Here is a 55,095-nt window from a genome sequence, read left to right on the forward strand (position 1 = left end):
GGTGTGCCGGAAACGCTCGTCGTCGAAGTAGCTCGACGTCACGTACGGTCTGGCGGTCTGGGCGACGAGGCCGCCGAGGCCCTCGCCCATGCCGAGCCGCAGCTGCTGGAAGCGCGCGGCCACCGACCCTTCGGTGACGCGCATATAAGTGTCGCCCGCCACCGGGTCGTTGAGGCTGAGGTAGGCGACCTCGGTGCCGAGGAGGGAGCGCGCGCGCTGCACGATCGCCCGCAGCACCGCGTCCAGATCGCGCAGCCCCGCGAGGTCGTGGGCGGTCTCGAAGAGCGCGGACAGCTCAGCCTCCCTGCGCCGTCGGCCCTCCAGGTCGGCGCGGACCCGCAGGGCGAGCTGCCGGGCGGCCTCCAGGGCGGCCAGCGCCTCGGGCCCCGCGCCGTCGGCACGGGCGAGCAGCGCGGGCCGGTCGTACGCCTCGGCCGCCGCGCCGCGCGCCAGAAGCTCCAGGTAAGGAGCCTCCGCGTACTCGGTGGACTGCGGGTGATCGTGGGACATGTTCACAGGGATACCTGCCGTACGGGCGGCCGCGCCAGCCCTGTGGACAACTGTTGGCAGGCGCCGGTCAAGGGGCGGAGGTGCGGTGGTGGTGCGGCGGCGGGCACCGCCCGGGGTGCGTGGCCGGTGCGTCAGTGCGCGGTCCAGCCGCCGTCCAGGGCGAGCGAGATGCCGGTGACGAAGGAGGTCTGCGGGGCGCAGAGGTAGGCGACGGCCTCGGCGACCTCGTCCGGCTCGACCAGCCGTTTGAGGGCCGAGTCCTTGAGGAGCACCTCGGTCAGGACGCGCTCCTCGGGGATGCCGTGGGCGGCCGCCTGGTCGGCGATCTGCCGCTCGACGAGCGGGGTGCGGACATAGCCGGGGCTGACGCAGTTCGAGGTGACGCCGTGCGGGGCGCCTTCCAGGGCGGCGGTCTTCGAGAGCCCTTCGAGGCCGTGCTTGGCCGCGACATAGGCCGACTTGTACGCGGAGGCGCGCAGGCCGTGCACCGAGGAGATGTTGACGATGCGGCCCCAGCCCTGCCCGTACATGTGCGGCAGCGACCCTCTGATCAGCCGGAACGGCGCTTCCAACATCACCGTGAGGACGGTGTGGAACACCTCGGGCGGGAACTGCTCGATGGGGCGCACGAGTTGCAGCCCGGCGTTGTTCACCAGGACGTCGGTGCCGGTGGCGGCCTGCTCTGCGGCTTCGAGGTCGGTCAGGTCCAGGACCAGCGGCTCTACGGATCCGGCGAGGCCCGCGCCCTGTCCGGCCAGGGCGTCGAGGCCTTCGGCGTCCCGGTCGACGGCCCGCACCTTGGCGCCGGCGGCCGCCAGGCGCAGGGCACAGGCCCGGCCGATGCCGCCGGCGGCCCCGGTGACCAGGGCGGTGCGGCCGCCCAGGTCGAGTGCGATGGACGGGCGGACGGGACCAGGTGTGGTGGGCGTGGTCATGTTCTCGACCCTAGGCAGTGCGGTGGCCCACCACCCATGTGGTCCGGGCCCACACTTCAGTGCTCGGTCATAGGCGCGAACCATGTCGGTTCATCGGTCATCGCCTGTTTGATCCGGAAGAGCGAGAACTCGTCCAGGCCCGGCAGCGCGTCGACCGGGAACCAGCCGACCTCCAGGGACTCGTCGTCGTTGACGCGCGCCTCGCCGCCCACGGCCCGGCACTTGAGGCAGATGTCCATGAACTGGCAGCGGTCGCCGTTGGGGTAGGTGACCGGGTGCAGCGCGTCCACCAGGACGACCTTCTCCACGACGCACCGCACGGCGGCCTCCTCGTACACCTCGCGCACGGCGGTCTCGGCGGGCTGCTCGCCGGGTTCCGGTATCCCGCCGATGATCGACCACTCGCCGGAGTCCACGCGTCGGCCGAGCAGCACCCGGCCCTCGTCGTCGAAGACGACGACGCTCACTCCCGGCAGGAACAGCAGCTGGTGGCCGGCCGAGGCCCGGATCTCGCGGATGAAGTCAGGTGTCGCCATACCTTCGACCCTACGAGACCGCGGCCCCGGCAGGAGTCGCGGCGTCGGTCTGCGGGGCGCGACGCGCGCGTACGGTACGGCTCACCGCCCAGCCGAGGCCCGCCGCCGCGAGCGCCACCAGGGTCCACTCGGGCGCGGTGGCGAGCCGGGTCGCCGGGGTCTCGGAGGAGCGCAGCGGCACCTTGGCGACGAGCGAGTCGGGCGTGAACATCCTGGTCTTCTGGACGACTTCCCCGTCGGGCATGATCACCGCGCTGACCCCGCTGGTGACCGGGACGGTGACGGTCCGGCTGTGCTCGACCGCGCGCACGCGAGACATGGCGAGCTGCTGGTAGGTCATCTCGCTGCGGTCGAAGGTCGCGTTGTTGCTCGGTACGGAGAGGATCTGCGCGCCATGGGTGACGGTGTCGCGCACGGCCCAGTCGAACGCCGCCTCGTAGCAGGTGGCGATGCCGACCTTGGTGCCCGCCATGTCGAACACACCGGGCTCGGTGCCGCGGCTGAAGTCCTGGCGGACCATGGAGACATAGCCCGGGCCGAACTGCTTGATGAGGCCGCGCAGCGGGATGTACTCGCCGAAGGGCTGGATCTGCCGCTTGTCGTAGGTGGCTCCGGGGCCCGTCCTCGGGTCCCACAGGACCTGCTCGTTGAAGAGCCGTCCGTCGGGGCGCTCGACGACCGCGCCCACCGAGATGGGCGCGCCGATCGCCCTGGCGGCCCGGTCGATGTCGGTGTACGCCTGGGCGTCGGTGTACGGGTCGACGTCCGAGGAGTTCTCCGGCCAGAGCACGAAGTCGGGCTTGGCGGCCTTGCCCGCCTTGACCCGGTCGGCGAGCCGCAGGGTCTCCTTCACGTGGTAGTTGAGCACCGCGCGGCGCTGCTCGTTGAAGTCCAGGCCCAGGCGCGGCACATTGCCCTGGATCACGGCGACGGTGGCGGTGCCGTGCTCGGCCGCGTCGCTGACCAGCGGGGTCGCGGCGAAGGCGGCGACGAGCGGGGCGAGCAGGGTGGCCAGGGCGGCGGCCGCGGCCCCCTTGCGTACGACACCGGTGGCGCGCAGGCGCAGCGCCTGGCGCACGCACTCGTACAGCCCGAAGCCGCAGAGCACGACGGCGAAGCCGAGGACGGGCGTGCCGCCCAGGGCGGCGAGCGGCAGGAACACCCCGTCCGCCTGGCCGAAGGCGAGCTTGCCCCAGGGGAAGCCGCCGAACGGCACGCGCGCGCGTGCCGCCTCGGAGGCGATCCACAGGGCCGCGCCCCACACCGGCCAGCCGGGCAGCCGCGAGACCACCGCGATCCCGGCGCCGGCGGCGGCGACCCCGATCGCCTCGATGGCCGCCAGGGCCAGCCACGGGCCGGGGCCGACCTCCACGCCCGTCCAGACGAGCAGCGGCAGCAGGAAGCCGAGCCCGAAGAGGTAGCCGAGGCCGGCTCCGGCCTTCCAGGTCCGCCCGCGCAGACACCAGCCGAACAGCGCGAACGCGGGCACCGCCAGCCACCACAGGGGCCGGGGCGGGAAGCTCAGGTAGAGGAGCACACCGGACAGCGCGGCCGTCGCGGGCCGTACGAGCCGGTGCAGCAGCCGACGGCCGCGCGAGGCGGTGGCGGGCTGCGGTTCGAGCTGCTCTGGCTCGGCTGTGGGGGTGGTGGTCGTGCTCACCCGGCGGAGTCTACGGCCGCGGGCTGTGCCTGTGTCAGACCGGTTCGTACAGTAACCGTCCATATGCGCACGATCACCGTCGTTGTGCGGGCGATTGCTACGTCCGTACGCGTACGGGTGTCGGAGCGGACCGCAGCCGGAACGTTTCCGCACGATCTGTACCCAGATCGTGTCCGGTCCCACTACGGTGTGCGAAGTCCGTCAGACGGCCGGGGGGCGGGGATGAGCGCATCGACAGGCCGGTCCGCCGCACCCGAGCGCCGGGCCGGGCCCGATCTCGTCGGCGTCCTGGTGCTGGGCACCTGCGCCGGCTGGTCGCTGGTCGCGGCGGCGGGGCGGGAGGCCCGGCCGGAGGGCGTGCTCCTCGCGGTGCTCGCGGTGGCCGCCGGGTACGCGCTGGGCCGGATCAGCGGCAGTCTGGTGCCCGTGGCGGCCGCGACCTGCGCCGCGACCGCGGGCCTGCTCCTGGCGTACGCCTCCAGGGACGGCGTCCCCGGCGCCACCGTGGACCCGCTCCCGGGCCACATCGGGGTCTCGGCCGCACTTCCCGCACTCGCGGCGGGTGCGGCCTGCTGCGGCGCCTGGGCGGCCGGTACGGCGGTCGTCCGCCTCGCGCTGCGGCTGCTCGCCGTGGGGTGCGCGGGCACGGCCCTCGCGCTGGGCTCGGCGGCGGGCTGCGCGGCGGCGCTCGGCGTACTGCTGTGCTCCCTGGCGGCGGCCCGGATGCGGCACCGGACGGTGGGCCTCGCGGGGCTCGCCGCGGTCGCCGCGCTGGTCGCGGTCGGGTCGGTCGCCGTGGCCGAGGACGTGCTGCCCGACGGGCTCACCGTCTCCTTGGAGGGCCAGCTCACGCCGGAGCGCGTGCTGCTGTGGCGGGACGCGGTGGAGCTGGCCGAGGAGCATCCCGTACGGGGAACCGGGCCGGACCGGTTCGGCGGCCTGAGCCCCGTGGCGCGGCAGTCCCCGGTCGCCGCCGGCAAGCCGCACTCCGCCCTGCTCCAGCAGGCGGCCGAGCAGGGCGCGGTGGGAGCCACGCTGCTCGGGGCCACCTACGGCTGGATCCTGTACGCGCTGTGGCGCTCGCCCCGGCGCACGCCCGTCGTCCTCACGGCGGGGGCCGCGCTCACCGCGCTGGCCGCGTTCGCCTGCGTCGGCAACGCGCTGAGCTTCACCCCGGTGACGATGGGCGCGGGCCTGCTGGCGGGCCTGGCCACGGCACGGCCGCCGGGGGACGGGCAGCAGGAGGCGGAGCGGGGTGTGGAGGTCGTGCACGCGCGGGGGTGAGCGAGCCTACGCGCGCGTGGGTGGTGGTGAGGTCTACGCGCGCGTAGGTGAGGAGGAAGGCGTACGCGCGCGTGGGTGACGGCAGTGAGGTGATCAGGCCTCGACGTGCTTGGTGGCGCCCAGCAGGCGCAGACGGTCGCGGATGACGCGGACCGCCGCCTCGGCGTCGTCCACCGTCACGGTGAAGACACGGCCGTCGCCGAGCCGCAGCACCAGGCCCTCGCCTCGGCGTACGACGACCGCGGTGCCCTTCTCGGGGCGCCAGCGGTAGCCCCAGCCGCCCCACTGGCGCGGGGTGACGCGGGGCGCGAAGTCCGCGCCCACCACGTCGTCGAGCGGGATCCGGCGGCGCGGCAGACCGATGTGGCCGCAGCGCACTTCGAGGGAGTCGTCATCGACCTTCACGGCCACATGGACGAAGGCGAGCGTTCCGTAGATCACCAGGAGCCCGGCCGCGACGCAGCCGATCACCGACATCAGCAGCGGGGCGATGCCGGACGTCCAATTGGAGTCGACGGCGAGCTCGACGCCGAGCGCCACACAGGCCGCGCCACCGGCGGCGAGCAGCCATTGGACGCGGTTGGTCGCGCGACCGGTCCAGAGCGCCGGCTGCGGGGCGAGCGCCGGAGCGCCACTGTCGCGCGCCGGGGGCTCGGGGGGAATTTCCCTCATGCCTAGCAGACTACTCAGAATCCACAGAAGCGGCAGTGACCCCACTCTCAGTGAGCGGGGCCACGTTCAGTGAGCGGGCGTGACCGCCTGGAGGAGCAGGCCTTCCGGGTAGCCGAGCGCGGGGTCGGGAAGCGTGGCGGTCCTGCCGCTGAGCAGCACGGTCACGCTGCCGGTGGGCGCCGCGCCGGGGGCGGCTTCCGCGCCGACCCGGCGCAGCGCCTGGGCGGCGACGGCCGACGCGCTGCCGTACAGACCGGGCGCGGACAGACCCGGCCGGCGCACAGCGGCTCGTACCCGCTCGGCGACGAGTTCGTAATGGGTGCAGCCCAGGACGACGTCCCTTACATCCCGGGGGGTCCGCTCGGCCGCCGCGGCGATGGCCAGCTCGATGGCGGGCTCGTCGCCGTGCTCGATCGCGTCCGCGAGCCCCGGGCAGGGGACCTCGGTGACCTCGACGCCCTCGGCGAACTCACGGATCAGCCCGCGCTGGTAGGGGCTGCCGGTGGTGGCCGGAGTGGCCCAGATGGCGACGGGTCCGCCACCGGCGGCGGCCGGCTTGATCGCCGGTACGGTCCCGATCACGGGGATCCGCGGCTCCAGTTCGGCGCGCAGCGCCACAAGGGCGTGCACCGAGGCGGTGTTGCAGGCCACGATCAGGGCGTCCGGACCGAGCTCGGCGGCGGCGCGCGCCACGGCGAGCGCGCGCTCGGTGACCTCCTCTGGCGTGTGCGGACCCCACGGCATGGTGTCCGGGGCGGAGGAGAGGACGAGGTCGGCGTCCGGCCGCAGCCGGCGCACGGCGGCGGCGGCCGCCAGCAGGCCGATTCCGGAGTCCATGAGCGCGATCTTCACCCGGTCACCATAGTCGACCGCCCTTGCGCACCCGCCCAGGTGGTGCAGACTGCGGCGGATGAGCGCCCTCGCATGGATCGCCGTGGTGTCACTGGCCTGCTGGCTCTGGCTGCTGCTCGGACAGGGCTTCTTCTGGCGGACGGACCAGCGTCTGCCCGACCGTTCCGCCCCGGTGGACTGGCCGTATGTCGCCGTCGTCGTACCGGCCAGGGACGAGGCGCAGGTACTGCCGCGCAGCCTGCCCACGCTGCTCGCCCAGGACTATCCGGGCGAGGCGGAGATCTTCCTGGTCGACGACGGCAGTTCGGACGGCACGGGTGAGCTGGCGCGGGCGCTGGCCGCGCGGGAGGAGTGCGCGCTGCCGCTGACCGTGGTCGAGCCGGGCGAGCCGGAGCCCGGCTGGACCGGGAAGCTGTGGGCGCTGCGCCAGGGCATCGCGCTGGCCCGCGCGCGCGAGCCCGAATACCTGCTGCTCACCGACGCCGACATCGCCCATGAGCCGGACAGCCTGCGGGAGTTGGTGGCCGCCGCCCGCTCCAACGGGCTCGACCTGGTGTCGCAGATGGCGCGGCTGCGCGTGGCGAGCGGCTGGGAGCGGCTGGTGGTGCCGGCCTTCGTCTACTTCTTCGCGCAGCTGTACCCCTTCCGCTGGATCAACACCCCCAGGGCGCGCACGGCGGCCGCCGCGGGCGGCTGCGTCCTGCTGCGGACGGAGGCCGCCGAGCGGGCGCGGATTCCGGAGTCGGTGCGACAGGCGGTCATCGACGACGTGTCGGTGGCGCGCGCGGTGAGCCGCTCGGGCGGGCGGATCTGGCTCGGCCTCGCGGAGCGCGTCGACAGCGTGCGCCCCTATCCGCGCCTCGCCGACCTGTGGCGCATGGTCGCGCGCAGCGCCTACGCCCAGCTGCGGCACAGCCCGGCCCTGCTGCTCGGGACGGTGGCGGGGCTCGCGCTCATCTACCTCGCTCCCCCGGTCGCGCTCTTCGCCGGGATGGCGCGGGACGACTCCGTGGCGGGCTGGGCGGGCGGGCTGGCGTGGCTGGTGATGGCCGGGACGTACGTACCGATGCTGCGGTACTACCGGCAGCCGCTGCTGCTCGCGCCGCTGCTGCCGTTCACCGCGCTGCTGTACCTGCTGATGACGGTGGACTCCGCCGTCCAGCACTACCGGGGGCGCGGGGCCGCGTGGAAGGGGCGCACGTATGCGCGCCCGGAGGCGACACCGGACCGGTGAGCCGGTTCGGGCCGCCTCGCTCCAGCTCGCCGCGGCCGCCCGAACCGCGCCCACGCGCGCGTCATTTGCGGCCGGGTGTCCAGTTCATGCCCCACCCGTACTCCTTGTCGATGGTGCGCTGCGGGCTGACTCCGCGCGCGGGCACCAGGTAGCGGGCCTCGCGCTGGACGACGAGGTCGCCCCCGTTGTTGGTGAGCAGCGCGAGGGCGCAGACCGTGGAGGGCACGGTGCACTCGTCGAGCGAGAAGTCGATGGCCGCCCCGTGCTGGGGCTGGAGGGTGACCGTGGCGTGCAGGTCGGCGAAGCTGCGCGCGCCCTCGTAGATCGTCACGAAGATCAGCACGCGGCGGAGCTGGTCCTTGTGGTCGAGGTTGACCGTGAGGTTCTCGCCGGACGTGACGGCGCCGGTGCGGTCGTCGCCGTCGAGGTGGATGTACGGGGGGCGGCTGAGCGAGCCGAAGGCGTTGCCCAGCGCCTGCACGACACCCTTGCGGCCGTCCGCGAGCTCGTAGAGGGCGCACAGGTCGAGGTCGAGATCGGCGTGGTTGGCGACGGCACGCCCGAGCTTGGCGCCCCAGCCGCTGAACTGCTTGCGCACCTGCCAGTTGAGGTTGACCCGCAGCGCCCCCGAGCTGCCGCCCTGCTTGGCCAGCGAGACCGTGGGGGCCGCCTTGGTCAGGGTCACCTTGGACAGGCGTACCGGGGCGGGCGCGGGCGGCGCGGCGGGAGTCGGCGGAGCGGCCGCCGGGAAGGCGGGGGCGGTCGTCGCGGGTGCGGGGGCGGGCGGAGCCGGCGGGGCGGCCGCCGGGACCGGGGCCGGGACCCGGGCCGGGCGGTCGACCGTGATGCCGAAGTCCGTGGCCAGCCCTTCGAGTCCGGAGTCGTATCCCTGCCCCACCGCCCGGAACTTCCACGCGCCCTGGCGCCGGTAGAGCTCGCCCAGGATGAACGCCGTCTCCACCGTCGCGTCCGCGCTGTCGAAGCGGGCGAGCTCCGCGCCGCTCGCCGCGTCCAGGACCCGGATGCGCAGCCCCGGCACGCGGCCAAACGTTCCTCCGTCGGCGGAGGCGGCGAGCACCACGCGCTCCACGTCGGGCTCCACGCGCGCGAGGTCGACGGACAGCGTGTCCGTGACGCCCTCGGGCGAGCTCTGCTTGCCCTCGTGCCGCACCGCGCCGGAGGCGTGCGCGGGCTGGTTGTAGAAGACGAAGTCCGCGTCGGAGCGGACCTTCCCGGTGCCCGAGGCGATCAGCAGGGCCGAGGCGTCGGCATCCGGCACCCCGGGGCCGGAACGCCAGGCCAATTCGACGCGTACGGCCGGCGCCGGCACCGGAACATTGGACCCTTTAAGCATGGACATGCTCGCCCCCATCGCGAGTCGGGGTGCCGAAAGATTTTCCGCACCGTCAACCTAAACCCCGCCGGACGTTCCGGCACCCGCCGGTAACCCCTCCCGAGCTCGGCCTTTACAGGATCCGTACGCTCCCGGGCGACCGATTTTCCCATGTTCGCTCGCATTGGGGACGTGCGGTCACTCCGAACCCGTAAAACAACCCTCTTATCGGGCTCCACAACGACCACATCGTGGGCTTAACTTATGTGCCATGACCTCCCCCCGCTCCACCTATGGCGGCGGTTACTACTCCGCGCCGTCCTTCCCGGACACCCCCATCTACGACTCCCTCGTCGCAGAGCGGGGCACGCCTCAGATCGCCCCGATCCGAGTGCCTTCCCTGTACGACACCGGCAGCAGCTATCTGCCGGCCCTCCCGGCCGCGCTCCCCGCCCTGCCCGCCGGCCCCTCCCAGCAGCCCGCGTACGCCTCGTCGTACGGCTACCAGCAGGCGCCGCAGCCGATGCCGCTGCAACAGGCGCCCGCGCCCTACATCCCGCAGCAGACCGGGGCCCCGCGCGGCTACCCGGGCCCGCAGGCCCAGCAGCAGCGCCCGATGGGCCCGACCGGCTACGAGGCGATGCGCCCGGCGGCGGCCCCGCGCCCCGCGCCCGCCCCGGCGCCGTACGACGGCTACAACCAGCCGTACCAGAACACGGGGTACTGAGCGGGGCCGCCCGCGGCTCCGCCGCGTTCGACCTGATGTCCGAGGCGGCTGGCAGGATTGACTCATGGAGAGTCCGATTCAGCCCGTCGTGCGGCACATCAACGTCTACCCCGTCAAGTCGGTCGGGGGGTACCGACTCGACGAGGTGCCGGTCGAACCGTGGGGTCCGGCCGGCGACCGCCGCTGGATGGTCGTCGACGCCGCCGGGAAGGCCGTGACCCAACGCGAGCAGGCGCGGCTCGCGTTGGCCGCCGCCCGTGCGCTGCCGGACGGCTCCGTCCGGCTGTCCGCGCCCGGCCGGGAGGATCTGACCGTCGCCGTGCCCGAGCCGATCGGCGCGAGCGCGGTGACGCTCTTCGGCAAGAAGGTCGAGGCGATAGCCGCCGACGAGAGCGCACACCAGTGGTTCAGCGACCACCTCGGGGTGGAGGTCAGGCTGGTCCACCTCGACGATCCCGCGACCCGGCGGCCGATCGACCCGGACTTCGCGCTGCCGGGCGAGACGGTGAGCTTCGCCGACGGCTTCCCGCTCCTGGTCGCCACCACCGCCTCGCTGGACGCGCTGAACTCACTGATCGCGCGGGGCGGTCATCCGCACGAGGGCCCGCTCCCGATGAACCGGTTCCGCCCCAACGTGGTCGTCGACGGCACCGAGGCGTGGGCCGAGGACCACTGGTCGCGGATCGCGATAGGCGAGGTCGTCTTCCGGGTCGCCAAGCCCTGCGGGCGCTGTGTCATCACCACCACGGACCAGGCGAGCGCCGAGCGCGGCCGGGAGCCGCTGCGCACCCTGGGCCGCCACCGCCGCTTCGGCACGCAGCTGGTGTTCGGGCAGAACGTCGTCCCGGAGCGCACCGGCGTCATCCGCACCGGTGATCCCGTGCGCGTTCTCGCGTAAGCCGCCCGTCCGCGGGAACTCGTGGGGACAGCGGACGCGTTGTGCGGGAGGGGGCTCGGGTGACGTTGCTCTCTCTTGGGCCCGCTCGCGCGTAGGGCGCACCGCAGGGGGCCAGGACGCAAGCGGAAGGGGGTGCGATTCAGTGCGATCCGCAGTGGGGGTGTGGCGTTGGCGGAAGAACCCCTTACGCCGCCGTACGGATCTCGTGGAGGCATGGGTGGCGCTGGCCGCCCTGGTGCTGATGGTGCTGGTCTCGCCGGTGCTCGGCGGCCTGTGCGGGGCGCGCACCGACCGTGCGCTGCAGCGCACGGTGACCAGGGAGCAGCGCGAGCGCCACGCGACGACGGCGGTGGTGCTCCACCAGGCGCACGAGCGCAGCGCGCTCGCCGACGCCGAGGGAGTGGGCGGCCGCGAGGGCCGCGTCCGGGTGGTGGCCAACTGGACGGCGTACGACGGCACTCTCCACACCGGCACGGTCGCCGCCCCCAGGCGATCTGCCCCCGCGGGCTCCACCTTCCGCATATGGACGGACGACCGGGGCAGGCGCACCAGCCGCCCCCTGGACTCCACCACCGCGCACGCGCACGCGGTGTTCGCCGGGTTCGGCGCGGCCTTGGCGGCGACCGGCCTCGTCGAGGGCATACGACGGCTTGTCGTATGGCGTCTGATGCGACGGCGGTATGCCCGTCTCGACCGCGCCTGGGCCGGATACGGTCCGGACTGGGGCCGGGCGGGAGCAGGCAGCTGACCGGTCAACTCACGGGCCTCGCGCGCGCTACGGTGGACCATCAGTCGCACGTACAGCGTTCGCACGCACGAGGTGGGGGCACAGCAGCGCCATGGCTCAGGGCACGGTCCAGGTAACCCACACGGGCACTTCGAGGTGGCGGCGCCGCACCGGTGAATACGCCTCGCTCGCCGCTGCCCTGGAGGCCGCCGCGGACGGCGACGTCCTCACGGTCGCGCCCGGCACCTACCGCGAGAACCTGGTCATGCGCCGGGCCGTGACCCTGCGCGGCCCGGAGGGCTCGGCCGGATCGGTGCGGATCGCGCCGGTCGACGGCGTGCCGCTGACCGTGCGCGCCTCCGCCACCGTGCTCGATCTCCAGATCGAGGGGCAGGACGCGGCGGCGCCCGCCCTGCTGATCGAGGACGGCGCGCCCGAGCTGTGCGATCTGCGGGTGGTGACCCGTTCGGCGGTCGGCATCGAGGTGCGCGGCGCGGCCCGCCCCACGGTCCGGCGCTGCACGGTGGACAACCCCGGCGGGGTCGGCATCGGTGTACTGGACGGCGCGGGCGGTCTGTTCGAGGAGTGCGAGGTGGTGGCGGCCGGCCAGTCGGGCGTCTCGGTCCGCGCGGGCGCCCACCCCCGCCTGGAGCGCTGCCGGGTGCACCACGCCTCGGGCGCGGGCCTGTCGGTGACCGGCGAGGGCACCGGCCTCGAAGCGCTGGGCTGCGAGGTGTACGAGATCAAGGGCGCCGGGGTGCAGATCGCCGCGCGCGCCACCGCCCACCTCACCGACTGCACGGTGCACCGCACCTCGGCGGACGGGGTCACGCTCGACACGGACGCGGTGCTCACGCTCGCCGACTGCGACATCCACGACATCCCCGAGAACGCGGTGGACCTGCGCTCCCGCTCGGTGCTCACCCTCACCCGCTCGGCGGTGCGCAGCTTCGGCCGCAACGGCCTGTCGGTGTGGGACCCGGGCACCCGGGTGGACGCCAACCAGTGCGAGATCCACGACAGTACGGGCGACTATCCGGCGGTGTGGGTCAGCGACGGCGCCACCGCGGTCCTTGAGGCGTGCCGCGTCCACGACGTGCCGGACGCGCTGTTCGTCCTGGACCGGGGCTCGCGCGCCGACGTCGTCGACAGCGACATCTCGCAGGTGCGCAACACCGCGGTCTCGGTGAGCGACGGCGCCACCGCGCAGCTCGACGACTGCCGGATCAGAGAGGTTTCCACGGGCGCCTGGTTCCGCGACCACGGCAGCGGCGGCACACTCGCCAACTGCACCATCGACGCGGCGCAGACCGGCGTGATCGTCACCAAGGGCGCCGACCCGCGCATCGAGCGCTGCACGGTCACCGCGCCCGCCGAGGCCGGGTTCTATGTCTCGGCCGAGGGCCGGGGCACCTTCCACGGCTGCCGGGTGACCGGCAGCGGGGGCTACGGCTTCCATGTGGTGGACGGCTGCCGTACGACGCTGACCCGCTGCCGTACGGAACGCTGCGCGCGCGGTGGGTACGAGTTCGGCGAGGACGGGCCGGTCGCCGAGGAGTGCACCAGCGACGAGAGCGGGGTGCGGCCCGGGGCGCCGGAGCCGCCCGCCGTCCAGACCGCCACCCAGACGATGGGCCTGCTCTCCACGCTCCCGGGGCAGCGCCCGACCGAGGCCCCGGCCGTGTCCGCCGAGGAGCCCGCCCGCTCCTCGCAGGACGTCCTGGGCGAACTGGACGCGCTGGTGGGCCTGGAGAGCGTCAAGCGCGAGGTGCGGGCGCTCACCGACATGATCGAGGTGGGCCGCAAGCGGCAGCGGGCCGGGCTCAAGGCCGCCTCGGTCCGCCGCCATCTGGTCTTCACCGGCTCCCCCGGCACCGGCAAGACCACGGTCGCCCGGCTCTACGGGGAGATCCTGGCGTCGCTGGGCGTCCTGGAGCGCGGGCACCTGGTCGAGGTGTCCCGCGTCGACCTGGTCGGCGAGCACATCGGGTCGACCGCGATCCGCACCCAGGAGGCGTTCGACCGGGCGCGCGGCGGAGTGCTGTTCATCGACGAGGCGTACGCGCTCTCGCCCGAGGACTCCGGACGGGACTTCGGCCGGGAAGCGATCGACACCCTGGTGAAGCTGATGGAGGACCACCGCGAGGCGGTGGTGGTGATCGTCGCGGGGTACACGGCGGAGATGGAACGCTTCCTCAGGGTCAACCCCGGGGTGGCGTCCCGGTTCTCACGGACCATCACCTTCAGCGACTACGACCCGGACGAGCTGCTCAGGATCGTGGAGCAGCAGGCCGAGGAGCACGAGTACCGGCTGGGCAGCGGGACGGCCGAGGCGCTCCTGAAGTACTTCACGGCACTGCCCAAGGGTCCGGCGTTCGGCAACGGCCGCACCGCACGCCAGACGTTCGAGTCGATGGTGGAGCGGCACGCGGGCCGGGTCGCCCAGTTCGCCGACGCCAGCCCGGACGACCTGAGCCTGCTGTACGCGGACGACCTGCCCGAACTGCCCTGAGCGACAAGCATCCTTGACGGTACGTCAGCGCTGGTGCGGGAGCGCCGGTGCCAGTTCGCCGAGGAGTGCGGTGCGCTCCTCGGCGAAGACCGGGTCGGCCTGGTAGTCCGAGTGGGCCAGGATCGGCGCGGGCAGCGGCTGCCGCTTCGTACGGCCGAAGGCGAGCGGGTCGAGGAGCGGGCCCCGGTCCACGTTGGTGCCGGGCAGGACCGGACCGCCTATCGGGTCGGTGGCCCGCCACAGGTTGCGCCAGCAGTGCAGCTCCCGGTGGAGTGCGGTCAGCTCCGGGCGCCCGAAGTACGCGGGGAACCAGCGCCCGTACAGCCGCTCCAGGGGCGAGCCGTAGGTGAGCAGTGCGACGCTGCGGCGGGTGCGGGCGGGCAGCTGCCACACGGCGGCGGCCGCCAGGACGCTGCCCTGGGAGTGGCCGGAGATGACCAGTCGGCCGCCGGCGGTGCGTCCGATCCAGGTGTTCATCCGCCAGGCGAGGTCCGGCACGGCCCTCTCGGCGTAGCAGGGCGGGGCGAACGGATGGGCCGCGCGGGGCCAGAACGTGCCCACGTCCCACAGGATGCCGATGGTGCGCCGGGCCGAGGCGTCCTTGTAGGCGCGCCGGCCCCAGGTGACGAAGAGCAGGAAGCCGAGACCGGTGAACCAGGAGCCGAGCGCCTGCGCGGTGTCGGCGGCCGAGGCGACCGCGTCCGGCGCGTCGGCCGCCGCCCGGCCGGGCACCTGCCCGGTGGTCCAGGAGCCCGCGAGCGCGCCCGCGCCGAGCAGCAGCGTGGCCGCGCCGACGATGCCGAGGAAGGCGGGCGCGCGGTCGGTGAGCCCGGCCATCGCACGGGCGTGGGCGATCCGCCGGGAGCGGGCGGCGTCCGGGCGCTCGCCCGGGTAGTCCGCCAGCAGCCCCGGCTCCTGGGCGCGCGCGGTGCGCCAGGTGCACCACGCGAACCAGGCGACGGCCGGGACAAGGAGCGCGAGCAGGGCCGGGATCACCGAGGCCTGCCAGGTCAGCAGCGGCGGCGGCCCCTGGAAGACGTCGCGGGCCGCGCCGGGCGTGCCGGAGCCGTCCAGCCAGTCGGCCACGCGCTGGGCGATCCCGCCGGTCATCACTCCCCCGAGCGCGCACGCCAGCAGCGCGACGGCGGGGCCGCCGAGTCCGGACAGTGCGGTACGGGAGTCGTGCGCGCGGCGCCGCAGCACGAGCGCGACCCCGGCGAGCAGGACGACCAGGACGCCCTGGGCGAGGGCGATGACCCCGAAGGTGCGGTCGCCCGGGAGCGTGGAGTGCGAGGCCCAGCCGGGCCGCTCCCACGACGCGTACACCATCGACAGGACGAGCAGGCCGAGGGCGGCGGCGGGCAGGAACGCGATGACGGCCCGGTCCAGGTGCTCGTCGAGGAGCGACTCGCTGCGGCCCCGGCCGCACACCACGCCCACCACGAAGGCCGCGCCCACGAGGAGAGCCGCCGTCAGGAGCCAGCCGAGGGCGTCGAGCGCGGTGCCCTGGGCGGCCCGGTCGTGGCGGGCGGCGGCCCCGGTGACGGCCGCGGCGACGGTGAGGAACCCGGCGGCGGTGTGCGCGGCGCGCAGCCGGGCGACCAGGCGCCGCCCGTACCAGAAGCCGGGGCGGCTCAGGGCGGGTGCGTCCGGCTCGTCGTCGTCGCCCGCGGCGCCGAGCGGCTGCTGCGACTCGTACGCGCTCCAGGTGCGGTTGGACAGGTACCAGAGCAGCCCGGTCAGGGCGGCGGGGACCAGTGCGGCCAGCGCGAGGCGGCGGCCGGGCGGGCTCCACCAGCCGTGCCGCGCGGGCGACAGGAAGCCGAGCCAGGACTTCCCGTCGGCGCAGTCCGCCGAGCCCGCGCACTGCCAGGCGGCCAGATCGAGCGCGACCTCGCAGGCGGCGGCGGTGAGCAGCACGGTCAGGCTGAGCGCGACGAGCCGCACCAGCACCCCGTAGAGCCGCGCCGCCCGCGCGGCGTCCTCGGCCGGCGGGCGCATCCAGTGGGCGAGGTTGACCACCATGAACGGCAGGAGCAGCAGCCACAGGGCGCGGGCGCCGTTGCCGGAGGTGAGGTTGGCCCAGCAGTACGCCTCGGGGACGGGCCGGTCGCGGTAGCGCTCGGGGTGGTCCTCGGCGTCGGCGTCCTCGGTGCGGCGGAAGACGGCGGCGGTCTCGTCGCCGGTGACCCGGACCGTACGCGGGTCGTCGAGCATGGACTGCGGGGTGGCCCCACCGACGCCGTGGACGAGCAGTTCGAGCGCGGGCCCGCCGTCGTCGGCGGCCGGTGTGGCACGGGACACTTCTGTGACTCGCTCTCATGGTGGGAGGATCGGCGGCGGGACGCGGCGGGGGCGGTCGTGCGGAGCGCGGATCGTGCGGTCGGGCGTCGTGCGCGGGCCCCGGCGCGGGGGCCGCGGCGTGCGGGTTCTTCAGGATCTCGGATCGCGGGCCGGAGTGCGGTGTCCTCACGGAATCTCCCCGTGACAGGATTCGGATGTACGGCGACGACATGTACGGCGACGCGGAAGGACCGACCCGGCGGTGACCGACAACCAGAACCTGCTCGCGGAGCAGCGTCGCGCCCTGATCCTCGACGAGGTCAGACGGCGTGGCGGTGTCCGGGTCAATGAGCTCACCCGGAAGCTCAACGTCTCGGACATGACGGTGCGCCGGGACCTGGACGCGCTGGCCCGGCAGGGCGTGATCGAGAAGGTGCACGGCGGCGCGGTGCCGGTGGTCGAGGCCTCCACGCACGAGCCCGGCTTCGAGGCCAAGTCGGGCCTGGAGCTGAGCGCCAAGGAGGACATCGCGCGCGCGGCGGCCGCGATGGCCGTGCCGGGCAGCGCGATCGCGCTCTCCGGCGGTACGACGACGTACGCCCTGGCGCACCGCCTTCTGGACGTGCCGGATCTGACGGTGGTGACCAACTCGGTGCGGGTCGCGGACGTCTTCCACGCGGCGCAGCGGGCCGCGGGCAACGGCGGGAACCGGCCGGGCGCGGCGACCGTGGTGCTCACCGGCGGGGTGCGCACCCCGTCGGACTCGCTCGTGGGGCCGGTCGCGGACCAGGCGATCCGCTCGCTCCACTTCGACGTGCTCTTCCTCGGGGTGCACGGCATCTCGGTGGAGGCGGGTCTGTCCACGCCGAACCTGGCGGAGGCGGAGACCAACCGCCGGTTCGTGCAGTCCGCGCGGCGGGTCGTGGTGGTCGCGGACCACACCAAGTGGGGGACGGTGGGGCTGAGTTCGTTCGCCTCGCTGGAGGAGGTGCACACGCTGGTGACGGACTCGGGGCTGTCCGACGCCGCGCGCGAGGAGATGGCCGAGCACCTGCCGGGGCTGCTGGTGGCGGGCGAGGACGACGCCGAGGTGGACGTGGCCCCCGCCGAAGACATCTGACGGACCGCCAGTTAAGGTGTGCGGGCTCGCTGCTGACCGCCCGTTTCCCGTCCCCACCGATCGCTGGAGGTGCGGCCCGATGGCTCGCCGACTCCGTCCCGTGGAGCTCGACTTCGTCGAGACCGCGCCCCTGCGCCTCGTCTTCGCCGCCGAGGCGGCCGCGTCGGCGGACGCCCTCTACCGCGCGCTCGCCGTCGAGACCGAGGCCTGGCCCGAATGGTTCGCGGCCGTGACCCGCGCGCGGGCCACCGACGGCGGCCGGGAGGTGCGGCTGAAGGGCGGCACCCGGTTCGAGGAGACGGTGATGGCCGCCGAGCCCTCCGCGCGCTACGCCTACCGGGTCGACGTCACCAACGCCCCCGGCCCGCATGCCCTGTTGGAGGAGTGGCGGCTCACCCCGACGGATGGCGGCACCCAGGTGCAGTGGACCTTCGCGGCGGCGGGCGGCGCGCCCTTCCGGTTCGCGCTGCGGTTGGGGAAGCCGGGCCTGGGACGGGCGTTCCGCGACGCGGTGACGGCGCTGGACCGCCGGCTGGCCGCGCCGGGCGGCGGACCGGGGACAGCGGCCTCGTAGATCCGGGCCGCCCGACCGCCCCCACCGCCTTCCGGCCCGACTGGCCGCTTCCAGCCCCGCGCTCCCCGCCCGACCGTCCTACTCCGGCCACACCCCGGTGGCCAGGAACGCGTCGATCGCCTTCGTGTACGGCGCGATGTCCAGGCCCTGTTCGGCCAGCCAGGCGTCGGAGTAGTACTTGTCGAGGTAGCGGTCGCCCGGGTCGCAGAGCAGGGTGACGACGCTGCCGGTGCGCCCGGCCGCCACCATCTCCGAGACGATCTTCAGGGCGGACCACAGGCCGGTGCCGGTGGAGCCGCCCGCCTTGCGGCCGATCGCCGCTTCGAGGGCGCGCACGGCCGCGACGCTCGCCGCGTCCGGGACCTTCATCATCCGGTCGATGGCGCCCGGCAGGAAGCTCGGCTCCATCCGGGGCCGCCCGATGCCCTCGATGCGTGAGCCGCAGTCGGAGGTCGCCGACGCGTCGCCGCGCGTCCAGCCGTCGAAGAAACAGGAGTTCTCCGGGTCCGGGACGCAGATGCGCGTGTCGAACTGCATGTAGTGCACATAGCGGGCGATGGTCGCCGAGGTGCCGCCGGTGCCGGCGGTGGCCACGATCCAGGCGGGCTCCGGGTAGCGCTCCAGCTTCAGCTGCTGGTAGATCGATTCCGCGATGTTGTTGTTGCCGCGCCAGTCGGTGGCCCGCTCCGCGTACGTGAACTGGTCCATGTAGTGGCCGCCGGTCTCGGCGGCGAGGGCGGCCGACTCCTCGTACATCTTCATCGAGTCGTCCACGAAGTGGCACTGGCCGCCGTGGAATTCGATCAGGCGGCACTTCTCGGGGCTGGTGGTGCGGGGCATGACGGCGATGAACGGCACCCCGATGAGCTTGGCGAAGTACGCCTCGGAGACCGCGGTCGAGCCGCTGGACGCCTCGATGACCGGCTTGCCGGGGCGGATCCAGCCGTTGCACAGCCCGTACAGGAAGAGCGAGCGGGCGAGCCGGTGCTTGAGGCTGCCGGTGGGGTGGGTGGACTCGTCCTTGAGGTACAGGTCGATACCCCAGCGCTCGGGCAGCGGGAAGCGCAGCAGATGCGTGTCGGCGGAGCGGTTGGCGTCGGCCTGGACCTTGCGCACGGCGTCCTTGAGCCACGCCCGGTAGGCCGCGTCGCTGCGGTCCACGTCGATGGTCTCCATGCCACTCCTCCATGTCTCGGGCGCCCCGGGGACGGGGGCGCCCGGGCCGGAAATGTTGTGAGGCGTGTCGCCGAAGTCGGCCGGAAACACACGGCTCACTCACTTGACAATACCGCCCTCACCTGCACAAACATTCCCTTTGAGGATCCATAGGGGTGGCTTGTGGGACGCCGGTGGGGCGGCGTACGGCGGCGGGTGACGGCCGATCCTCCGCGCGCCCTGGTGCGTACGGCCATCGTTGTGCAGACTGCCCAGCAGGAACGGTACGAAGGGGGCACAGCGGCCATGACCGAGCCCGAGTTCAGCGCCAGGGGCGTACGGATCGAACGGTGGACGCGTTCGCTGACCAGGGCGGGACAAGTCCTGATCAAGGACGGCCGGCTCGCCCTGCTCACCAGCAATGGGCGGGAGATCGACAGCGCGCCGCTGCGCGCGGTGAGCGCGGGCAAGCCGCTGCTGCCGTGGGCCGCCAAGGCCGACCGGACCGTGGCCAGGCTCAACGGCCACCGCTACCGGCTGACCATGGGCCAGCAGGGCGGCAGGCAGCGCGGGGCGGAACTCGCCCACCGCTTCCTGAAGGCCGTGCGCCCGGCGGGTGAACCGCGCGGCTGAGGGGCCGGTGGGGCGCGAGTTGCGGAACGTCCACCCCTGCGCCACCCTGAACTCACATCACTGAGGGTTTACCGGCGGTCACGCTGTGATCCAGCCCGCCGGACCAGAAAGCTTCTTCCGGACCTCAATCGGGGAGTCGCAGCCGTGATCAGCCAGTCGAGCAGGCATTGCACGGTGGAGCTCCAAGCCCTGCCGTCGCGGATCGGGCAAGTCCGCAGAATCGTTTCAGCACAGTTGCGTTACTGGCATCTCGATCCTCTGATAGACGAGGCGGCGCTCGGCGTCACCGAGTTGCTGACCAACGTCCATCGGCACGCCCAGCCGGACAAGCTCTGCACCGTGGAGATCGAGCTGTTGCGCGACCGGCTCACGGTGTCCGTCCACGACCACGACCCGCGGATGCCCACGGTGCGCAGCGCGGACCCCTTCGCCACCCACGGCCGCGGACTCGCGATGATCGCGGCGGTCAGCGAGAGCTGGGGGGTGCGTCCACTGGGCGCCTCGGGCAAGACCGTGTGGTTCACGCTCCCCGCGCCGCCGTCGGCGGTCGCGCTGCCGACCCGCCCGGCGTACGGAACGAAACCGGCCGCCGCCCAGCCGATCGGCCCCTGCCTGCACAAACGGCCCGCCCTGGTGCGCGCCGAGGGCCGGGGAGGCCATCCGCGCACTCCCGCCCGGCTGCCCGCGGTGGGCTGACCGGGCGGGAAGCCACGGGCCGGGCGGGAGCCGGCCGCGCCTCACTGCGTTGCGATCGCCCGCAGCACGTCGAGCCGGGCCGCGCGGCGGGCCGGGCGCCAGCCGGCCAGGGCGCCCGCGAGGAGCCCCACCAGCGTGACGACCGCCAGTTGTACGGGCGGCAGGGCGAACGCGCCGGTCCCGTCCGCGTCGGAGGCCCGCACCAGGACCCAGCCGAGGAACGCGCCGAGCCCCAGGCCGCCCGCCGTGCCGAAGGCCGCGACCAGCACCGACTCCCAGCGGACCATGGCCCGCAGCTGCGCCCTGGTCTGGCCGACCGCCCGCAGCAGCCCGAGTTCCCGGGTGCGCTCGTGCACGGCCAGCGTCAGCGTGTTGGCGATGCCGAGGAGCGCGATGACGACGGCGAGCGCGAGGAGCGCGTAGACGAGGGTAAGCATCATGTCGATGCCGCTCGCCGACGACTTCGCGTACTCGTCGCGGGTCTGGACGCTCGGATTCCCGTACGCGGCGGCCGTCTTCTCGACCGCCTTCTTGCCGTCGGCGACGGACACGCCGTCCTTGAAGGCGACCGCGACCAGCGTGTCGGACTCCTGCGCCCGGTGCGGCGCCCAGGCCTCGCGGGTGAGCAGATAGTCGCCCGCCAGGTCCTTCTCGGCGTACACCGCCCGTACGGTGAAGGTCCGCTCGCTCCCGTCGGTGAAGGCGAGCCGGGCCGTCGAGCCGGGCCGCCAGTGGTGCTTGCCGGCCTCGTTCGCGGAGACCGCGAGGCCGTCGGAGCCCAGGCCCGCCAGCGAGCCTTCCACCTTGCCGAGGTCGAGCAGTCCGGAGAGGGCCGCGGGGTCGGTGACGGTGATCTTCCGGCCGCCGCCGTCGACGTCCGCGACGCCCTTGCCGAGCCCCACGGCGGCCTCGACCTGCGGCAACCGGGCCACGGCGGGAGCCAGCCGGGGGCTGATGCCGCTGCCGCCCGCGCCGAACTGCCGGGCGCCGACGGCGACATCGCCCGCGAACGAGCGGGAGACGGTCTGGTCCATCGTCGCCTTCAGGGAGGCGCCGAAGACGGTGAACAGCGACACCACGGCGACGCCGATCATCAGCGCGGTGGCGGTGGCCGCGGTGCGCCGGGGGCTGCGCAGCGCGTTGCGCCGGGCCAGCGCGCCGGTCACACCGCGCAGCCGGTCGAGCGGCGCGCCCAGGATCCGTACGGCGTACGAGGACGCCACCGGGCCGAGGACCACGAACGCGGCGACGGTGAGCAGCGCTCCGGCACCGGCGAGCAGCAGGCCGGGGCCCGTGAGCACCCCGGCGACGGTCACCCCGACGCCGACGGGCAGCAGGGCCCCGCCCACCAGCTTGCGGGTGCGGGAGGCGCCCGACTGGTCGACGGCGCTCTCGCGCAGCGCGGCGAGCGGCGCGGTCCGGCCCGCCCGCAGCGCGGGCAGCAGCGCCGAGCCGAGACAGACGAGCACGCCCACGGCGACCGGCAGTGCGACGGAGACCCAGCTGATCACCAAGTCGCCCCCGGGGAAGGGGAATCCGATGGCCGGAAAGAGTGCCTGGAGCCCCGCCGCGATGCCGATGCCCGCGAGGACTCCGGCCGCCGACGCGGCGAGCGCGACGACCGCGGCCTCGGCGAGGGTGGCCGCACCTACCTGGCGGCGCGAGGCGCCGAGCGCGCGCAGCAGGGCGTTCTCACGGGTGCGCTGGGCGACGACGATCGCGAAGGTGTTGTGGATCGAGAAGGTGGCGACGAGCAGCGCGATGCCGGAGAACACCAGAAGCAGCGTGGTGAAGAGGTCGAGGAAGAGCCCGGCGATCATGTCGAGGCTCTCGGCGGCGGCCGCCTCGCCCGTGATGGCCTCCACTCCCTTCGGGAGTACGGGAGTCAGCTCGTCGACGAGCCGCCGCTGGCTCACGCCGGGGCCCGCCCGTACGGAGATGGACGAGGCCTCCCCCGGCTTGGGTGCCAGGTACTTCTCGGCGTCGGCGAGGGTGAGCCCGGCGAAGGTGGCCTGGCCCATTCCGTCCTCGCCGCCGAAGGTGGCGATGCCGACGATCCGTACCGGTACGGGGTCGGGCACGCGCAGCACGGTCGTGTCGCCGAGCTTCAGACCGCCCTTGTCGGCGGCGCCCCGGTTGACCACGACCTCGCCCGGCGCACCCGGGGCGCGCCCCTGGGCGAGCCGGTACGGGTTGAGCTTCGGGTCGGTGATCCAGTTGCCCGCCCGGGTGGGCGGGCCCTGGCCGCCGACCGGCTTGCCGTCGGCGCCGACGAGCTGGCCGGAGCCCTGGACGTCGGGGACGGCCGCGGCGACGCCCGGGGCGGCGGCCAGGCGGGTGGCGAGCGCGGTGGGCACGGGCTGCCGGGTGCCCTGGCCCTCGCCCGCGACGGTGACCACGTTCGTACTGCGCACGACCGCGTCCGTACCCGCGTTGGCGTCCGCGAAGAGCGTGTCGAAACTCGCGCGCAGGGTGTCGCCCATGACGAGGGTGCCGGTGAGGAAGGCGACGCCGAGCAGGACGGCGAGGAAGGTCCCGGCGAAGCGGCGCTTGTGGGAGCGCAGCGAGGTGCGGCTGAGGCGCAGTGCGGCGTTCATGACGTCACCCCCGGCGCGTCGAAGGCCTTCAGCCGGTCGAGTACACGCTCGGCGGTCGGATCCGGCATCCGGTCGACGAGCCGTCCGTCGGCGAGGAAGAGCACCTCGTCGGCGTGGGCGGCGGCGACCGGGTCGTGGGTGACCATCACGACCGTGCGGGCGGTGCGGCGGACGGTGCCGCCGAGCAGCCGCAGCACCTCCTCGCCCGCGCGGGAGTCGAGGTTGCCGGTGGGCTCGTCGGCGAAGACGACGTCGGGCCGCCCGGCGAACGCCCGTGCCACGGCGACGCGTTGTTGTTGCCCACCGGAGAGCTCGGCGGGCCGGTGGTGCAGCCGGTCGCGCAGCCCGACGGTGTCGACGAGCGCGTCGATCCACTCGCGGTCGCCGCGCCGCCCCGCGAGGTCGAGGGGCAGCGTGATGTTCTCGGCCACGGTGAGGGTCGGGATCAGGTTGAAGGCCTGGAAGACGAAGCCGACGCGCTCGCGGCGCAGCAGGGTGAGCGCGCGGTCGTCGAGTCCGCTCAGATCGGTGCCGCCGATGAAGGCGGAGCCCGAGGTGAGGGTGTCGAGCCCGGCGGCGCAGTGCATCAGGGTGGATTTACCGGAGCCCGAGGGCCCCATGATCGCGGTGAAGCGGCCGGCCGGGAAGTCGACGCTCACCCCGTCCAGGGCCCTCACCTCGGTGTCGCCCGCGCCGTACGTCTTCACGGCGCCGACGACCCGGGCGGCGGCGGTGGCGGTGGGCCGCAGTGCGGTGGTCATGCCGCACCGCCCTTGCGACGGCCGAACTCCTCGTCCAGGACGGAGAGCCGGCGCCAGTACTCGTCCTCGTCGATCTCACCGGCGGCGAAGCGGCGGCCGAGCACGGCGAGCGGCGAGCGCTCGTCCAGCGAAGGGCGGTCGTCGAAGGACCGGGGGTCGCCGAAGGGCGGGCGCCAAGGGCCGCGCCGTCCGCGCCACACCGTGCGGCGCAGCAGGGTGACGACCGTGAGGATCACGGCTGCCCAGATCACCGGGAAGAACAGGATCCAGGGTCCGGGTCCGTCGTAGGCCAGTGTGTTCATCGCGCTCAGCTCCTCGGTCGGGGTTCTCTCGTGGTGCTTTCGAGACTCCCGCCGAGGGGTGGCCCGGGGCGTCGTACAGCCGGCGGCACTCGCCGTACCTCCCGGGGAGTAGACCGGACCGGTCCGACTGCTCTCGCTTCTGTACCTACTAGTATGTATAGTACGAGCCATGAGCACCCCCGAGCGTCTGATCGAGGCCACCCGGGAGCTGCTGTGGGACCGGGGCTATGTCGGCACCAGCCCCAAGGCGATCCAGCAGCAGTCCGGCGCGGGCCAGGGCAGTATGTACCACCACTTCACGGGCAAACCGGACCTGGCGCTCGCCGCCATCCGGCGCACCGCCGACGAGCTGCGCGCGAGTGCCGAGGCCTCCTTCGCGGGCGAGGGCACCGCGTACGAACGGATCCGCGGCTATCTGCAGCGCCAGCGTGACGTCCTGCGCGGCTGCCCGGTGGGGCGGCTGACCATGGACCCGGACGTCATCGCCAGCGACGCGCTGCGCGCGCCGGTCACCGAGACGATCGACTGGCTGCGCGGGGAGCTCGCGCGGATCGTCCAAGAGGGCCTGGACGCGGGCGAGTTCAGCGCTTCCCTGGTGCCCGAGGAGATCGCGGCGACGGTGGTCGCGACCGTCCAGGGCGGCTATGTCCTGGCCCGCGCGTCCGGCTCACCCGCCGCCTTCGACGCGGGCATCCGCGGCCTGCTCGCACTGCTCGCGCCCCGCACCCCCTGAGAGCCTGTCTTTGAACCCCCGTCGTCCGCCCGGAGGGCAGGCGCAGCGGCGTTCGGTGCGTGCGCTCGGCGTGCGGTGGTGCAGGTCATGTGGCGGAGCCACCTGTCCTGCACCACCGTGCGGCGAGGGTGCGTGCCGGGCGTCGGGGCGCAGACGGGGGTTCAAAGACAGGCTCTCACCACCACCACGAGTCGAGGAAGTCCCATGCACGTCACCCGTCAACGTCCCGCCACTGTGCGGGGCCCGGCCGAGCACTTCACGGGCACGGTCTGGCTCGACGAGATCGCCGCGCCCCCGTCGCCGTCCCGGCTGCGGATGGTCAGCGTCCACTTCACCCCCGGCGCCCATACGGCCTGGCACCGCCACCCGCACGGCCAGGTCCTGCACGTCACGGAGGGCGAGGGCCTGGTGCAGCGCAGAGGCGGTCCCGTCGAGCCGATCCGGGCGGGCGACACCGTCTGGATCGAGCCGGACGAATGGCACTGGCACGGCGCCGGGCCGCACACGTTCATGACCCATCTCGCGGTCGTCGAGACGGCCCAGGACGGCACCGCCGTCGACTGGGACCGCCATGTCGCCGCCGACGCCTACCCGTCGACTACTTCCTGAGGAGTACGCCGTGCACGCCCTGCAGTACGAGATCACCCTGCCCGCCGACTACGACATGGACATCATCCGCACCCGCGTCGCCACCCGGGGCCATCTCCTGGACGACTTCCCCGGCCTCGGCCTCAAGGCGTATCTGATCCGCGAGCGCGCCGAGGGCTCGCCGGTGAACGCCTATGCGCCCTTCTACCTCTGGAACACACCCGAGGGCATGAACGCCTTCCTCTGGGGCGCGGGCTTCCAGGGCATCGTGGACGACTTCGGCCGCCCGGAGGTCCAGCACTGGATGGGGCTCTCCTACGAGGAGGGGACGGCGGCCGGAGCCGTGCCGGTCGCCGCGACGCGCGAGCGCCTCGCGATGCCGGACGGCGTAAGGCCCGCCGACTTCGTGGCCGAGCAGCTGGCGCGGGCGGCCGGCCCGGGGACGGTGGCGAGCGCGCTGGCCGTCGACCCCCGCCGCTGGGAGCTGCTGCGCTTCACGCTCTGGGAGCAGGAGGCCCCGCAGGCGCCCGGCGACCGCTTCCGGGTGCTGCACCTGTCGGCGCCGGAGCGCGGCGACCTGACCCGGGGACGGCACTGGTGACCGCACTGCCCGTGGTCCGTACCGTGCTGGGCGATGTGCCCGCCGACCGGCTCGGCGTGGTGGACGCCCACGACCACCTCTTCATCCGCAGCCCGCTGCTGCCGGGCCAGGAACTCGACGACCCCGAGGAGGCGGCCGCCCGGCTCCGCGCCTTCCACGGCCTCGGGGGCGGCACGGTGGTGCAGTGGACCCCGTACGGCATGGGCCGCCGGGCGGACCGACTGGCCGCGCTCTCCGAGGAGTCGGGCGTCCAGGTGGTGGCCGCCACCGGTCTGCACCAGGCGGCCCACTACACACCCGGCCTGCTCGACTCCGTACGCGACTCGCTCGCCGAGCTGTTCGTGCGCGAGATCACCGAGGGCATCGAGGAGGGCGGGGGCGTCCGGGCCGGGCTGATCAAGGTCGCGGGCGGGTTCCACGGGCTCGACGAGCACGCCCGGCTGACGATGCGCGCGGCCGCCGAGGCCCATCGCCGTACGGGCGCGGCCGTCGCCGTGCACCTGGAGCTCGGGACCGGGGCCCTCGACGTGCTCGACCTGCTCTGCGGGGAGCTGGGGGTCGCGCCGGACCGGGTGATCCTCGGCCACCTCAACCGCTCCCCCGACGCCGCCGTCCACCGGCAGGCCGCCGCCGCGGGCGCCTATCTGGGCTTCGACGGGCCGTCCCGGGCCAACCACGCCACCGACTGGCGGATGCCGGAGGCCCTGAAGGCGCTCGCCGACGCCGGGTTCGCGGACCGGCTGCTGCTCGGCGGGGACACGGTGACCCCGGACACGCCGGGCATGCCGTATCTGCTGCGCCGGGTGCGGCCCGGGCTCGAACTCGCCCTGGGCGAGGAGCTGGTGGAGCGGATCCTGGTGGGGAATCCACGGGGGGCGTTCGCGCTGCGGCGTTAGGGGCTGTCCGGTCGGCCTCGGCCCCGAGTGCGCCATCGGTGCTGGTGAGGCCCTGGCCTCCCGGGGCGGGGGCCGTCAGCCCAGCGCCGCCAGCGGGTCGTCGAGCACCGGCTGCCACGCCAACTCGGCCGCGCCGACCAGGCTGTTGTGGTCGAGCGAGCAGGCGAGGATCGGCACGCCGCCGCTGCGCCCCCACAGGCTGCGGTCGGCGACGACGGCCCGCAGCCGGTCGGGGTCGGCCTCCAGCAGGGCCTTGTGCAGTCCGCCGAGGATGATCCGGTCGGGGTTGAGGATGTTGACGAGTCCGGCGAGGCCCAGGCCCAGGCGGTCGATGAGCTCCTGGGCGGCCCCGCGCACGGACACGTCCTCGTACTCCGTGCGCAGCAGCTCGCGGGACTGCTCCAGGAGCGAGACCTCGGGGCCGGGGTCGCGGCCCGCCGCCGTCAGGAAGGCGAGCGGGTCGGTCTCCACGTCGAGGCAGCCCCGGCCGCCGCAGTAGCAGGGGCGGCCCTCGGGGCTGACGGTGAGGTGGCCGACCTCCAGGGCGAGGCCCGAACTCCCGGTGTGCAGACGGCCGTCGAGGACGAGCGCGCCGCCGACGCCCCGGTGCCCGGTGGCCACGCAGAGCAGGTGCTGCGCGCCGCGTCCGGCGCCGTGGCGGTGCTCGGCGAGGGCCGCGAGGTTGACGTCGTTGCCGGTGAAGGCGGGGCCCTCGATGCCCGCGGCCCGTACCCGCTCGGCGAAGATCTCGCGCACCGGGGCGCCCGCGGGCCAGGCCAGGTGCAGCGGGTTCAGCGCGGTGCCGTCCGGCTCGGCGACGGCCGACGGCACGGCCAGGCCCGCGCCGACGCAGCGCAGCCCGCTGCCGCGCAGGAGTTCGGCGCCCGCGTCGACGACCTCACCGAGGACCTGGGCCGGGTCGGCGGAGACGGTGACGCAGCCGGGCGCGGTCGCGACGGTACGGCCGCCGAGGCCCACCAGCGCGGCGCGGAATCCGTCGGCGTGCACCTGGGCGGCGAGGGCGACCGGGCCCGAGTCGTTGACCGCGAGGCGGTGCGAGGGGCGGCCCTGGGAACCGGCGGCGGCGCCGGGGCGGGAGTCGACCTGGATGAGGCCGAGCGCTTCGAGTTCGGCGGCGACCGCTCCGGCGGTGGCCCGGGTGACACCCAGCTCGGCGGTGAGGACGGCGCGGGTGGGCGCGCGGCCGGTGTGGACCAGTTCGAGCGCGGGGCCGAGTGCCCCACGGCCCCTGTCCAGCCTCGTCTTGGTGTGCGTCGCCTTGCCGTTCATGGGGGCGAGTCTCCCATGATCCAGGACGGAGGCATTCCCTCCGTCGGCGGCCGCCGTTCACTCACCGCTCACCCGCCGGTCGGCGCGCGCTTCGGCGGCCGTGGCCGCGACGGCTTGTCGGCGAGGGCCGCCGCCCCCTATTCTGAGTTTGTGCCGCTACTAAACAAAGTACGGACGGCCCTGCCGGCGGGACCCGGCGCGCACACCACCGCGCCCTCCCTGCTCCGCCTCCGCACCGCTCTGACCGTGTTCTTCGCCCTCGACGGATTCCTCTTCGCCGGCTGGGTGGTCCGCATCCCGGCCATCAAGCAACAGACCGGCGCCTCGGCCGGTGACCTCGGCCTCGCCCTGCTCGGCGTCTCGGCGGGCGCCGTGGTGACCATGGTGCTCACCGGTCGGCTCTGCCGGCGCTTCGGCAGCCACCCCGTGACCGTGGCCTGCGGCGCGCTGATGGCGCTGGCCATCGCCCTGCCGGCGCGGACCCACTCCGCCCTCTCGCTGGGCGCGGTGCTGCTGCTCTTCGGCGCCGCGTACGGCGGCATCAACGTGGCCATGAACAGCGCGGCCGTCGATCTGGTCGCGGCCCTGCGGCGCCCGGTGATGCCCAGCTTCCACGCCGCGTTCAGCCTCGGTGGGATGCTCGGCGCGGGCGTCGGCGCGCTGGTGGCGGGCGGCCTCTCCCCCACCGCGCACCTGCTCGCGCTGACCGGCTTCGGCCTGCTGGTGACCGCCCTCGCGGGGCCGGTCCTGCTCCGCCACCCCGCCCCGGCGCACACCGCGACCCCGCACGCTCAAGGGAAGCGCCTGGACGGCCGATCCCGGCGCCTGGTGCTCCTGTTCGGCGTGATCGCGCTGTGCACGGCGTACGGGGAAGGGGCCATGGCCGACTGGGGCGCGCTCCACCTGGAGCAGGACCTCGACGCGGCGCCCGGCGTCGCGGCCATCGGCTACTCCCTGTTCGCCCTGGCCATGACGGCGGGCCGGCTCAGCGGCACCTTCCTGCTCGAACGCCTGGGCCAGACCCGCGCGCTGGTCGCGGGCGGCACGACGGCCACGGCTGGGATGCTGCTCGGCGCGCTCGCGCCGACGGTGTGGCTCGCGCTCGCCGGTTTCGCGGTGATGGGCCTGGGCCTCGCCAACATCTTCCCGGTCGCGGTGGCCCGCGCGGGCGCGCTGGCCGGACCCGGCGGGGTGGCCGCCGCGTCGACCCTCGGCTACGGCGGCATGCTCCTCGGCCCGCCCGCGATCGGCTTCCTGGCCCAGTGGTCCTCGCTGCCCGTCGCCCTGACGACGGTGGCCGCACTGTCGGCGGCGGCGGCCGTGATCGCGTACGCGTCCCGGCGGGCGACGGCGGGGGTGTAAGGGCCGGGCGGGCGACTGCCCGGGGTACCCATGGGCGTGAGCACCCGTGCCCGGCTCGCGGTTCTGGCGCAGGGCCGATGCCGGGGTGCCCACGCGCGTGAACGCCCGCCCATGGACAAGATCACCGCCCCGCCCGCCCCACTGGCAGAATCCCGGCATGGACACCGCTGAACTCATCAACGCCCTCGACCGCGAGGGCCGGTTGCTGGCCGAGGCCGCCGGCGCGGCCGGCGCCGACGCCCCCGTGCCGACCTGTCCCGGCTGGCAGGTGCGGCATCTGCTGCGGCACACCGGGACGGTGCACCGCTGGGCGACCGCGTACATCACCGAGGGCCACACCGGCTTCCACCCCAGCGGCGAGGAGCCCGGCCTGGACGGCGAGGAACTCCTCGACTGGTTCCGCGAGGGCCACCGCGCGCTAGTCGACGCGCTGACCGGCGCGCCGAAGGACCTGGAGTGCTGGCACTTCCTGCCCGCGCCCTCCCCGCTGGCGTTCTGGGCCCGCCGCCAGGCACACGAGACCGCGGTCCACCGGGTGGACGCCGAGTCGGCCCGGGGCGGCGATGTCACCGCGCCGGAGCCGGAGTTCGCCGCCGACGGCATCGACGAGCTGCTCCGCGGCTTCCACGCCCGGGAGAAGAGCCGGGTGCGGACGCCGACGCCGCGCACCCTTCGCGTACGGGCGACGGACACGGACGCGGTGTGGACCGTGCATCTGTCGGACGGGGTGCCGCGCACGGTCCGGGACGACGACGGTCCCGCCGACTGCGAGCTGAGCGGCACCGCGCACGAGCTGTATCTGACGCTGTGGAACCGACGGCCGCTCTCGTCCGTTGCCCTTGCGGGCGACGCGTCGCCCGCCGAGCTGTGGCGGGCGAACTCGGCCATCACCTGGGGGTAGCCCCGCGCCCGTACACCAGACGTTACGAGGGCCGGTCCGCCAGCATCCGGGAGAGCACCGCGCGTTGCAGCGGTCGCACCTGCGTGTGGAGCGCCCGGCCCTTGTCCGTGATCACGACCCGGACACCCCGCCGGTCCTCGCTGCACATCCCGCGGTCGACCAGTTGCTCCTTCTCCAGCCTGCCGATCAGACGGGAGAGAGCGCTCTGGCTCAGATGGACGCGCGAGGCGAGCTCCTGGACGCGGTACGCCGTACCGCCGTCCTCCGCACGCCCCTCCACGAGGATGTCGAGCACCTCGAAGTCGCTCGCTCCGATGCCGTACTGGTGCAGCTCGCGATCGAGCTCGCACGTCGTGCGCGCATGCACCGCGAGGATGCCGCGCCACTCGTCCACGAGCATGCGCTCGGACTTCTTGGCCGCCATGTCCGCACGTTAGCAGAGAAGCCGCTCTTTGTTGCATCGGAATTAAATGCACTTGCACTCGATGCATGTGCATGTAGTCTGCTGCGCATGACCTCTCCGCTCAACGTCCCGTCCAGCCAAGAGCGTTGGAGCCCTCGCCTGTGGGGCACCCTGCTGGTGCTCTGCGCCGCGATGTTCCTCGACGCCCTTGACGTCTCCATGGTCGGCGTCGCCCTGCCCTCGATCGCGAGCGATCTGGACCTCACCACCTCGACGCTCCAGTGGATCGTCAGCGGGTACATCCTGGGCTACGGCGGCCTGCTGCTCCTCGGCGGCCGCGCGGCCGACCTGATGGGCCGCCGCCAGGTGTTCCTCATCGCGCTCGGCGTCTTCGCGCTGGCCTCGCTGCTCGGCGGACTCGTCGACTCCGGACCGCTGCTGATCGCCAGCCGCTTCATCAAGGGCCTGAGCGCCGCGTTCACCGCGCCCGCCGGCCTCTCGATCATCACCACGACCTTCAAGGAGGGCCCGCAGCGCAACCGCGCGCTCTCCATCTACACCACCTGCGCCGCCACCGGCTTCTCCATGGGCCTGGTCCTGTCCGGGCTGCTCACCGAGCTCAGCTGGCGCTGGACCATGCTGCTCCCGGCGCCGGTCGCCCTGCTCGCCCTGGTCGCGGGCCTCAAGCTCATCCCGCACAGCGACCGCCCGGAGGGCAAGCGCCACTACGACGCGCCCGGCGCCATCACCGGCACCGGCTCGATGCTGCTCCTCGTCTACACCGTCGTCCAGGCGCCCGAGGTCGGCTGGGCCTCCGCCCGTACGCTGCTGTCCTTCCTCGCCGTCGCCGTCCTGCTCACCCTGTTCGTACGGATCGAGCAGCGCACCGCGAGCCCGCTCATCCGGCTCGGCGTGCTGCGCTCCGGCGTCCAGGTCCGCACCCAGCTGGGCGCCGCCGCCTTCTTCGGCTCGTACGTCGGCTTCCAGTTCATGGTCACGCAGTACATGCAGTCGGTGCTGGAATGGACCGCGCTCCAGACCGCCCTCGCGTTCCTGCCCGCCGGTGTGCTCGTCGCCCTCTCCTCGGCGATGATCGGGCCGGTCGTCGACCGCTTCGGCACCCCGCGCATCCTCGCCATCGGCTTCGCGTCCCTGGTCCTCGCGTACGCCCTGTTCCTGCGCATCAGCCTCACCCCGCAGTACGCCGCGGTCATCCTGCCGTCGATGCTGCTGCTCGGCGCGGCCTGCGCGCTGGTCTTCCCCTCGCTGAACATCCAGGCCACCACCGGCGTGGACGACAGCGAGCAGGGCATGGTCTCGGGTCTGCTCAACACCTCGATCCAGGTGGGCGGCGCGATCTTCCTGGCCGTGGTGACGGCCGTGATCACCGCGGGCGACCGGGGCGACTCCCCGCAGGACCTGCTCGACAGTTTCCGGCCGGGTCTGATCGTGGTGACGGGCATCGCGCTCGCCGGTCTCCTCATCACCCTGACCGGACTGCGCACCAAGACCGACCGGCAGACGCTGGTCGTCGCGGGGGCCACCCAGGAGGCCGCCGCACCGGAGCCCGCGAAGGTCGCCGTCCGCGACTGACGCGGTCACGGGGGAGGGTGCGGCCGACGGGTGCTTCTTGCCCGTCGGCCGCATCTGCGCGGACACTACTGCCATGAACAACCAGAGCCAGGGCGAACGCGACGCCGTCACCGTCGAGATCATGTACGCCGTCGTGACCGCCTCGCTGGCCGCCCTGCTCGCCTTCGGCGCGGTCGCCGGGCCCGTCTTCCTCTTCGAAGTGCGCCATCCCGCCCGGGGCCTGCTGCTCCTGGCCGGGGCGGCCGCCGCCGTGCTCGCGTTCGTCGGCCGGACCGTGCACGTCCTGTGGCGCTTCTCGTACGCGGACGGCGCAGGCCGGCGTCAGCCGAGCCAGCCGGGCCGCACCAGGCCCGACTCATAGGCCAGCACCACCAGTTGGGCCCGGTCGCGGGCGCCGAGCTTGACCATGGTGCGGCTGACGTGGGTCTTCGCGGTGAGCGGGCTGACGACCAGACGGCGCGCGATCTCCTCGTTGGAGAGCCCGATCCCGACCAGGGCCATCACCTCCCGCTCCCGCTCGGTCAGTTCGCCCAGGCTCTCGGCCGTGGCCGGCTCCTTGGAGCGGGCGGCGAACTCGGCGATCAGCCGCCGGGTCACCCCCGGCGAGAGCAGCGCGTCCCCGTCCACCACGGCCCGTACCGCCCGCAGCAGTTCGTCCGGCTCGGTGTCCTTGACCAGGAACCCGGAGGCCCCGGCGCGGATCGCCTCGAAGACGTACTCGTCCAGCTCGAAGGTGGTCAGCATCACCACCTTCACCCCGTCCAGCTCCCCGTCGCCGGTGATCCGGCGGGTGGCGGCGAGCCCGTCGAGGCGCGGCATGCGGATGTCCATCAGGACGACGTCCGGCCGCAGTTCGCGCACCAGGCGCACCGCCTCCTCGCCGTCGCCTGCCTCGCCCGTGACCTCGATGTCCGGCTGGGCGTCGAGCAGCGCCCGGAAACCGGCCCTGACGAGCAACTGGTCGTCGGCGAGCAGTACGCGGATCACAGGGTCTCCCTCGGTGCGGCGGGTGCGGTACGGGTCAGCGGGAGCCGGGCGACCACGCGGAAACCGCCGTCCGGGCGTGGGCCCGCGTCGATGGTGCCACCGAGCGCGGCGGCCCGCTCCCGCATCCCGATCAGGCCGTTCCCGCTGCCGCCCGCGTCCCCGGGACCGGCCGGTCCGTCGTCGTCCACGCGCAGTTCGAGCACGTCCGGCGCGTAGTCGAGCACCACGCGCGCGGTACGGGAGCCGGAGTGGCGCACCACGTTGGTGAGCGCCTCCTGGACGATACGGAAAGCGGCGAGATCGGCCCCTGGCGGGAGCGCCCTGGGCGAGCCGGTCGTCGCCGTCCGGACGGTGAGCCCCGCCGCCGCGGCCTGTTCGACGAGCTCGGGCAGCCGGTCGAGGCCGGGGGCGGGCGAGCGGGGCGCGTCGCCCGGGGCGCGCAGGGTGTCGAGTACCTGGCGCACCTCGCCGAGCGCCTCCTTGCTGGCGGACTTGATGGTGGTCAGCGCGGTACGCGCCTGCTCCGGGTCGGAGTCGAGCAGCGCCAGCCCCACGCCCGCCTGGACGTTGATGACCGAGATGCTGTGCGCCAGCACGTCGTGCAGCTCGCGCGCGATCCGCAGCCGCTCCTCGTCGGCGCGCCGCCGGTCGGCGGCTGCCCGCTCGGCCCCGGCCCTGGCCCACTGCTCCCGGCGTACGCGGGTGAGCTCGGCGATCGCCACGATGGCCAGCACCCAGGCGGCGACGGCCAGTTCCTGCCCCCAGGGCGCGGGCCGGTCGCCGCTCGGGGGCAGCCAGCGGTAGAGCCAGTGGGCGACGAGCACATGGCCGAGCCAGAGCATCCCGACCGCCGACCAAGCGGCCCGGCGGTGTCCGGCGACGATCGCGGCGAAGCAGCCGACGGCCACCGCGAGGAAGATCGGCCCGTACGGGTATCCGGCGCCGAGGTAGACCATGGCGGCGCCCGCCGAGCCGAACACGGCGAGCACGGGGTGGCGACGGCGCAGGAGCAGCACCGCGCAGCTCGCGACGAGCAGCAGCCGGGCGAAGACGTCGAGGGAGGCCCGCTCGGTCTGGTCGTGCCCGGCGAACGTGGAGCCGCCCAGCACGACCGCGGTCAGTACGAGCGTGGACGCCCACGGCAGCCGCGAGCGCCCCCGGGGGTCCACACCGTCGCCGCCCTGGACCCACATCCGCGCCCAGGGCGGGAACGGCGGCGAGCCCTTGCGCGCCCAGGGGGGATCGTCGCAGCGCGCCGGGCGCGCCGAGTGCCGCTCATCCATACCGGCCACGCTAGCCCCGGGCACGGCGCCAGGGCGTCAGCCCGGCGTGGTGATCGCGGCTACTCCCCGGGGAGTACCAGGCCCACCGACGCGGCCAGCCCGGCGGCCGCGTGCGCGAAGAAGGCGTCCCGCTCCTCGACGACCCGGTGGAACTGGCCGAACAGCTCGAACGAGATCAGCCCGAAGAGCTGCGCCCACGCGGCGACCAGCGCGGGACCGACCGCGGGCGGCAGCCCGGGCGCGAACTCGGCGGCCATCCGCTCGCCCTCCGCACGCAGCTCCGGGGCGAGCCGGGATACGGCGATGCCCCGGGCCTGGTGCGCCTCGCGCACGATCCCGATGAGCACGAGCCCGACGCGCGAGGCGGGGCCGACGGTGGCCTGGGGCGCGGTGTAGCCGGGCACGGGCGAGCCGTAGATCAACGCGTACTCGTGCGGGTGGGCCAGCGCCCAGGCCCGTACGGCCCGGCAGACGGCGACCCAGCGCTCGGCGGGGGCGGCGCCGGGCACCGCCTGCGCGAGCGCCCGCTCGGCGGCCTCGCCCACGGCGTCGTAGGCGTCCACGATCAGCGCGGTGAGCAGGTCGTCGCGGCTCGGGAAGTAGCGGTAGAGGGCGGAGGAGACCATGCCGAGCTCACGGGCGACGGCGCGCAGCGAGAGCTTCGAGGCGCCTTCGGCGGCGAGCTGCTTTCTCGCCTCGTCCTTGATGGCCGCGGTGATCTCGGTACGCGCGCGGGCTCGGGCGCCCTGAACTGTGCTCATGGGGCCATTCTGCCATCACTGAGAGCAGCGCCCCGGAACGAGAGCACTGATCCGGCCAGCGAGCCCTGAATAAATTCGAGAGCACTGCTCTTGCTTTGGAGCACCGTTCCCGTGCACACTGCTCTTAAGCGAGAGCAGTGCTCTCGAAGGCACAGCCACCATCCACAGGGGAGTCCCGATGTCGTCGCAGCCGTACTACCTCCAGGGCAGCCGCTTCACCATCAAGATGAACAGCGTCATCGGCTGGCTCGCCCGCCACGGCCTCAGCCTGGCCGGCACCGCCGAGCTCTCGGTCCCCGGCCGCAAGAGCGGCAAGATGCAGCGCGTGCCGGTCAACCCGCACACGTACGAGGGCGCGCAGTACCTCATCTCGGCCCGCGGGCACTCGCAGTGGGTGCGCAACATGCGGGCGGCGGGCGGCGGCGAGCTGCGGGTCGGCCGCAAGGTCCGCGCCTTCACGGTCGAGGAGGTCCCGGACAGCGAGAAGACCGCCGTCCTGCGCACCTACCTGGAGCGCTGGGGGTGGGAGGTGAACCAGTACTTCCAGGGCGTCACCGCGAAGTCGAGCGACGACGAACTGCTCGCCGCCGCGCCCGACCACCCGGTCTTCCGCATCACCGTCGACGCCTGAGCCGGGCCCGGCCTCCCGGGCCCGCCTCCGGACCTCCCGTCAGGTGCTCTGCGACAGGCCCTAGGAGCTGCGGCGGTCCACCGCGTCCAGGACGCGCCGCGCCATCGGGTGCGTACGCACCATGCCGGCCAGGGTCGTCGAGCCGCGGGTGATGTCCGCGAAGGCCTTCCACGCCGGGCGGAAGCCGGTGATCGCGGCGTGCAGCATCGTCGGGCGCTTCTCGAACAGCGTCAGCATCCGGCGGCCCACGCCCATCTCGACGCCGAGGCCCGCCTTGATGGCGAACGCGTAGTTCAGCGCCTGGCGGCGGGCGTCCACGGCGTCCTGGGACTCCGAGATCCGCACCGCCCACTCACCCGCGAGCCGCCCCGAGCGCAGCGCGAACGAGATGCCCTCGCGGGTCCACGGCTCAAGCAGCCCCGCCGCGTCCCCGCACACCAGGACCCGGCCGCGGGACAGCGGCGAGTCGTCGCTGCGGCACCGGGTCAGATGCCCCGACGAGATCGCGGGCTCGAAGCCGGCCAGGCCGAGCCGGGCGATGAAGTCCTCCAGGTACCGCTTGGTCCCGGCGCCCTCGCCGCGTGCCGAGATCACCCCGACCGTGAGCGTGTCGCCCTTGGGGAAGACCCAGCCGTAACTGCCGGGGATCGGCCCCCAGTCGATGAGCACCCGGCCCGCCCAGTCCTCGGCGACCGTCGCGGGCACCGGGATCTCCGCCTCCAGGCCGAGGTCCACCTGGTCGAGCTTGACGCCGACATGGGCTCCTATGCGGCTCGCGCTGCCGTCGGCGCCGACGACCGCGCGCGCCAGGACGGTCTCGCCGCCGGCCAGGACGACCGCCACCGTACGCCGGTCGGGCACCGCCGAGCCGTGCTGCTCGACGCGCTGGACGGTCACTCCGGTGCGCAGCTCGGCGCCCGCCTTCTGGGCCGCCTCGACCAGACCGGCGTCGAACTCCGCCCGGTTGATCAGGCCGAACAGCATCTGCCGGGAGCGGCGGGTGCGCGTCAGTTTTCCGTTGAGGGAGAAGGTGACCGCGTGCACCCGCTCCTTCAGGGGCAGTTCGAACCCGGGCGGCAGGGCGTCCCGCGACGGTCCGATGATGCCGCCGCCGCACGTCTTGTAGCGGGGCAGCTCGGCCTTCTCCAGGAGGAGCACCCGCCGGCCCGCGACCGCCGCCGCGTAGGCCGCCGAGGCCCCCGCGGGTCCGGCGCCGACCACGACGACATCCCACACGGCCGAGGCTCCCGGCTCGTCGTGCTGCGTCCCGGCATCTGCGTTCTCGCTGCTCACGATGTGCTTCTGCTCCTGATCCGACCCGTGGTCACGCTGACCACGGCATCCTACGGCGCGGTAGGGCCCGCCCACCCTGTGGGAGGATCGGCCCTACCTTCGTCATACATTCACGTGCACTTGCGTACACGTACATCAACGTCGCACCCACGAGGAGCGTGCCCATGACCGCGAATCCGATCGCCGAGACCGTCGCCTCACTGATGCCCCGCGCACAGGCGGAGCTCACGGAACTGGTGGCGTTCCATTCGGTGGCGGACGAGGCGGTGGCGCCCAGGAGCGAGTGCGAGGCGGCCGCGGCGTGGGTGGCCGGGGCGCTGCGCGACGAGGGCTTCCAGGACGTGGCCCTCCTCGACACCCCCGACGGCTCCCAGTCGGTCTACGGCTTCCTGCCCGGCCCGGCGGACGCGCCCACCGTGCTGCTGTACGCGCACTACGACGTCCAGCCGATGCTGGACGAGTCCGCGTGGCTGAGCCCGCCGTTCGAGCTGACCGAGCGCGACGGCCGCTGGTACGGACGCGGGGCCGCCGACTGCAAGGGCGGCTTCATCATGCACCTGCTCGCGCTGCGCGCCCTGAAGGCGAACGGCGGCGTACCGGTCTCCGTGAAGGTGATCGTCGAGGGCTCCGAGGAGCAGGGCACGGGCGGGCTCGAGCGGTACGCCGAGGCGCACCCCGAGCTGCTGACGGCCGACGCGATCGTCATCGGGGACACGGGCAACTTCCGGGTCGGTCTGCCGACGGTCACCGCGACCCTGCGCGGCATGACGATGATCCGGGTGCGGATCGACACGCTCGAAGGCAACCTGCACTCGGGCCAGTTCGGCGGCGCGGCGCCCGACGCGCTGGCGGCGCTGATCCGCGTACTGGACTCGCTGCGGGACGAGAGCGGGCAGACGGTCATCGAGGGGCTGCCCGCCGACGCGTCGTGGGACGGGCTGCAGTATCCGGAGGGCGAGTTCCGCAAGGACGCCAAGGTCCTGGACGGGGTGGGGCTGCCCGGCGCGGGCACCGTGGCCGACCGCATCTGGGCCCGTCCGGCCGTCACCGTGATCGGGATCGACTGCCACCCGGTGGCGGGCGCGACCCCGTCCATCCCGGCGAGCGCGCGGGCGCAGATCAGTCTGCGGGTGCCGCCGGGCGTGGACGCGGCCGAGGCCACCAAGCTGCTGTTCGCCCACATCGAGAAGCACACCCCGTGGAACGCGCGGGTCTCCTTCGAGCAGGTCGGCCAGGGCCAGCCGTTCCGCGCGGACATCACCAGCCCCGCGTACACCTCGATGGCCGAGGCGATGCGGATCGCGTACCCGGGCGAGGAGATGCAGTCCTCCGGCATGGGCGGCTCCATCCCGCTGTGCAACACCCTGGCCTCGCTCTACCCGCAGGCCGAGATCCTGCTGATCGGGCTGAGCGAGCCGGAGGCGCAGATCCACGCGGTGAACGAGAGCGTCTCCCCGCAGGAGCTGGAGCGGCTCTCGGTCGCGGAGGCGCACTTCCTGGTCAACTACGCCGCCTCCAAGCAGGCCTGACGAAACGTCACGCCTCCTTCCCGGGGCGTGACGCTCTGGGCGGAATCGCGCAGAGCGTAGATCCATGCGGCGGGCGCCACGGCCGCCGTACGTTCGTCGCATGGATCTCGTACGGGTTACTGATGAACTGCACATGTTCCGCTTCCCGATCGGCCAGGCGTATCTGTGGCGCGACGGGGACGAGTTGACGCTGGTGGACGCGGGTGATGTCAACGCCGCCGCGCCCATCGAGCAGGCGATACGCGGCCTGGGGCTCGACCCGGCCGCCCTCCGCCGGATCGTGATCACCCACGGCCACCGGGACCACTACGGTGCGGCCGGCGAGCTGGCCGAGCGGTACGGGGCCGAGGTGATCGCCCACCCGCTGGACGCACCGGTGATCCGGGGCGAGCGGCCGGTGCCGGAGCCGGATCTGCTGGAGTGGGAACTTCCGCTGTACGAGCACGCGTTGACGGTGCCGGAGGCACCCCCGACGCGGGTCGACCGGGAGGTCGAGGACGGCGAGGTGCTCGACTTCGGCGGCGGCGCGGTGGTGGTCCACTCCCCCGGCCACACCGACGGCTCGATCGGCATCCATCTGCCGCGCCACGGCGTGCTCTTCACCGGCGACTGCGTGGCCGGGGTCGGCCAGGTGATGCTGGGCGTCTTCAACGTGGACCGGGCCCGCGCACAGTCATCCTTCCGCCGCCTCGCCGCACTCGCCCCGTCGGTGGCGTGCTTCGGGCACGGGGACCCGCTGACGCAGGACGCGGCGAAGGTGCTGCGGGAGACGGCGGAACTGGGCTGACGGGCGGACGGCGGGGCGGGACCGGCGCCGTGGAGACGGGGGGCCGGACCGACGGGCAGACGGCGGGGCGGGACCGGCGGGCGGCGACGGAGTTGGGCCGGCGGCGCCGACGGCCTCAGCCCACCGGCACCCCCGCCTCCAGGTTGAGCACCGTCGACTTCTCCCGGGCCCGCAGCGCCCAGCGCAGCCGTTCGTAGCGGGCGGGCGGCAGCAGTCGGGACGCTTCCTCCTCGCCGACGAACCGCCAGTCGCGCAGTTCGGAGCCCGGCAGCAGGACCTGCCCGGCCCCGGCGCTGTCGAGCCGGCCGCCGTCGAAGAGCAGCCGCAGCCCGCCGTAGCCGGGCGGCGCGGGCGGCTCCCAGTCGACGACCAGGAGCCGGGGCACCCGGTCGAGCCGTATCCCTATCTCCTCCTCGACCTCGCGCATGCCCGCCCGGGCGGGCGCCTCACCGCGCTCCACGACGCCGCCGGGGAACTCCCAGCCCGGCTTGTACGTCGGATCGACCAGGAGGACCCGGTCGCTCTCGTCGAAGAGCAGCACCCCGGCGGCGAGCGTCTCGGCGGTCGGCTCCGGAGTCTGCACGATCTCGCTGACGGGAGCGGCCCCGGTGCGTACGGCCTCGGCGATGCGCTCGGCGGTCTCGCGCGGGGTGAGGGCGCCGTTGTCGACGGCGTGGGCGTCCCCGGCCAGCCAGCCGAGAGCCGCCCGGTAGGGCGCGATGTGCTCGTACGCCCACTGGCGGCAGCGTTCGCTGGCCTCGGGGTCGTCAGGGACTTCGACGCGGGTGGCGATCCGGGCGCGCAGGATCGTTTCCTCAATCGTCAGGAGCACATGCCGCACCGGTATGCGGCGAGAGGCGAGGCCGCCGAAGATCTCGTCGCGGTACTCCTGTCGCAGCAGCGTCATGGGTACCACGAGCACCCCTCCTACCTCGGCGAGCAGCGCGGCCGCGCCGTCCACCACGAGCCGCCGCCACATCGGCAGGTCCTGGTAGTCGCCGACCTCGGCGAGCCGCTTCTGCGGCAGCAGGTACCGGAGCGCGCCGCCGATCACCTCGGGGTCATACAAGGTGCTGTTCGGGATCAGGTCGACCAGTTCGCGCGCGGTGCTGGTCTTGCCCACGCCGAACGCACCGTTGATCCAGACGATCACGGTTTCCCCCTCTTCCATAGCCCCCAGTGGATTGCCCGCAACAGAGTGCCACGGAAACCCCGGGACAGAACCGGACGCCCTGATCTTGCGCACAACTGTGGCACCCCTGTTGCACGTTGCCCGAGCCTTTCCGGCCGCGCGACGCGTCCTATCCCCTGAGCACCGGCCACGGGGGGCCGTAACGCATCTGATGGGAACATCGTTGTGCGAGTGCCGGAAGAGACTGAGGGGGTGCGACGGATGCGTCGTACTGTGCTGGAGCGCTTTCCCGCGGGCGACCCGCGCGGCAGCTGGCCCGCCGAGGAGTTCGCCCGCGACCGCCGCGACGAGGGCGTACCGGCGGAGGTCGTAATGGACCTGGAGTCGGACGCGTTCCTGGTGGTGGTACGCCAGTACGCCCCGGGGGCGGTCCACTGACCGCCCCCTCCCCCTACCGGTAGAAGACCGCGACGCCTCCGTGGTGGGAGCAGGCGCCGCGGTGGTGGGCGGCGAAGGAGTAGGTGCCGTCGTTGCAGAGGGCGGTGGCTCCGCCGTGGTCGCCACCGGAGTCGTCCGAACCGCCGGAGCCGTCCGAGCCGCCGGACCCACCGGAGGTGCTGGACCCGCCCGACGCCCCGGAGCCACCCGTATCGCCCAAGCCGCCGGACGCGCTCCCTCCGCCCGAGCCGTCATCGCCCGGCGTCACGTCGAGCGACAGCAGCGGGGCCGGATCGGTGGGAGTGGGAGTGGGAGTGGGGGTAGGCGTTGGAGTCGGGGTGGGGGTCGGGCTCTCGGTGATAGGGCTGGGCGACGGGGATTGCGACGACTGGCTGGGTACGACCGTCTGCCCCGCCTTGCCGTCCCCGGAGCCATCACCTCCGCAGCCGGTCAGAGCGAGCGCGGCGGCCGCGACGAATCCGGCGGCAAGGGTGGAGATACGTACGTGTTTCATGTGGCCCCCTGGCGATGAGAGGGCCATCCCACCGCTACGGAGAGTCGCGGGTGACAGTAGTTGCCCATTCGTTACCGCATGGATTCAGCCAGTTGACCGACACTTGTTCGCTTTGTGTGCGGACCTGCGGGCCGGCGCCAGGTGCGCGGATGCGAACCAGTCGGTGATGGCGCTCGCTGCTAGGTCGATCACGAGGAGACCACCTCGTCCCCGGCCACTGCGGCGCAGCCACTCCTGATGCGGTCGCCGCCGAAGTTGGCGACGAACATGCGGGTCATGACGTCGGCACTCAGCTCCTTGCCCTGGCCGCCTTCCCCGAGGCCGTGCGCGTCTACGCCTCGCAGGCCTCCGCCCGCGAGGAGATCCAGCAAGAGGCCCGCGCCGCACGAGAGCTCGATGTTCTCGCCGTCCGTGGTCTGGGACTGACCGGAGCACGAGACCCGCGTGGCCGATGCCTCGGCCGTGCACGCGATGCTGCGCGGACTCGGATACGAACCTGTCATCGCCTTCGAGAAGCGGTGCCGCAACTACGCCTTCGAGGCGCACGGCCGCAAGATGCTCGCCACGCTGGTCCGAGTCCCCGAGCTCGACGGCACGTTCATCGAGCTGGAGCGCTCGTCGACGAGGCCGGCATGGCGGCGGCGCTCGACGACGTGCGGGCGGCACTCGGGGAACTCGGGATCGCCGCCGAGGATCTGACACGAGAGCTGTACACCGACGCGGTACGCGCCCGCCGAGCGGCCTGACCTCGGGCAAGGGCAAGGGCCCCGCCCGGGCCGAAGACCAGACAAGTCGCAGCCGTCCAGGCCCGCCCCCCTACCCCTTGCTCGACCCCAAAGTGAGCCCCGCGATGAAGTGCCTCTGCAGCAACAGGAACACCAGCACCGTCGGCAGCGCCACGATCACCGAGCCCGCCGCCAGCAGGTTGTAGTCCGTGAAGAACTGGCCACGCAGGTTGTTCAGCGCCGAGGTGACCGGGAGTTTGTCGCCGTCGGACATGAAGACCAGGGCCCACAGGAAGTCGTTGTACATCCAGGTGAACTGGAGCGTGGCCAGGGCCGCGAGGGCCGGGCGGCACAGGGGCAGGGTGATGCGCCAGTACTGGGTCCACACGCCCGCGCCGTCGACGATCGCCGCCTCCAGGATCTCCTGCGGCAGGGTGCGCATGAAGTTGGCCAGGACGAAGACGCAGAAGCCGATCTGGAAGCCGATGTGGACGAGGATGACGGCCCAGTACGAGTCGAACATCGTCATCGAGTCGGACATCCAGTACGGCAGCGGGATGCGGTTGAACAGCACGTACAGCGGGGTGACGATGACCTGCTGGGGCAGCAGGTTCCCGGCCGTGAACAGCATCAGCAGCACGATGCCGCCGCGCAGCTTGAGGCGGGAGACCGCGAAGGCCACGAACGAGGCGAGGAACAGCGTCACCAGTACGCCCGGCACCGCGATGATCAGCGTGTTGACGAAGTACTTCGTCATGCCGGAGTCGCTGAAGGCCTGTTTGTAGTAGTCGAAGGAGAGGTGCTTGGGGAGGGAGAAGTAGCCGTACTTCGAGGTCTCGTCGTAGGGACGGAGGGAGGCGTAGACCGCGAGGAGCAGCGGGGCCAGGAACGCCAGTGAGACGGTCATCAGGAAGACGTGCACGCCCAGGCGGCCGGAGCGCACCCGGCGGCGCCGGGCCCGGGGCGGCGCGGGCCGGGCGGTGACGGGGGCGACGGGTGCGGTGTCCACGGTCATCGGCTCTTCTCCCCTCGGATCTCCTGGACCAGGTACGTCACGACGAACCCGAGGGAGACGGTCAGCAGCACGACGGCGATGGCGGAGCCGAAGCCGATGCGGCTGGCCTCGCCGATGATGTTGTCGGTGACGAGCACGGAGAGCACTTCGAGCCCGTTGCGGCCGTGGTTGACCGCGTACACGATGTCGAAGGCCCGCAGCGACTCGATGACGGTGATCACGCCGACGATCACGTTGACCGGGCGCAGGGTCGGCAGCACGACCCGGAAGAACGTCTGGGCCTCGCCCGCGCCGTCGATCGCCGCCGCTTCCTTGAGCGTGGGGTCCACGGCCTTCAGCCCGGCCAGGTAGAGGATCATCACGTAGCCCGTGTGCCGCCAGGCCGCCGCCAGCAGGATCATCCAGATGTTGAGGTCCGGGTCGCCCAGCCAGTCGGTCGGGTTCTGCTTGTCGCCGAGGAGCGCGTTCAGGGCGCCCTGGTCGCGGGAGAAGACCAGTTGGGCCATGAAGCCGACGACGGCGAGCGACAGCACGACCGGCATGTAGAGCGTCGACTGGTAGAAGCGGCTGAAGCGGACGCCCCGGTCGATCAGTACGGCGAGCAGCAGCCCGAACGGGACGGCGACGAGGCCGAGGAAGGCCAGCCACATGAGGTTGTGGCGGACCGCCGGCCAGAACGGCGGGTAGTTGGTGAAGATGTTGGTGTAGTTCTCCGTACCGACCCATTTGACGTCGCCGATCCCGTCCCAGCTGGTGAAGGAGAGGACGACGGAAGCGAGGGTCGGGCCCCACACGATGGCGAGGTCGAGCAGAACGGGTATGCCCAGCAGCACGCCGAGAACGACGAGGTCGCGGGCGGTGAACCGCCGCGGTCCTCGTCGTCCGGCGCGCCGTGCGGAGATGAGCGCCACGGCTGAGTACTCCAAGTCGGTGCGGGGGTTGGCCAATCAACATCCGTCAGTTGCCAGTTGTCGACTGCCAGGTGTCGGCCGTCAGTTGTCGACTGTCAGTTGTCAGCGGCTATCTGTCAGCCGACCGACGACAGCCGACACTTGAAATCTGTCATCTGGCGGCTGACGGCTGACAATCAGCAACTGACATCCGTCACCTGTCAGTCCACTCAGTCCGCGACAAAGATCGTCTTCCTCTGCCGCTCAATGTCGTTGACCAGCCCATCCACGTCATTCGGGTTGCCGATGAACTTCTGGAGTGCCGGGATCATCACGGTCGAGGAGAAGTCCGGCCGGGTGTCGCGGTCCATGAACTGTGAGATCTGCTTGGCGCCGGAGATCAGCTCCACGGACTTCTTCTGGAGCGCGCTGTACTTGGAGGTGTCCGCCCCGCTGTTGACCGCGATGTTGTTGGGGTCACTGGCGAGGTAGATGTCCTCGGCCTTCGGCGTCGCGAGCCACTTCAGGAGGTCCTTGGCGCTCTCCATGTTCTTCGCGTGCTTCAGGTTCTTGGAGTTCTTGGCGAGCAGGAACCCGTCGATGGGCGCCTCGACCGCGTCCAGACCGTGTTCCGGGTTGATGACCGGGAACGGGAAGAAGTCGATGTCGTCCTGCTCGGACACCGGGAACTGCTGCCCCGCGTGCGGCAGTCCGAAGACCGCCATGCCCGTCTCCTTCTTCTGAAGGCTCTGCGCGGCCTCCTGCCAGGTACGGCCGTTGGCGCCCTTCTGGCAGTACGGAAGGATCCTGCGCCAGGTGTCGAAGACCTCCTTGACCCGCTTGTCCGTCCAGGCCTCCTTGCCGGCCATCAGGTCGCGGTGGAAGTCGTAACCGTTGGTGCGCATGTTGATGTAGTCGAACGTGCCCATGACGGGCCAGCCGTCCTTGTCGCAGAACGCGATCGGTACGAGCTTGTCCTTCTGCATCTGCCTGGCGAGCGCGATGTACTCGTCGAGCGTCTTGGGCGCCTGGTACCCGTGCTGCTGGAAGACGCTTTTGCGGTGGAAGACCGCCCATGGGTAGTAGTAGTACGGCGTGAGGTACTGCTTGCCGTCCTCGCCCGTCGACTGCGCCTTCAGCGCCGGTGAGAAGCCCTGGAAGTTCTGCCACAGGTCGCTGATGTCGTGCAGCAGCCCCTTCTTGGCGAAGAACTGCATGCGGTTCCCGGCGAACCACATGAAGACGTCGTCGGGCTTGCCCTGGAGATAGCGGTTGATGTTCTCCTGGAAGGTGTTGTGGTCGACGGTGTTGACCTTGACCGTGCGGCCTTCCTCGGACTGCTGCCCGTACGCCTTGAAGGCGTCCGCGAACGCCTTCTTCGGCACCGCGTCCGACGAGTTGGAGCCCAGCCGGATCGTTTTCGCGTCGCCCCCGGGCCCGCTGTCGCAGGCGGAGAGCAGTGAGGGGAGGGTGACCGCCCCGGCGCCGAACGCGGCGCTCCGCAGGAGACCGCGTCGGGACATCCGATGTCCCGCCACGCTCCCGGGCACAGCAGGACCTTTGAACGATGACTGCGCCATGTCCCCCTCCTTCGGGGTGCAACCCAACACAACCGAACGCGTGGCTTGGATCACACCCCCAAGTGAGGGGGACGTCAAGGGTTTTGACGCGACTCCGGGTAACCGTTACCAGTTCTATTCCAACAGACTCCAACAAGCTCTACCGCAAACGCGCGTCGGCGAAGCAGAGCGATATGGGGCGTCGAATCAGGTCATCCGGCATGGATACGGAGGAAGGTGACGAGGAGTCACCTTCCCGCCCGCACCGCCCGGCGGGCAGTCGTCGGAGCGCTGGCCGCGGCGGCCGCGGCGCCGACCAGACCCGCGTCCGTACCCATCAGGGCGGGGGCGACCTTGAGGCCCTGGACGAAGGAGAGCGTGGCGTAGTCCTGGAGGGCGCGGCGCAGCGGCGCGAACAGGATGTCGCCCGCTCCGGCGACTCCCCCGCCGATCACCGCGATCTCGATCTCCGTCAGGGTCGCGGTCGCCGCGATGCCCGCCGCGAGCGCCTGCGCGGCCCGCTCGAACGAGGCCAGCGCGACCGGGTGCCCGGCGCGGGCGGCGGCGGCCACCGCGGCGGCCGAGGTGTCGCCGTCGGGCCCCGGCGTCCAGCCGCCCTCCAGCGCGCGGCGGGCGATGTTCGGGCCGCTGGCGATCCGCTCCACACAGCCGCGCGCCCCGCACGGACAGGGATCGCCGTCGAGGTCCACGCTGATGTGGCCGATGTGACCGGCGTTGCCGGTGGGGCCTGGGTGGAGGCGGCCGCCGAGGACCAGACCGCCGCCGACGCCGGTGGAGACGACCATGCACAGCGCGTTGTCGTAGCCGCGGGCCGCGCCCAGCCAGTGCTCGGCGGCGGTCATCGCCACCCCGTCGCCTACGAGCTCGACGGGGAGCCCGCCGGTCGCCTCCCGTACCCGCGTCACCAGCGGAAACCCCCGCCAGCCGGGGATGTTGACCGGGCTGACCGTCCCGTTGGACGCGTCGACCGGGCCCGCGCTGCCGATCCCGAGCGCCGTGACCCGCCCCCACAGCGCGGATCCGGCCAGCTCCGCGAGGACCTCGTCGACGGCTCGCGCCACCGTCTCGCCGTCCTCCTGCGCGGGGGTCGCCCGCTGGGTCCGTACGAGCAGGCGGCCGTCTGCGTCCACCAGCGCCCCGGCGATCTTGGTGCCGCCGATGTCGAGCGCGGCGACGAGGTCGGTCTGCATCGGTGTCGGATCTCCTGGTGGGCGAGGGTGCCAAGCGGGTCGGAGGAACAGTCTCCATTCACCTGACAACGTTGTCCAGGGCCTATGCTCGACGCCACACCACGATCCACTCGGATCCGCCCCGGACACCCCGCGCACAGCGCCCGGGCCCGCTGAGCCCCCGACGACGACAGGACACCGCACGTGGCCGAGACCGCCCGCCACCATGAGCCCCGCTATGGCATCCGGCCCACCATGAAGGATGTCGCCGCCCGCGCCGGTGTCGGGCTGAAGACGGTCTCCCGGGTGGTCAACGGCGAGGCCGGGGTCACCCCGGACACCGAGCGCCGGGTGACGGAGGCCATCGACGCGCTGGGCTTCCGCCGCAACGACAGCGCGCGCGTGCTGCGCAAGGGCCGCACCGCCTCCATCGGACTGGTCCTGGAGGATCTGGCCGACCCGTTCTACGGGCCGCTCAGCCGCGCGATCGAGGAGGTCGCCAGGGCGCACGGGGCGCTGCTGATCAACGGCTCCAGCGCCGAGGACCCCGACCGCGAGCAGGAGCTGGTGCTCGCGTTCTGCGCACGGCGGGTCGACGGGCTGATCGTGATTCCGGCGGGCGGCGACCACCGCTATCTGGAGCCCGAGATAAAGGCCGGGGTCGCGACCGTGTTCGTGGACCGTCCGGCCGGGCGGATCGACGCCGACGCGGTGCTCTCCGACAGCTTCGGCGGCGCCCGCGAGGGCGTCGCGCACCTGGTGGCGCACGGCCACCGCAGGATCGGCTTCATCGGCGACCAGCCGCGCATCCACACCGCCACCGAGCGTCTGCGCGGCTACCGGGCGGCGATGGAGGAGGCGGGGCTGCCGGTGGCGGACGCCTGGGTCGCGCTCGGCTCCACCGAGCCGGAGCGGGTCCGCGCGGCCGCCGAGTCGATGCTCAGCGGCCCCGAGCCCGTCACCGCGATCTTCGCGGGCAACAACCGGGTGACCGTGACGGCGGTACGGGTCCTGGCGGGCCGGGAGCAGCCAGTCGCCCTGGTCGGCTTCGACGACATCGAGCTGGCCGATCTGCTCGGCATCACCGTCATCTCGCAGGACTCCGCGACGCTGGGCCGCACGGCGGCGGAACGGCTCTTCCGCCGCCTCGACGGCGTCGACGAGGCCCCCGCGCGCGTGGTGCTGCCCACCACCCTGATCGCGCGGGGCTCCGGCGAGATCCCGCCGCCCGCCGGCGGCTAGTCCCGGTTCAGCAGACCGGCAGCCCCGGCACCGGCGCGTTGTTGGCGCCGCCCTTGAGGTAGACCACGCTCACGTAGACGTTGGTGTTGCCGCTGTCGTCGTCGGTGCGCGCCCAGTACGTGTTGGTCCACTTCCCGTACGTCTCGCGGCGGCCCAGGTCGACCTGGCAGTAGAAGTAGTTGGTGCCCGCGTTGAGCACGCCCATCTCGCCGCCGTCGTACCGGTAGCTCTTCGCGGTGCGCCACACCTGGCAGTTGGACTTGCCCCCGCCGATGGACTGGCAGGACGGGGCGGGCGTGGAGCCCGTGCCGCCGCCCGCCGCGCCCCCGGCGCCGCCCGGGGTGGCGGTGGCGTGGCCGCCCGTGGGCGCCTTGCCCGGGGTCGTGCCGCCCTTCTCGCCGGACCCCGTGCCTCCCGTACCGCCCTTGCCGTCCTTGGCGGGGCGGCTCGCGCCGGGCGAGGCGGAGGCGCGGCCGTCCTTGCCGGTCGGCCCGGGGCTCGCGGCGCTCGCCCCGCCGCCGTTCCACGCGCCGCCCGTGCCGTCCTGGGCGCCGGACGCCGAGGGGCTCGCGCCGGACGCCGAGCCGACGGCCTGCTGCCGGGTGCCGTCGTCGTCCCCGGTGCCGACCAGGGCGTAGGTGACACCGGCGCCCGCGAGGACGACGGCCGCGACGCCCGCCGCGACCAGGGCGCGCCCGCGTCCCCGGGGCGGCTGCACGGTCGTCGTCGGCTGCTGGGTGACGACCGGGCCGAAGCCCTGGGGCCGGTGCGGCAGCACGTCCCGTACGGTCGCCTCGCGCGGCGGCGCGACGGGCCGCGGCGCGGGCACCTGCGGGAGGCCCGGGTCCCGGCCCTCGGCCACCGCCGCCAGCATCCGGGCCGCCGTGTCCGCGTCGGGGCGGCGGGCCGGGTCCTTGTGCATCAGCTCGCGCAGCACGGGCCCGAGCCGCCCCGCCCGTACCGGCTCGGGCAGCGGTTCCGCCACGATCGCGGAGAGCGTCGACCAGGTGGAGGTGCGGCGGAACGGCGAGGAGCCCTCCACCGCCGCGTACAGCGTGGCGCCCAGCGCCCAGACGTCGGAGGCGGGGCCGGGGTCCTGGCCCTGGGCGCGCTCGGGCGCCAGGTAGTCGAGGGAGCCGACCAGTTCGCCACTGCGGGTCAGATGGGTGGCCGAGCCGTCGCCCGGGTCGTCCATGGCGGCGATGCCGAAGTCGGTGAGCACGACCCGGCCGATCGGGGTCTCCCCTGCTCTAGCGGAGCCGAGAGCTTGGGGACTCTCCAGCAGGATGTTGCCGGGCTTCACGTCCCGGTGCAGGACACCCGCGCGGTGGGCGGCGGCGAGCGCCTCCAGGACCCGGGCCCCTATGGCGGCCGCCTCGCGCGCGTCCAGCGCGCCGCGCTCGGCGAGGACGCCGTCGAGCGAAGGCCCCTCGACGAGCTCCATCACGATCACCGGGCGGCCCTCGTGCTCGGTGACGTCGTGCACGGCGACGACCCCGGGGTGGCGCACGCGCGCGGCGGCGCGGGCCTCGCGCTGCATGCGCAGCCGCAGATCGCCCAGTTCGGGCGCGGACATGTCCGAATACGTACGCAGTTCCTTGACCGCGACCTCGCGGCCCAGCACCTCGTCGACGGCGCGCCAGACGACGCCCATGCCGCCCCGGCCCAGCTGCTCGATCAGCCGGTAGCGGCCCGCAAGCCGGTCGTTCTCCCCCGAAGACACCGCTGCCCCGTTCCCTGTGGTGAGTGTGGTCGCGTCCAGGGTAAGGGGCGGCGGTGACAGCCCTCGGGCTACGGGGCGGTGACGGTGAGGGCCGCGCGGCGCGGGGAGGCGAAGCCGTCGAGGTCGGCGCGGGTGAGGCCGGTGAGGCGGGCGACCTCCTCGTTGTCGAGGGCGCCGCAGTCCAGGCCGCGCAGCAGGAACCCGCTGAGCGCCTTGGCGGTGGCGGGCTCGTCCATGACGTCGCCGCCGGCCTTGGCCACATAGGCGGCGAGGCGGGCCGCGGCCTGCTCCAGGCCCTCGCGGTAGAAGGCGTAGACGGCCGCGTACCGGGTCGGCAGGTGGCCCGGGTGCATGTCCCAGCCCTGGTAGTAGGCGCGGGCCAGGGCCCGGCGGGTCAGCCCGTAGTGGAGCCGCCAGGCCTCGTGGACATGGGCGGTGGAGCCGATCGGCAGGACGTTGGTGGAGCCGTCGGAGACCCGTACGCCGGTGCCCGCGGCGGCGACCTGCATCACGGCCTTGGCGTGGTCGGCGGCGGGGTGGTCGCTGGCCTGGTAGGCGGCGGAGACGCCCACGCACGCGCTGTAGTCGAAGGTGCCGTAGTGCAGGCCGGTCGCGCGGCCCTCGGCGGCGTCGATCATCCGGGCCACGGCGGCGGTGCCGTCGGCGGCCAGGATCGACTGGCTGGTCTCGATCTGGATCTCGAAGCCGAGCCGCCCGGCGGGCAGCGAGTGGGCCTTCTCGAAGGCCTCCAGGAGCCGTACGAAGGCGGAGACCTGTTCGGGGTAGGTGACCTTGGGCAGCGTCAGGACGAGGCCGTCGGGCAGGCCGCCGTGCTCCATCAGGCCGGTGAGGAAGACATCGGTGGTGCGGATGCCGCGGTCGCGTACCGCCGCCTCCATGCACTTCATACGGATGCCCATGTACGGGGCGGCCGTGCCGTTCGCGTACGCCTCGGCGATCAGCCGCGCGGCGCGGGCGGCGGCCGCGTCCTCCTCCGCGTCCGGGCGCGGGCCGTAGCCGTCCTCGAAGTCGACGCGCAGGTCCTCCACCGGCTCGCGCTCCAGCTTGGCGCGCACCCGCTCGTACACGGGCGCGGCCAGTTCACCGGCGATGCCGAGGACCTTGGCGAAGGAGGCGGCGTCCGGGGCGTGCTCGTCGAGGGCGGCCAGCGCCTGGTCGCCCCAGCCGCGCAGGGTGCCGGCGTCGAAGAGGTCACCGGGTACGTAGACGGTGTGCACGGGCTGGCGGGTGCCGGGGTCTCCCGGGTAGCGGCGGGCGAGCTCCTCGTCCACGGCCACCAGCGAGGCGCTGATCTCCTCGCTGACCGCGCCCGCGAGGCTCGTCGCCACCTTCTCCTGCTGACCCATCCTGCACCCTCCGCACGTTCAGTTTTCCACTGACTGTTTTCCACTGGCCGGAATCATCGATCCGCATAGCAGAATTTAGTTATGGGCTTCCTTCGCGTCAATGGTTGCCCGAAACGGCCGGGGGCCGCGCGGTGAAGATCACCACGCGGCCCCCGGGGCAGTACGAACGAGCAGGTCAGCCCTTGCGCGCCTGGACCTCTTCGGTCAGCTGCGGAACGACGTCGAACAGGTCGCCCACCACGCCGTAGTCGACCAGGTCGAAGATCGGGGCCTCGGCGTCCTTGTTGATCGCCACGATCGTCTTCGAGGTCTGCATACCGGCGCGGTGCTGGATCGCGCCGGAGATGCCGGACGCGATGTACAGCTGCGGCGAGACCGACTTGCCGGTCTGGCCGACCTGGTTGGAGTGCGGGTACCAGCCGGCGTCGACGGCGGCGCGGGAGGCGCCGACGGCGGCACCGAGCGAGTCGGCGAGCGCCTCGATGATCGCGAAGTTCTCGGCGCCGTTGACGCCGCGGCCGCCGGAGACCACGATCGCGGCCTCGGTCAGCTCGGGGCGGCCGGTCGACTCGCGCGGGGTGCGGGAGACGACCTTGGTGCCGGTGGCCTGCGCGGAGAAGGTGACGGCCAGGGCCTCGACGGCGCCCGCGGCCGGGGCGGCCTCCACGGCGGCCGAGTTCGGCTTGACCGTGATGACCGGGGTGCCCTTGGAGACGCGGGACTTGGTGGTGTAGGAGGCGGCGAACGCCGACTGGGTGGCCACCGGGCCGTTGTCGCCGGCCTCCAGGTCGACGGCGTCGGTGATGATGCCGGAGCCGATGCGGACCGCGAGGCGGGCCGCGATCTCCTTGCCCTCGGCGGAGGACGGGACGAGCACGGCGGCCGGGGAGACGGCCTCGTACGCGGCCTGGAGCGCGTCCACCTTCGGCACGACGAGGTAGTCGGCGAACTCCGGGGCGTCGGCGGTCAGCACACGGGTGGCGCCGTGCTCGGCGAGCGCGGGCGCGGTGGCCTCGGCACCGGCGCCGACGGCGACCGCCACCGGCTCGCCGATGCGGCGGGCCAGCGTCAGCAGCTCCAGGGTCGGCTTGCGGACGGCGCCGTCGACGTGGTCGACGTAGACGAGAACTTCAGCCATGGGACTCAATCTCCTGCGAAGTACGAAGAATCTGGGGGCGGTTGGGCGCTACGAGTCTGTCGACGAGCCCTAGATGAACTTCTGGCTCGCGAGGAACTCGGCCAGCTGCTTGCCGCCCTCGCCCTCGTCCTTGACGATCGTGCCGGCGGTACGGGCCGGACGCTCGGCGGCCGAGTCGACCGCGGTCCAGGCGCCTTCGAGGCCGACCTCGTCGGCGTCCAGGTCCAGGTCGCCCAGGTCCAGCGACTCCACCGGCTTCTTCTTGGCGGCCATGATGCCCTTGAAGGACGGGTAGCGGGCCTCGCCCGACTGGTCCGTCACGGACACGACGGCCGGCAGGGACGCCTCCAGCTGCTCCGACGCGGTGTCGCCGTCGCGGCGGCCCTTGACCACGCCACCGTCGACCGAGACCTCGGAGAGGAGCGTCACCTGCGGAACGTTCAGACGCTCGGCGAGCAGCGCCGGCAGCACGCCCATGGTGCCGTCGGTCGAGGCCATGCCGCAGACGACCAGGTCGTAACCGGTCTTCTCGATGGCCTTGGCGAGCACCAGCGAGGTGCCGACGACGTCGGTGCCGTGCAGGTCGTCGTCCTCGACGTGGACGGCCTTGTCGGCGCCCATGGAGAGCGCCTTGCGCAGCGCGTCCTTGGCGTCCTCGGGGCCGACGGTCAGCACGGTGATCTCCGCGTCGTCCGCCTCGTCGGCGATCTGCAGTGCCTGCTCGACCGCGTACTCGTCGAGTTCCGAAAGGAGGCCGTCGACGTCGTCGCGGTCGACGGTCAGGTCATCGGCGAAGTGCCGGTCGCCGGTGGCGTCGGGCACGTACTTCACACAGACAACGATCCTCAAGCTCACGCCGGCTCTCCTACTGCATCGTCATTTCTGGGCTGCCTTGTTGCACGCAGCATAGGCGCCTGATGGGGCGGTTTCCGGTCGGGGCGACCGACGCTCCGAAGGAAATATTACTCGTCAGTACACCCACTGTGTTCCCCGTAAGCAAGCGCTTTGAACTGTGACGTTGCCAACGCTGAGTAACCGGCGGGTACGGAGACGATTCAGTCGCGCAGAGCGTTGAAGCGACCCTGGTGGTAGAGGAGCGGACGGCCCGCCCCGGCGGGCTCGCCGAAGACCGCCTGGCCGACCACGATGCGGTGGTCCCCGGCCGGGATGCGCGCGACCACCCGGCACACCAGCCAGGCCAGCACGCCGTCGAGCACCGGCACGCCCTCGGGTCCCGGCTGCCAGCGGGTGGCACCGCCGAAGCGGTCGGCGCCGCTGCGGGCGAAGGTCGCGGCGAGGTCTTCCTGGTGTTCGCCGAGGATGTGGACGCCTATGTGCTCGGCCTCGGAGACGACGGGCCAGCTGGAGGATCCGGTGCCGATGCCGAACGAGAGCAACGGCGGCTCGGCGGCGACGGAGTTGAGGGAGGTGGCGGTGAAGCCGACGGGCCGGCCGTCACGCTGCGCGGTGATCACCGCCACACCGGCGGCGTGCTGGCGGAAGACCGCGCGGAACAGCTGGGGGGAGGCGGGGCGTGCGGTGCCGAGCTCGGGCGAAGCCGTCATGGAGTTGTCCTTCTGCGGTGGGTGCGAGGGGGCTGGGGGCTGCTCAGCAGCCCGGACAGCGCGCACTTGCGTTGCGGGCGAGGTCCACATGGACGCGCCCGAAGAGAAGGATTCTGGTCGGCACATCGTCAGATTGACGATTGCCGGTGGCCCCAGTCAAGTGCCTTCTACGATGTGGGAGATCCATCACGGCCCGCTCCACGCAGCTCACACCGCCTTTCCGAGTGCGGCGATCACATCGGCCCGGCGCGGCTGACCGGCCGCGCGGCGCACGATCCGGCCGGTGCGGTCCAGGACCAGGACCGTCGGCGTGACCCGGATGTCCAGGGCGCGCACCAGCGCCAGGTGCTCCTCGGCGTCGATCTCCACATGGGCGACCCCCGCCACCATCGCGGCAACGTCCGCCAGGGTGCGCCGAGTTGCCCGGCAGGGCTGGCAGAACGCGCTGGAGAACTGCACGAGGGTCGCCCGCTCGCCCAGCTCCGCGCCCAACTGGGCTGCTCCCAGCCTCGGCCCGTCCTCGCGCACCGCGCTTCCTCTCCTCGATCCGGCCGTCCGGCGTGTTCAGCGCCGAAGGCCGCCCGGAAGATTCCCGGCTGCCCCGACCTGGGCGTACGTGATGAGAATCTCCCCGTCCCAAGGCCCCAGGACTGGCCACCACGGCGCGTATCGGGCACGATCTGCCCAACGCCGAAAACCTACGGCTGCGTAACTTCCACCGGGAGAACCCTCCCCGGGAAACAGAAGGGTCTTCTCCAGATGGCAGAACTCGTCTATCGGCCGGTCGTCGGCGCCGCTCTCACGATGTTCAAGGCGCTCGACCTGAAGATCGACACCCAGGGTTCGGAGAACATCCCCCGCTCCGGCGGCGCGGTGCTGGTCAGCAACCACATCAGCTATCTGGACTTCATCTTCACCGGGCTCGCCGCGCTGCCGCAGAAGCGCCTGGTGCGCTTCA

At 72.9% G+C, this 55,095-nt stretch carries 54 protein-coding genes and 2 pseudogenes (2 of these 56 only partly in view); 25 read left to right on the forward strand and 31 right to left on the reverse strand.

The window, feature by feature from the left end; all coding sequences use genetic code 11:
* The 4 genes from BX283_RS08000 to lnt all read right to left on the reverse strand — a co-directional run.
* Window positions 1-510: the beginning of a GAF domain-containing protein gene (locus tag BX283_RS08000; protein ID WP_101386947.1), read on the reverse strand. It extends 1,407 nt beyond the left edge of the window; only the first 510 of its 1,917 coding nucleotides appear in the window; its start codon is at window positions 508-510; its stop codon lies off the left edge, out of view.
* Window positions 511-641: 131 nt separating this feature from the next.
* Complete coding sequence (locus BX283_RS08005) at window positions 642-1,445, reverse strand: 3-hydroxybutyrate dehydrogenase (RefSeq protein ID WP_101386948.1); 804 nt, start codon at window positions 1,443-1,445, stop codon at window positions 642-644.
* A gap of 56 nt (window positions 1,446-1,501) precedes the next feature.
* A complete protein-coding gene (locus tag BX283_RS08010; RefSeq protein WP_101386949.1) occupies window positions 1,502-1,981 on the reverse strand; it encodes an NUDIX domain-containing protein in 480 nt (159 codons plus the stop codon).
* 10 nt (window positions 1,982-1,991) lie between these two features.
* Window positions 1,992-3,641, reverse strand: coding sequence for an apolipoprotein N-acyltransferase (gene lnt / locus BX283_RS08015; RefSeq protein WP_257582222.1), 1,650 nt, complete (start codon window positions 3,639-3,641; stop codon window positions 1,992-1,994).
* A 222-nt stretch (window positions 3,642-3,863) separates the two neighbouring features.
* Between lnt and BX283_RS08020 the strand changes: the two genes are divergently transcribed.
* Entirely contained in the window at window positions 3,864-4,925 is a 1,062-nt protein-coding gene (locus BX283_RS08020; protein WP_101386951.1) for an O-antigen ligase, read from the forward strand.
* Between the two features lie 93 nt (window positions 4,926-5,018).
* Here the strand turns inward: BX283_RS08020 and BX283_RS08025 are convergent, their stop codons facing one another.
* Window positions 5,019-5,597 (reverse strand): hypothetical protein, encoded by a 579-nt coding sequence (locus BX283_RS08025; RefSeq protein ID WP_257582224.1) that lies wholly within the window; start codon window positions 5,595-5,597, stop codon window positions 5,019-5,021.
* Between the two features lie 66 nt (window positions 5,598-5,663).
* Window positions 5,664-6,449, reverse strand: coding sequence for a glutamate racemase (locus tag BX283_RS08030; protein WP_101386952.1), 786 nt, complete (start codon window positions 6,447-6,449; stop codon window positions 5,664-5,666).
* 58 nt (window positions 6,450-6,507) lie between these two features.
* On the opposite strand from BX283_RS08030, the gene BX283_RS08035 reads away from it, so the two are divergent.
* A complete protein-coding gene (locus BX283_RS08035; RefSeq protein WP_101386953.1) occupies window positions 6,508-7,683 on the forward strand; it encodes a glycosyltransferase in 1,176 nt (391 codons plus the stop codon).
* Window positions 7,684-7,744: 61 nt separating this feature from the next.
* Here BX283_RS08035 and BX283_RS08040 read toward each other — a convergent pair whose 3' ends face one another.
* Window positions 7,745-9,055 carry a TerD family protein gene (locus tag BX283_RS08040; RefSeq protein WP_101386954.1) on the reverse strand — a complete coding sequence of 437 codons (1,311 nt, stop codon included), beginning with the start codon at window positions 9,053-9,055 and terminating at the stop codon, window positions 7,745-7,747.
* A gap of 232 nt (window positions 9,056-9,287) precedes the next feature.
* Between BX283_RS08040 and BX283_RS08045 the strand changes: the two genes are divergently transcribed.
* The 4 genes from BX283_RS08045 (at window position 9,288) to BX283_RS08060 (ending at window position 13,880) form a co-directional block, all read left to right on the forward strand.
* Complete coding sequence (locus tag BX283_RS08045; RefSeq protein ID WP_101386955.1) at window positions 9,288-9,743, forward strand: DUF6643 family protein; 456 nt, start codon at window positions 9,288-9,290, stop codon at window positions 9,741-9,743.
* Between the two features lie 64 nt (window positions 9,744-9,807).
* Entirely contained in the window at window positions 9,808-10,641 is an 834-nt protein-coding gene (locus BX283_RS08050) for an MOSC domain-containing protein (protein WP_101386956.1), read from the forward strand.
* A 205-nt stretch (window positions 10,642-10,846) separates the two neighbouring features.
* A complete protein-coding gene (locus BX283_RS08055; RefSeq protein WP_306822793.1) occupies window positions 10,847-11,389 on the forward strand; it encodes a hypothetical protein in 543 nt (180 codons plus the stop codon).
* A gap of 91 nt (window positions 11,390-11,480) precedes the next feature.
* Complete coding sequence (locus BX283_RS08060; RefSeq protein WP_101386958.1) at window positions 11,481-13,880, forward strand: right-handed parallel beta-helix repeat-containing protein; 2,400 nt, start codon at window positions 11,481-11,483, stop codon at window positions 13,878-13,880.
* Here BX283_RS08060 and BX283_RS08065 read toward each other — a convergent pair.
* Window positions 13,853-16,184, reverse strand: a pseudogene (locus BX283_RS08065) (hypothetical protein); the annotation flags it as partial. The gene BX283_RS08060 and the pseudogene BX283_RS08065 sit on opposite strands and share 28 nt — an antisense overlap.
* A gap of 241 nt (window positions 16,185-16,425) precedes the next feature.
* Between BX283_RS08065 and BX283_RS08070 the strand changes: the two are divergent.
* Window positions 16,426-17,283: a DeoR/GlpR family DNA-binding transcription regulator gene (locus BX283_RS08070; RefSeq protein ID WP_101386960.1), complete on the forward strand. Its 858-nt coding sequence runs from the start codon at window positions 16,426-16,428 to the stop codon at window positions 17,281-17,283.
* A gap of 79 nt (window positions 17,284-17,362) precedes the next feature.
* The gene (locus tag BX283_RS08075) at window positions 17,363-17,857 is read left to right on the forward strand and encodes an SRPBCC family protein (RefSeq protein WP_101386961.1); all 495 of its coding nucleotides are present in this window, start codon (window positions 17,363-17,365) and stop codon (window positions 17,855-17,857) included.
* 78 nt (window positions 17,858-17,935) lie between these two features.
* Here the strand turns inward: BX283_RS08075 and BX283_RS08080 are convergent, their stop codons facing one another.
* A complete protein-coding gene (locus BX283_RS08080) occupies window positions 17,936-19,033 on the reverse strand; it encodes a PLP-dependent cysteine synthase family protein (RefSeq protein ID WP_101386962.1) in 1,098 nt (365 codons plus the stop codon).
* Between the two features lie 285 nt (window positions 19,034-19,318).
* On the opposite strand from BX283_RS08080, the gene BX283_RS08085 reads away from it, so the two are divergent.
* Both BX283_RS08085 and BX283_RS08090 read left to right on the forward strand, forming a co-directional pair.
* Entirely contained in the window at window positions 19,319-19,645 is a 327-nt protein-coding gene (locus BX283_RS08085) for a hypothetical protein (protein WP_101386963.1), read from the forward strand.
* Window positions 19,646-19,789: 144 nt separating this feature from the next.
* Window positions 19,790-20,341, forward strand: coding sequence for an ATP-binding protein (locus BX283_RS08090; protein ID WP_101386964.1), 552 nt, complete (start codon window positions 19,790-19,792; stop codon window positions 20,339-20,341).
* Between the two features lie 41 nt (window positions 20,342-20,382).
* Here BX283_RS08090 and BX283_RS08095 read toward each other — a convergent pair whose 3' ends face one another.
* Genes BX283_RS08095 through BX283_RS08105 form a run of 3 tightly spaced genes read right to left on the reverse strand, consistent with a single transcriptional unit; the run spans window position 20,383 to window position 24,001 of the window.
* Window positions 20,383-22,938, reverse strand: a complete 2,556-nt coding sequence (locus BX283_RS08095) for an ABC transporter permease (RefSeq protein ID WP_101386965.1) — start codon at window positions 22,936-22,938, stop codon at window positions 20,383-20,385.
* Window positions 22,935-23,699, reverse strand: a complete 765-nt coding sequence (locus tag BX283_RS08100) for an ABC transporter ATP-binding protein (protein ID WP_101386966.1) — start codon at window positions 23,697-23,699, stop codon at window positions 22,935-22,937. The genes BX283_RS08095 and BX283_RS08100 overlap by 4 nt, the downstream gene beginning before the upstream one ends.
* The gene (locus BX283_RS08105; protein ID WP_101386967.1) at window positions 23,696-24,001 is read right to left on the reverse strand and encodes an SHOCT domain-containing protein; all 306 of its coding nucleotides are present in this window, start codon (window positions 23,999-24,001) and stop codon (window positions 23,696-23,698) included. The genes BX283_RS08100 and BX283_RS08105 overlap by 4 nt, the downstream gene beginning before the upstream one ends.
* A gap of 169 nt (window positions 24,002-24,170) precedes the next feature.
* On the opposite strand from BX283_RS08105, the gene BX283_RS08110 reads away from it, so the two are divergent.
* The 4 genes from BX283_RS08110 (at window position 24,171) to BX283_RS08125 (ending at window position 26,819) form a co-directional block, all read left to right on the forward strand.
* Window positions 24,171-24,734, forward strand: coding sequence for a TetR/AcrR family transcriptional regulator (locus BX283_RS08110; protein ID WP_101386968.1), 564 nt, complete (start codon window positions 24,171-24,173; stop codon window positions 24,732-24,734).
* Between the two features lie 204 nt (window positions 24,735-24,938).
* Window positions 24,939-25,343: a cupin domain-containing protein gene (locus BX283_RS08115; RefSeq protein ID WP_101386969.1), complete on the forward strand. Its 405-nt coding sequence runs from the start codon at window positions 24,939-24,941 to the stop codon at window positions 25,341-25,343.
* A 10-nt stretch (window positions 25,344-25,353) separates the two neighbouring features.
* Window positions 25,354-25,923 carry a DUF4865 family protein gene (locus BX283_RS08120; RefSeq protein ID WP_101386970.1) on the forward strand — a complete coding sequence of 190 codons (570 nt, stop codon included), beginning with the start codon at window positions 25,354-25,356 and terminating at the stop codon, window positions 25,921-25,923.
* Between the two features lie 5 nt (window positions 25,924-25,928).
* A complete protein-coding gene (locus BX283_RS08125) occupies window positions 25,929-26,819 on the forward strand; it encodes a phosphotriesterase (protein WP_101392219.1) in 891 nt (296 codons plus the stop codon).
* A 75-nt stretch (window positions 26,820-26,894) separates the two neighbouring features.
* Here BX283_RS08125 and BX283_RS08130 read toward each other — a convergent pair whose 3' ends face one another.
* Window positions 26,895-28,109, reverse strand: coding sequence for an ROK family protein (locus tag BX283_RS08130; protein WP_101386971.1), 1,215 nt, complete (start codon window positions 28,107-28,109; stop codon window positions 26,895-26,897).
* A gap of 150 nt (window positions 28,110-28,259) precedes the next feature.
* On the opposite strand from BX283_RS08130, the gene BX283_RS08135 reads away from it, so the two are divergent.
* Window positions 28,260-29,471, forward strand: a complete 1,212-nt coding sequence (locus tag BX283_RS08135) for an MFS transporter (RefSeq protein ID WP_101392220.1) — start codon at window positions 28,260-28,262, stop codon at window positions 29,469-29,471.
* Window positions 29,472-29,628: 157 nt separating this feature from the next.
* Window positions 29,629-30,372 (forward strand): maleylpyruvate isomerase family mycothiol-dependent enzyme, encoded by a 744-nt coding sequence (locus BX283_RS08140; RefSeq protein ID WP_101386972.1) that lies wholly within the window; start codon window positions 29,629-29,631, stop codon window positions 30,370-30,372.
* A gap of 22 nt (window positions 30,373-30,394) precedes the next feature.
* Here BX283_RS08140 and BX283_RS08145 read toward each other — a convergent pair whose 3' ends face one another.
* On the reverse strand, window positions 30,395-30,796 hold the full coding sequence (locus BX283_RS08145) for a MarR family winged helix-turn-helix transcriptional regulator (protein ID WP_101386973.1): 402 nt from the start codon (window positions 30,794-30,796) through the stop codon (window positions 30,395-30,397).
* An 87-nt stretch (window positions 30,797-30,883) separates the two neighbouring features.
* Between BX283_RS08145 and BX283_RS08150 the strand changes: the two genes are divergently transcribed.
* Together BX283_RS08150 and BX283_RS08155 are read left to right on the forward strand one after the other, a co-directional pair.
* A complete protein-coding gene (locus BX283_RS08150; protein WP_101386974.1) occupies window positions 30,884-32,368 on the forward strand; it encodes an MFS transporter in 1,485 nt (494 codons plus the stop codon).
* A 73-nt stretch (window positions 32,369-32,441) separates the two neighbouring features.
* A complete protein-coding gene (locus BX283_RS08155) occupies window positions 32,442-32,729 on the forward strand; it encodes a DUF6332 family protein (RefSeq protein WP_101386975.1) in 288 nt (95 codons plus the stop codon).
* Here BX283_RS08155 and BX283_RS08160 read toward each other — a convergent pair.
* The 3 genes from BX283_RS08160 to BX283_RS08170 are packed head-to-tail and all read right to left on the reverse strand — an operon-like array spanning window position 32,690 to window position 35,399.
* Window positions 32,690-33,355, reverse strand: coding sequence for a response regulator transcription factor (locus tag BX283_RS08160; protein ID WP_101386976.1), 666 nt, complete (start codon window positions 33,353-33,355; stop codon window positions 32,690-32,692). The two genes, BX283_RS08155 and BX283_RS08160, sit on opposite strands and share 40 nt — an antisense overlap.
* On the reverse strand, window positions 33,352-34,638 hold the full coding sequence (locus BX283_RS08165; protein WP_101386977.1) for a sensor histidine kinase: 1,287 nt from the start codon (window positions 34,636-34,638) through the stop codon (window positions 33,352-33,354). The genes BX283_RS08160 and BX283_RS08165 overlap by 4 nt, the downstream gene beginning before the upstream one ends.
* A 59-nt stretch (window positions 34,639-34,697) precedes the next feature.
* On the reverse strand, window positions 34,698-35,399 hold the full coding sequence (locus tag BX283_RS08170) for a TetR/AcrR family transcriptional regulator (RefSeq protein WP_101386978.1): 702 nt from the start codon (window positions 35,397-35,399) through the stop codon (window positions 34,698-34,700).
* A gap of 178 nt (window positions 35,400-35,577) precedes the next feature.
* Here BX283_RS08170 and BX283_RS08175 point away from each other — a divergent pair, with 178 nt between their 5' ends.
* A complete protein-coding gene (locus tag BX283_RS08175; protein WP_101386979.1) occupies window positions 35,578-36,030 on the forward strand; it encodes a nitroreductase family deazaflavin-dependent oxidoreductase in 453 nt (150 codons plus the stop codon).
* A gap of 60 nt (window positions 36,031-36,090) precedes the next feature.
* Here the strand turns inward: BX283_RS08175 and BX283_RS08180 are convergent, their stop codons facing one another.
* A complete protein-coding gene (locus BX283_RS08180; protein WP_101386980.1) occupies window positions 36,091-37,323 on the reverse strand; it encodes a geranylgeranyl reductase family protein in 1,233 nt (410 codons plus the stop codon).
* 164 nt (window positions 37,324-37,487) lie between these two features.
* Here BX283_RS08180 and BX283_RS08185 point away from each other — a divergent pair, with 164 nt between their 5' ends.
* Both BX283_RS08185 and BX283_RS08190 read left to right on the forward strand, forming a co-directional pair.
* On the forward strand, window positions 37,488-38,852 hold the full coding sequence (locus BX283_RS08185) for a dipeptidase (protein ID WP_101386981.1): 1,365 nt from the start codon (window positions 37,488-37,490) through the stop codon (window positions 38,850-38,852).
* Between the two features lie 100 nt (window positions 38,853-38,952).
* Entirely contained in the window at window positions 38,953-39,639 is a 687-nt protein-coding gene (locus BX283_RS08190) for an MBL fold metallo-hydrolase (protein ID WP_180357103.1), read from the forward strand.
* A gap of 115 nt (window positions 39,640-39,754) precedes the next feature.
* Here BX283_RS08190 and BX283_RS08195 read toward each other — a convergent pair whose 3' ends face one another.
* Window positions 39,755-40,792: an NUDIX domain-containing protein gene (locus tag BX283_RS08195; protein WP_180357425.1), complete on the reverse strand. Its 1,038-nt coding sequence runs from the start codon at window positions 40,790-40,792 to the stop codon at window positions 39,755-39,757.
* Window positions 40,793-41,032: 240 nt separating this feature from the next.
* Here BX283_RS08195 and BX283_RS08200 point away from each other — a divergent pair, with 240 nt between their 5' ends.
* Window positions 41,033-41,209 carry a hypothetical protein gene (locus BX283_RS08200; protein WP_101386984.1) on the forward strand — a complete coding sequence of 59 codons (177 nt, stop codon included), beginning with the start codon at window positions 41,033-41,035 and terminating at the stop codon, window positions 41,207-41,209.
* 13 nt (window positions 41,210-41,222) lie between these two features.
* Here the strand turns inward: BX283_RS08200 and BX283_RS08205 are convergent, their stop codons facing one another.
* On the reverse strand, window positions 41,223-41,723 hold the full coding sequence (locus tag BX283_RS08205) for a DUF3761 domain-containing protein (protein ID WP_257582241.1): 501 nt from the start codon (window positions 41,721-41,723) through the stop codon (window positions 41,223-41,225).
* A gap of 188 nt (window positions 41,724-41,911) precedes the next feature.
* On the reverse strand, window positions 41,912-42,094 hold the full coding sequence (locus tag BX283_RS40545; protein WP_180357104.1) for a hypothetical protein: 183 nt from the start codon (window positions 42,092-42,094) through the stop codon (window positions 41,912-41,914).
* A 55-nt stretch (window positions 42,095-42,149) separates the two neighbouring features.
* Here BX283_RS40545 and BX283_RS08215 point away from each other — a divergent pair.
* Window positions 42,150-42,469: pseudogene (locus BX283_RS08215) on the forward strand (adenylyl cyclase); the annotation flags it as partial.
* A 70-nt stretch (window positions 42,470-42,539) separates the two neighbouring features.
* On the opposite strand, the gene BX283_RS08220 reads toward BX283_RS08215, so the two are convergent.
* The 4 genes from BX283_RS08220 to BX283_RS08235 all read right to left on the reverse strand — a co-directional run bounded on the left by BX283_RS08220 (window position 42,540) and on the right by BX283_RS08235 (window position 47,123).
* The gene (locus BX283_RS08220) at window positions 42,540-43,463 is read right to left on the reverse strand and encodes a carbohydrate ABC transporter permease (protein WP_101386986.1); all 924 of its coding nucleotides are present in this window, start codon (window positions 43,461-43,463) and stop codon (window positions 42,540-42,542) included.
* Window positions 43,460-44,374, reverse strand: coding sequence for a carbohydrate ABC transporter permease (locus BX283_RS08225; RefSeq protein WP_101392221.1), 915 nt, complete (start codon window positions 44,372-44,374; stop codon window positions 43,460-43,462). Before BX283_RS08225 ends, BX283_RS08220 begins: the two co-directional genes overlap by 4 nt.
* A 209-nt stretch (window positions 44,375-44,583) precedes the next feature.
* Window positions 44,584-45,876 carry an ABC transporter substrate-binding protein gene (locus BX283_RS08230; protein ID WP_101386987.1) on the reverse strand — a complete coding sequence of 431 codons (1,293 nt, stop codon included), beginning with the start codon at window positions 45,874-45,876 and terminating at the stop codon, window positions 44,584-44,586.
* Between the two features lie 284 nt (window positions 45,877-46,160).
* The gene (locus BX283_RS08235) at window positions 46,161-47,123 is read right to left on the reverse strand and encodes an ROK family protein (protein ID WP_101386988.1); all 963 of its coding nucleotides are present in this window, start codon (window positions 47,121-47,123) and stop codon (window positions 46,161-46,163) included.
* Window positions 47,124-47,306: 183 nt separating this feature from the next.
* Between BX283_RS08235 and BX283_RS08240 the strand changes: the two genes are divergently transcribed.
* Window positions 47,307-48,344, forward strand: coding sequence for a LacI family DNA-binding transcriptional regulator (locus tag BX283_RS08240; RefSeq protein WP_101386989.1), 1,038 nt, complete (start codon window positions 47,307-47,309; stop codon window positions 48,342-48,344).
* 7 nt (window positions 48,345-48,351) lie between these two features.
* On the opposite strand, the gene BX283_RS08245 is transcribed toward BX283_RS08240, so the two are convergent.
* The 6 genes from BX283_RS08245 to BX283_RS08270 all read right to left on the reverse strand — a co-directional run bounded on the left by BX283_RS08245 (window position 48,352) and on the right by BX283_RS08270 (window position 54,665).
* Complete coding sequence (locus BX283_RS08245; protein ID WP_101386990.1) at window positions 48,352-50,067, reverse strand: serine/threonine-protein kinase; 1,716 nt, start codon at window positions 50,065-50,067, stop codon at window positions 48,352-48,354.
* A gap of 68 nt (window positions 50,068-50,135) precedes the next feature.
* Window positions 50,136-51,434, reverse strand: a complete 1,299-nt coding sequence (locus BX283_RS08250; protein WP_101386991.1) for an aldolase/citrate lyase family protein — start codon at window positions 51,432-51,434, stop codon at window positions 50,136-50,138.
* A 175-nt stretch (window positions 51,435-51,609) separates the two neighbouring features.
* Window positions 51,610-52,572, reverse strand: a complete 963-nt coding sequence (locus tag BX283_RS08255; RefSeq protein ID WP_101386992.1) for an electron transfer flavoprotein subunit alpha/FixB family protein — start codon at window positions 52,570-52,572, stop codon at window positions 51,610-51,612.
* A gap of 69 nt (window positions 52,573-52,641) precedes the next feature.
* Window positions 52,642-53,427, reverse strand: coding sequence for an electron transfer flavoprotein subunit beta/FixA family protein (locus BX283_RS08260; protein WP_067154787.1), 786 nt, complete (start codon window positions 53,425-53,427; stop codon window positions 52,642-52,644).
* 200 nt (window positions 53,428-53,627) lie between these two features.
* Window positions 53,628-54,137 (reverse strand): flavin reductase family protein, encoded by a 510-nt coding sequence (locus tag BX283_RS08265; protein ID WP_101386993.1) that lies wholly within the window; start codon window positions 54,135-54,137, stop codon window positions 53,628-53,630.
* Between the two features lie 207 nt (window positions 54,138-54,344).
* Window positions 54,345-54,665, reverse strand: coding sequence for a thioredoxin family protein (locus tag BX283_RS08270; protein ID WP_101386994.1), 321 nt, complete (start codon window positions 54,663-54,665; stop codon window positions 54,345-54,347).
* 231 nt (window positions 54,666-54,896) lie between these two features.
* On the opposite strand from BX283_RS08270, the gene BX283_RS08275 reads away from it, so the two are divergent.
* Window positions 54,897-55,095, forward strand: partial view of a 1-acyl-sn-glycerol-3-phosphate acyltransferase gene (locus BX283_RS08275; protein ID WP_101386995.1) — the start only. 533 nt of this gene lie beyond the right edge of the window; only the first 199 of its 732 coding nucleotides appear in the window; the start codon lies at window positions 54,897-54,899; its stop codon lies off the right edge, out of view.

Origin of the sequence: Streptomyces sp. TLI_146, from assembly GCF_002846415.1 — a bacterium.
In the GTDB taxonomy this organism is placed as follows: Bacteria; Actinomycetota; Actinomycetes; order Streptomycetales; family Streptomycetaceae; genus Streptomyces.

What these genes read in the sequence shown, in the direction of transcription:
- BX283_RS08005 (WP_101386948.1), bottom strand. Translation starts at nt 1,445, where the DNA reads ATGACCACGCCCACCACACCTGGTCCCGTCCGCCCGTCCATCGCACTC.
- BX283_RS08010 (WP_101386949.1), bottom strand. Translation starts at nt 1,981, where the DNA reads ATGGCGACACCTGACTTCATCCGCGAGATCCGGGCCTCGGCCGGCCAC.
- BX283_RS08020 (WP_101386951.1), top strand. Translation starts at nt 3,864, where the DNA reads ATGAGCGCATCGACAGGCCGGTCCGCCGCACCCGAGCGCCGGGCCGGG.
- BX283_RS08025 (WP_257582224.1), bottom strand. Translation starts at nt 5,597, where the DNA reads ATGAGGGAAATTCCCCCCGAGCCCCCGGCGCGCGACAGTGGCGCTCCG.
- BX283_RS08035 (WP_101386953.1), top strand. Translation starts at nt 6,508, where the DNA reads ATGAGCGCCCTCGCATGGATCGCCGTGGTGTCACTGGCCTGCTGGCTC.
- BX283_RS08040 (WP_101386954.1), bottom strand. Translation starts at nt 9,055, where the DNA reads ATGGGGGCGAGCATGTCCATGCTTAAAGGGTCCAATGTTCCGGTGCCG.
- BX283_RS08045 (WP_101386955.1), top strand. Translation starts at nt 9,288, where the DNA reads ATGACCTCCCCCCGCTCCACCTATGGCGGCGGTTACTACTCCGCGCCG.
- BX283_RS08050 (WP_101386956.1), top strand. Translation starts at nt 9,808, where the DNA reads ATGGAGAGTCCGATTCAGCCCGTCGTGCGGCACATCAACGTCTACCCC.
- BX283_RS08060 (WP_101386958.1), top strand. Translation starts at nt 11,481, where the DNA reads ATGGCTCAGGGCACGGTCCAGGTAACCCACACGGGCACTTCGAGGTGG.
- BX283_RS08075 (WP_101386961.1), top strand. Translation starts at nt 17,363, where the DNA reads ATGGCTCGCCGACTCCGTCCCGTGGAGCTCGACTTCGTCGAGACCGCG.
- BX283_RS08080 (WP_101386962.1), bottom strand. Translation starts at nt 19,033, where the DNA reads ATGGAGACCATCGACGTGGACCGCAGCGACGCGGCCTACCGGGCGTGG.
- BX283_RS08085 (WP_101386963.1), top strand. Translation starts at nt 19,319, where the DNA reads ATGACCGAGCCCGAGTTCAGCGCCAGGGGCGTACGGATCGAACGGTGG.
- BX283_RS08095 (WP_101386965.1), bottom strand. Translation starts at nt 22,938, where the DNA reads ATGAACGCCGCACTGCGCCTCAGCCGCACCTCGCTGCGCTCCCACAAG.
- BX283_RS08100 (WP_101386966.1), bottom strand. Translation starts at nt 23,699, where the DNA reads ATGACCACCGCACTGCGGCCCACCGCCACCGCCGCCGCCCGGGTCGTC.
- BX283_RS08105 (WP_101386967.1), bottom strand. Translation starts at nt 24,001, where the DNA reads ATGAACACACTGGCCTACGACGGACCCGGACCCTGGATCCTGTTCTTC.
- BX283_RS08110 (WP_101386968.1), top strand. Translation starts at nt 24,171, where the DNA reads ATGAGCACCCCCGAGCGTCTGATCGAGGCCACCCGGGAGCTGCTGTGG.
- BX283_RS08115 (WP_101386969.1), top strand. Translation starts at nt 24,939, where the DNA reads ATGCACGTCACCCGTCAACGTCCCGCCACTGTGCGGGGCCCGGCCGAG.
- BX283_RS08130 (WP_101386971.1), bottom strand. Translation starts at nt 28,109, where the DNA reads ATGAACGGCAAGGCGACGCACACCAAGACGAGGCTGGACAGGGGCCGT.
- BX283_RS08140 (WP_101386972.1), top strand. Translation starts at nt 29,629, where the DNA reads ATGGACACCGCTGAACTCATCAACGCCCTCGACCGCGAGGGCCGGTTG.
- BX283_RS08145 (WP_101386973.1), bottom strand. Translation starts at nt 30,796, where the DNA reads ATGGCGGCCAAGAAGTCCGAGCGCATGCTCGTGGACGAGTGGCGCGGC.
- BX283_RS08150 (WP_101386974.1), top strand. Translation starts at nt 30,884, where the DNA reads ATGACCTCTCCGCTCAACGTCCCGTCCAGCCAAGAGCGTTGGAGCCCT.
- BX283_RS08155 (WP_101386975.1), top strand. Translation starts at nt 32,442, where the DNA reads ATGAACAACCAGAGCCAGGGCGAACGCGACGCCGTCACCGTCGAGATC.
- BX283_RS08165 (WP_101386977.1), bottom strand. Translation starts at nt 34,638, where the DNA reads ATGGATGAGCGGCACTCGGCGCGCCCGGCGCGCTGCGACGATCCCCCC.
- BX283_RS08170 (WP_101386978.1), bottom strand. Translation starts at nt 35,399, where the DNA reads ATGAGCACAGTTCAGGGCGCCCGAGCCCGCGCGCGTACCGAGATCACC.
- BX283_RS08175 (WP_101386979.1), top strand. Translation starts at nt 35,578, where the DNA reads ATGTCGTCGCAGCCGTACTACCTCCAGGGCAGCCGCTTCACCATCAAG.
- BX283_RS08185 (WP_101386981.1), top strand. Translation starts at nt 37,488, where the DNA reads ATGACCGCGAATCCGATCGCCGAGACCGTCGCCTCACTGATGCCCCGC.
- BX283_RS08190 (WP_180357103.1), top strand. Translation starts at nt 38,953, where the DNA reads ATGGATCTCGTACGGGTTACTGATGAACTGCACATGTTCCGCTTCCCG.
- BX283_RS08200 (WP_101386984.1), top strand. Translation starts at nt 41,033, where the DNA reads ATGCGTCGTACTGTGCTGGAGCGCTTTCCCGCGGGCGACCCGCGCGGC.
- BX283_RS08205 (WP_257582241.1), bottom strand. Translation starts at nt 41,723, where the DNA reads ATGAAACACGTACGTATCTCCACCCTTGCCGCCGGATTCGTCGCGGCC.
- BX283_RS08220 (WP_101386986.1), bottom strand. Translation starts at nt 43,463, where the DNA reads ATGACCGTGGACACCGCACCCGTCGCCCCCGTCACCGCCCGGCCCGCG.
- BX283_RS08230 (WP_101386987.1), bottom strand. Translation starts at nt 45,876, where the DNA reads ATGTCCCGACGCGGTCTCCTGCGGAGCGCCGCGTTCGGCGCCGGGGCG.
- BX283_RS08235 (WP_101386988.1), bottom strand. Translation starts at nt 47,123, where the DNA reads ATGCAGACCGACCTCGTCGCCGCGCTCGACATCGGCGGCACCAAGATC.
- BX283_RS08250 (WP_101386991.1), bottom strand. Translation starts at nt 51,434, where the DNA reads ATGGGTCAGCAGGAGAAGGTGGCGACGAGCCTCGCGGGCGCGGTCAGC.
- BX283_RS08255 (WP_101386992.1), bottom strand. Translation starts at nt 52,572, where the DNA reads ATGGCTGAAGTTCTCGTCTACGTCGACCACGTCGACGGCGCCGTCCGC.
- BX283_RS08265 (WP_101386993.1), bottom strand. Translation starts at nt 54,137, where the DNA reads ATGACGGCTTCGCCCGAGCTCGGCACCGCACGCCCCGCCTCCCCCCAG.